The organism is Citrobacter sp. R-1.5.2, from assembly GCF_035064245.1.
Lineage (GTDB): Bacteria > Pseudomonadota > Gammaproteobacteria > Enterobacterales > Enterobacteriaceae > Citrobacter.
In genome coordinates, this window is sequence record NZ_JASEYC010000020.1 from 1 (window position 1) to 56625 (window position 56625).

Annotated in this window: 57 protein-coding genes and 2 pseudogenes (1 of these 59 only partly in view); 29 read left to right on the forward strand and 30 right to left on the reverse strand. The window is 52.3% G+C overall.

Features of this window, described 5'->3' with window-relative positions; translation table 11 throughout:
- Both QMN38_RS27070 and QMN38_RS23370 read left to right on the forward strand, forming a co-directional pair.
- Window positions 1-60, forward strand: a 60-nt coding sequence (locus QMN38_RS27070; RefSeq protein ID WP_071528444.1) for an IS1 family transposase, incomplete at its 5' end; no start/stop codon positions are given.
- Window positions 61-298: 238 nt separating this feature from the next.
- Window positions 299-580, forward strand: a complete 282-nt coding sequence (locus QMN38_RS23370) for a YjcB family protein (protein WP_048213921.1) — start codon at window positions 299-301, stop codon at window positions 578-580.
- A gap of 66 nt (window positions 581-646) precedes the next feature.
- Here QMN38_RS23370 and ssb1 read toward each other — a convergent pair whose 3' ends face one another.
- Window positions 647-1171 carry a single-stranded DNA-binding protein SSB1 gene (ssb1, locus tag QMN38_RS23375; RefSeq protein ID WP_003826621.1) on the reverse strand — a complete coding sequence of 175 codons (525 nt, stop codon included), beginning with the start codon at window positions 1169-1171 and terminating at the stop codon, window positions 647-649.
- 251 nt (window positions 1172-1422) lie between these two features.
- Here ssb1 and uvrA point away from each other — a divergent pair, with 251 nt between their 5' ends.
- Complete coding sequence (gene uvrA, locus QMN38_RS23380; RefSeq protein WP_271454534.1) at window positions 1423-4245, forward strand: excinuclease ABC subunit UvrA; 2823 nt, start codon at window positions 1423-1425, stop codon at window positions 4243-4245.
- Between the two features lie 285 nt (window positions 4246-4530).
- On the opposite strand, the gene QMN38_RS23385 is transcribed toward uvrA, so the two are convergent.
- Window positions 4531-4887, reverse strand: coding sequence for an MmcQ/YjbR family DNA-binding protein (locus QMN38_RS23385; protein WP_006688292.1), 357 nt, complete (start codon window positions 4885-4887; stop codon window positions 4531-4533).
- A gap of 127 nt (window positions 4888-5014) precedes the next feature.
- A complete protein-coding gene (gene aphA / locus QMN38_RS23390) occupies window positions 5015-5728 on the reverse strand; it encodes an acid phosphatase AphA (RefSeq protein ID WP_271449293.1) in 714 nt (237 codons plus the stop codon).
- 121 nt (window positions 5729-5849) lie between these two features.
- Here aphA and QMN38_RS27075 point away from each other — a divergent pair.
- Window positions 5850-5968, forward strand: a pseudogene (locus QMN38_RS27075) (hypothetical protein); the annotation flags it as partial.
- On the opposite strand, the gene tyrB reads toward QMN38_RS27075, so the two are convergent.
- From tyrB to dnaB, 3 genes are all read right to left on the reverse strand, one after another.
- Complete coding sequence (tyrB, locus tag QMN38_RS23395) at window positions 5969-7162, reverse strand: aromatic amino acid transaminase (protein WP_323606166.1); 1194 nt, start codon at window positions 7160-7162, stop codon at window positions 5969-5971. It lies immediately after the preceding pseudogene.
- Window positions 7163-7298: 136 nt separating this feature from the next.
- Window positions 7299-8378, reverse strand: coding sequence for an alanine racemase (alr, locus tag QMN38_RS23400; protein WP_271440972.1), 1080 nt, complete (start codon window positions 8376-8378; stop codon window positions 7299-7301).
- 145 nt (window positions 8379-8523) lie between these two features.
- Window positions 8524-9939, reverse strand: a complete 1416-nt coding sequence (gene dnaB, locus QMN38_RS23405; protein ID WP_137381179.1) for a replicative DNA helicase — start codon at window positions 9937-9939, stop codon at window positions 8524-8526.
- Window positions 9940-10000: 61 nt separating this feature from the next.
- Here dnaB and QMN38_RS23410 point away from each other — a divergent pair, with 61 nt between their 5' ends.
- Window positions 10001-10984, forward strand: a complete 984-nt coding sequence (locus tag QMN38_RS23410; RefSeq protein WP_323606168.1) for a quinone oxidoreductase — start codon at window positions 10001-10003, stop codon at window positions 10982-10984.
- A gap of 228 nt (window positions 10985-11212) precedes the next feature.
- Here the strand turns inward: QMN38_RS23410 and pspG are convergent, their stop codons facing one another.
- The 3 genes from pspG to QMN38_RS23425 form a co-directional block, all read right to left on the reverse strand.
- On the reverse strand, window positions 11213-11455 hold the full coding sequence (gene pspG, locus QMN38_RS23415; protein ID WP_048213926.1) for an envelope stress response protein PspG: 243 nt from the start codon (window positions 11453-11455) through the stop codon (window positions 11213-11215).
- A gap of 133 nt (window positions 11456-11588) precedes the next feature.
- Window positions 11589-12587 (reverse strand): tRNA dihydrouridine(20/20a) synthase DusA, encoded by a 999-nt coding sequence (gene dusA, locus QMN38_RS23420; protein ID WP_271454531.1) that lies wholly within the window; start codon window positions 12585-12587, stop codon window positions 11589-11591.
- A gap of 106 nt (window positions 12588-12693) precedes the next feature.
- Window positions 12694-13182 (reverse strand): cupin domain-containing protein, encoded by a 489-nt coding sequence (locus QMN38_RS23425; protein ID WP_202037173.1) that lies wholly within the window; start codon window positions 13180-13182, stop codon window positions 12694-12696.
- 115 nt (window positions 13183-13297) lie between these two features.
- Here QMN38_RS23425 and zur point away from each other — a divergent pair, with 115 nt between their 5' ends.
- Window positions 13298-13816 carry a zinc uptake transcriptional repressor Zur gene (zur, locus tag QMN38_RS23430; RefSeq protein WP_137381183.1) on the forward strand — a complete coding sequence of 173 codons (519 nt, stop codon included), beginning with the start codon at window positions 13298-13300 and terminating at the stop codon, window positions 13814-13816.
- A 44-nt stretch (window positions 13817-13860) separates the two neighbouring features.
- Here the strand turns inward: zur and QMN38_RS23435 are convergent, their stop codons facing one another.
- The 4 genes from QMN38_RS23435 to QMN38_RS23450 form a co-directional block, all read right to left on the reverse strand.
- Window positions 13861-14070, reverse strand: coding sequence for a CsbD family protein (locus tag QMN38_RS23435; protein WP_005132658.1), 210 nt, complete (start codon window positions 14068-14070; stop codon window positions 13861-13863).
- Window positions 14071-14206: 136 nt separating this feature from the next.
- Window positions 14207-15526 carry an MATE family efflux transporter DinF gene (gene dinF / locus QMN38_RS23440; RefSeq protein ID WP_271440974.1) on the reverse strand — a complete coding sequence of 440 codons (1320 nt, stop codon included), beginning with the start codon at window positions 15524-15526 and terminating at the stop codon, window positions 14207-14209.
- A gap of 121 nt (window positions 15527-15647) precedes the next feature.
- Window positions 15648-16256 (reverse strand): transcriptional repressor LexA, encoded by a 609-nt coding sequence (lexA, locus tag QMN38_RS23445; RefSeq protein ID WP_103777801.1) that lies wholly within the window; start codon window positions 16254-16256, stop codon window positions 15648-15650.
- A gap of 109 nt (window positions 16257-16365) precedes the next feature.
- Window positions 16366-16734 (reverse strand): diacylglycerol kinase, encoded by a 369-nt coding sequence (locus QMN38_RS23450; RefSeq protein WP_003031701.1) that lies wholly within the window; start codon window positions 16732-16734, stop codon window positions 16366-16368.
- Between the two features lie 171 nt (window positions 16735-16905).
- On the opposite strand from QMN38_RS23450, the gene plsB reads away from it, so the two are divergent.
- Complete coding sequence (gene plsB / locus QMN38_RS23455; protein ID WP_323606171.1) at window positions 16906-19326, forward strand: glycerol-3-phosphate 1-O-acyltransferase PlsB; 2421 nt, start codon at window positions 16906-16908, stop codon at window positions 19324-19326.
- Window positions 19327-19384: 58 nt separating this feature from the next.
- On the opposite strand, the gene ubiA is transcribed toward plsB, so the two are convergent.
- From ubiA to malK, 5 genes are all read right to left on the reverse strand, one after another.
- Window positions 19385-20257: a 4-hydroxybenzoate octaprenyltransferase gene (gene ubiA, locus QMN38_RS23460; RefSeq protein ID WP_137381186.1), complete on the reverse strand. Its 873-nt coding sequence runs from the start codon at window positions 20255-20257 to the stop codon at window positions 19385-19387.
- Window positions 20258-20270: 13 nt separating this feature from the next.
- Window positions 20271-20768, reverse strand: a complete 498-nt coding sequence (gene ubiC, locus QMN38_RS23465) for a chorismate lyase (protein WP_005132668.1) — start codon at window positions 20766-20768, stop codon at window positions 20271-20273.
- A 180-nt stretch (window positions 20769-20948) separates the two neighbouring features.
- Complete coding sequence (malM, locus tag QMN38_RS23470; RefSeq protein WP_137381187.1) at window positions 20949-21896, reverse strand: maltose operon protein MalM; 948 nt, start codon at window positions 21894-21896, stop codon at window positions 20949-20951.
- A 113-nt stretch (window positions 21897-22009) separates the two neighbouring features.
- Entirely contained in the window at window positions 22010-23365 is a 1356-nt protein-coding gene (locus tag QMN38_RS23475) for a maltoporin (RefSeq protein WP_271449296.1), read from the reverse strand.
- A 91-nt stretch (window positions 23366-23456) separates the two neighbouring features.
- The gene (gene malK, locus QMN38_RS23480) at window positions 23457-24566 is read right to left on the reverse strand and encodes a maltose/maltodextrin ABC transporter ATP-binding protein MalK (protein WP_005132674.1); all 1110 of its coding nucleotides are present in this window, start codon (window positions 24564-24566) and stop codon (window positions 23457-23459) included.
- A 361-nt stretch (window positions 24567-24927) separates the two neighbouring features.
- Between malK and malE the strand changes: the two genes are divergently transcribed.
- A complete protein-coding gene (malE, locus tag QMN38_RS23485) occupies window positions 24928-26118 on the forward strand; it encodes a maltose/maltodextrin ABC transporter substrate-binding protein MalE (RefSeq protein WP_003031680.1) in 1191 nt (396 codons plus the stop codon).
- A 15-nt stretch (window positions 26119-26133) separates the two neighbouring features.
- On the opposite strand, the pseudogene QMN38_RS27080 reads toward malE, so the two are convergent.
- Window positions 26134-26208: pseudogene (locus tag QMN38_RS27080) on the reverse strand (hypothetical protein); the annotation flags it as partial.
- A gap of 40 nt (window positions 26209-26248) precedes the next feature.
- Between QMN38_RS27080 and malF the strand changes: the two are divergent.
- The 3 genes from malF to xylE all read left to right on the forward strand — a co-directional run bounded on the left by malF (window position 26249) and on the right by xylE (window position 30509).
- On the forward strand, window positions 26249-27793 hold the full coding sequence (gene malF / locus QMN38_RS23490; RefSeq protein ID WP_323606173.1) for a maltose ABC transporter permease MalF: 1545 nt from the start codon (window positions 26249-26251) through the stop codon (window positions 27791-27793).
- 14 nt (window positions 27794-27807) lie between these two features.
- On the forward strand, window positions 27808-28698 hold the full coding sequence (gene malG / locus QMN38_RS23495; RefSeq protein ID WP_043018069.1) for a maltose ABC transporter permease MalG: 891 nt from the start codon (window positions 27808-27810) through the stop codon (window positions 28696-28698).
- A gap of 335 nt (window positions 28699-29033) precedes the next feature.
- Window positions 29034-30509 carry a D-xylose transporter XylE gene (gene xylE / locus QMN38_RS23500; protein WP_137381191.1) on the forward strand — a complete coding sequence of 492 codons (1476 nt, stop codon included), beginning with the start codon at window positions 29034-29036 and terminating at the stop codon, window positions 30507-30509.
- A 40-nt stretch (window positions 30510-30549) separates the two neighbouring features.
- Here the strand turns inward: xylE and psiE are convergent, their stop codons facing one another.
- The 6 genes from psiE to pgi form a co-directional block, all read right to left on the reverse strand.
- Window positions 30550-30960: a phosphate-starvation-inducible protein PsiE gene (gene psiE, locus QMN38_RS23505; protein ID WP_003031674.1), complete on the reverse strand. Its 411-nt coding sequence runs from the start codon at window positions 30958-30960 to the stop codon at window positions 30550-30552.
- Window positions 30961-31135: 175 nt separating this feature from the next.
- Window positions 31136-33232: a YjbH domain-containing protein gene (locus tag QMN38_RS23510; RefSeq protein WP_323606177.1), complete on the reverse strand. Its 2097-nt coding sequence runs from the start codon at window positions 33230-33232 to the stop codon at window positions 31136-31138.
- Window positions 33232-33969 (reverse strand): capsule biosynthesis GfcC family protein, encoded by a 738-nt coding sequence (locus QMN38_RS23515; RefSeq protein ID WP_271449298.1) that lies wholly within the window; start codon window positions 33967-33969, stop codon window positions 33232-33234. The genes QMN38_RS23510 and QMN38_RS23515 overlap by 1 nt, the downstream gene beginning before the upstream one ends.
- On the reverse strand, window positions 33966-34604 hold the full coding sequence (locus tag QMN38_RS23520) for a YjbF family lipoprotein (RefSeq protein WP_323606180.1): 639 nt from the start codon (window positions 34602-34604) through the stop codon (window positions 33966-33968). Before QMN38_RS23520 ends, QMN38_RS23515 begins: the two co-directional genes overlap by 4 nt.
- 118 nt (window positions 34605-34722) lie before the next feature.
- The gene (yjbE, locus tag QMN38_RS23525; protein ID WP_003826562.1) at window positions 34723-34965 is read right to left on the reverse strand and encodes an exopolysaccharide production protein YjbE; all 243 of its coding nucleotides are present in this window, start codon (window positions 34963-34965) and stop codon (window positions 34723-34725) included.
- Between the two features lie 419 nt (window positions 34966-35384).
- Entirely contained in the window at window positions 35385-37034 is a 1650-nt protein-coding gene (gene pgi / locus QMN38_RS23530) for a glucose-6-phosphate isomerase (RefSeq protein WP_271440981.1), read from the reverse strand.
- 436 nt (window positions 37035-37470) lie between these two features.
- On the opposite strand from pgi, the gene lysC reads away from it, so the two are divergent.
- Both lysC and QMN38_RS23540 read left to right on the forward strand, forming a co-directional pair.
- Window positions 37471-38820 carry a lysine-sensitive aspartokinase 3 gene (gene lysC, locus QMN38_RS23535; protein ID WP_271440982.1) on the forward strand — a complete coding sequence of 450 codons (1350 nt, stop codon included), beginning with the start codon at window positions 37471-37473 and terminating at the stop codon, window positions 38818-38820.
- A gap of 136 nt (window positions 38821-38956) precedes the next feature.
- Window positions 38957-39229, forward strand: coding sequence for a YjbD family protein (locus QMN38_RS23540; protein ID WP_137381200.1), 273 nt, complete (start codon window positions 38957-38959; stop codon window positions 39227-39229).
- On the opposite strand, the gene rluF is transcribed toward QMN38_RS23540, so the two are convergent.
- Entirely contained in the window at window positions 39226-40101 is an 876-nt protein-coding gene (gene rluF, locus QMN38_RS23545) for a 23S rRNA pseudouridine(2604) synthase RluF (protein WP_323606184.1), read from the reverse strand. The genes QMN38_RS23540 and rluF overlap by 4 nt on opposite strands.
- A gap of 469 nt (window positions 40102-40570) precedes the next feature.
- Between rluF and QMN38_RS23550 the strand changes: the two genes are divergently transcribed.
- The 8 genes from QMN38_RS23550 to QMN38_RS23585 all read left to right on the forward strand — a co-directional run bounded on the left by QMN38_RS23550 (window position 40571) and on the right by QMN38_RS23585 (window position 47117).
- A complete protein-coding gene (locus tag QMN38_RS23550; protein ID WP_271441902.1) occupies window positions 40571-41524 on the forward strand; it encodes a sugar-binding transcriptional regulator in 954 nt (317 codons plus the stop codon).
- 70 nt (window positions 41525-41594) lie between these two features.
- Window positions 41595-42401: an SDR family oxidoreductase gene (locus QMN38_RS23555; RefSeq protein ID WP_202037190.1), complete on the forward strand. Its 807-nt coding sequence runs from the start codon at window positions 41595-41597 to the stop codon at window positions 42399-42401.
- 9 nt (window positions 42402-42410) lie between these two features.
- Complete coding sequence (locus QMN38_RS23560) at window positions 42411-42818, forward strand: mannose/fructose/sorbose PTS transporter subunit IIA (protein ID WP_271441901.1); 408 nt, start codon at window positions 42411-42413, stop codon at window positions 42816-42818.
- Entirely contained in the window at window positions 42818-43312 is a 495-nt protein-coding gene (locus QMN38_RS23565; RefSeq protein WP_271455536.1) for a PTS sugar transporter subunit IIB, read from the forward strand. The genes QMN38_RS23560 and QMN38_RS23565 overlap by 1 nt, the downstream gene beginning before the upstream one ends.
- Before the next feature lie 65 nt (window positions 43313-43377).
- Window positions 43378-44175: a PTS mannose/fructose/sorbose transporter subunit IIC gene (locus QMN38_RS23570; protein WP_271441899.1), complete on the forward strand. Its 798-nt coding sequence runs from the start codon at window positions 43378-43380 to the stop codon at window positions 44173-44175.
- Between the two features lie 11 nt (window positions 44176-44186).
- Window positions 44187-45011, forward strand: a complete 825-nt coding sequence (locus tag QMN38_RS23575; protein WP_003031641.1) for a PTS system mannose/fructose/sorbose family transporter subunit IID — start codon at window positions 44187-44189, stop codon at window positions 45009-45011.
- Between the two features lie 68 nt (window positions 45012-45079).
- Window positions 45080-46303, forward strand: a complete 1224-nt coding sequence (sorE, locus tag QMN38_RS23580) for an L-sorbose 1-phosphate reductase (protein WP_271441898.1) — start codon at window positions 45080-45082, stop codon at window positions 46301-46303.
- Window position 46304: 1 nt separating this feature from the next.
- Complete coding sequence (locus tag QMN38_RS23585) at window positions 46305-47117, forward strand: shikimate 5-dehydrogenase (RefSeq protein ID WP_323606189.1); 813 nt, start codon at window positions 46305-46307, stop codon at window positions 47115-47117.
- A gap of 49 nt (window positions 47118-47166) precedes the next feature.
- Here the strand turns inward: QMN38_RS23585 and QMN38_RS23590 are convergent, their stop codons facing one another.
- Entirely contained in the window at window positions 47167-47523 is a 357-nt protein-coding gene (locus QMN38_RS23590) for a hypothetical protein (RefSeq protein WP_137381209.1), read from the reverse strand.
- A 131-nt stretch (window positions 47524-47654) separates the two neighbouring features.
- Between QMN38_RS23590 and QMN38_RS23595 the strand changes: the two genes are divergently transcribed.
- Together QMN38_RS23595 and QMN38_RS23600 are read left to right on the forward strand one after the other, a co-directional pair.
- Complete coding sequence (locus QMN38_RS23595) at window positions 47655-47828, forward strand: hypothetical protein (RefSeq protein WP_012905930.1); 174 nt, start codon at window positions 47655-47657, stop codon at window positions 47826-47828.
- 70 nt (window positions 47829-47898) lie between these two features.
- Window positions 47899-48060 carry a phage protein gene (locus tag QMN38_RS23600; RefSeq protein WP_003841416.1) on the forward strand — a complete coding sequence of 54 codons (162 nt, stop codon included), beginning with the start codon at window positions 47899-47901 and terminating at the stop codon, window positions 48058-48060.
- 140 nt (window positions 48061-48200) lie between these two features.
- Here QMN38_RS23600 and QMN38_RS23605 read toward each other — a convergent pair whose 3' ends face one another.
- Window positions 48201-49535: an aminotransferase-like domain-containing protein gene (locus tag QMN38_RS23605; protein ID WP_323606192.1), complete on the reverse strand. Its 1335-nt coding sequence runs from the start codon at window positions 49533-49535 to the stop codon at window positions 48201-48203.
- Window positions 49536-49645: 110 nt separating this feature from the next.
- Here QMN38_RS23605 and QMN38_RS23610 point away from each other — a divergent pair, with 110 nt between their 5' ends.
- The 3 genes from QMN38_RS23610 (at window position 49646) to QMN38_RS23620 (ending at window position 52424) form a co-directional block, all read left to right on the forward strand.
- On the forward strand, window positions 49646-50536 hold the full coding sequence (locus tag QMN38_RS23610) for a DMT family transporter (RefSeq protein WP_323606207.1): 891 nt from the start codon (window positions 49646-49648) through the stop codon (window positions 50534-50536).
- Between the two features lie 64 nt (window positions 50537-50600).
- Complete coding sequence (locus QMN38_RS23615) at window positions 50601-51494, forward strand: dihydrodipicolinate synthase family protein (RefSeq protein ID WP_323606194.1); 894 nt, start codon at window positions 50601-50603, stop codon at window positions 51492-51494.
- Between the two features lie 33 nt (window positions 51495-51527).
- A complete protein-coding gene (locus QMN38_RS23620; RefSeq protein WP_323606196.1) occupies window positions 51528-52424 on the forward strand; it encodes an AraC family transcriptional regulator in 897 nt (298 codons plus the stop codon).
- 38 nt (window positions 52425-52462) lie between these two features.
- Here the strand turns inward: QMN38_RS23620 and QMN38_RS23625 are convergent, their stop codons facing one another.
- Window positions 52463-53422 (reverse strand): alcohol dehydrogenase catalytic domain-containing protein, encoded by a 960-nt coding sequence (locus QMN38_RS23625; protein ID WP_137381214.1) that lies wholly within the window; start codon window positions 53420-53422, stop codon window positions 52463-52465.
- A 322-nt stretch (window positions 53423-53744) separates the two neighbouring features.
- On the opposite strand from QMN38_RS23625, the gene QMN38_RS23630 reads away from it, so the two are divergent.
- The 3 genes from QMN38_RS23630 to pepE all read left to right on the forward strand — a co-directional run bounded on the left by QMN38_RS23630 (window position 53745) and on the right by pepE (window position 55919).
- Window positions 53745-54233 (forward strand): GlcG/HbpS family heme-binding protein, encoded by a 489-nt coding sequence (locus QMN38_RS23630; RefSeq protein WP_323606199.1) that lies wholly within the window; start codon window positions 53745-53747, stop codon window positions 54231-54233.
- Window positions 54234-54841: 608 nt separating this feature from the next.
- Complete coding sequence (locus QMN38_RS23635; protein WP_111466256.1) at window positions 54842-55120, forward strand: addiction module antidote protein; 279 nt, start codon at window positions 54842-54844, stop codon at window positions 55118-55120.
- A gap of 109 nt (window positions 55121-55229) precedes the next feature.
- Window positions 55230-55919, forward strand: coding sequence for a dipeptidase PepE (pepE, locus tag QMN38_RS23640; protein WP_323606201.1), 690 nt, complete (start codon window positions 55230-55232; stop codon window positions 55917-55919).
- 139 nt (window positions 55920-56058) lie between these two features.
- Here pepE and QMN38_RS23645 read toward each other — a convergent pair whose 3' ends face one another.
- Window positions 56059-56625, reverse strand: the final stretch of a protein-coding gene (locus QMN38_RS23645; protein WP_271441892.1) for a Na/Pi cotransporter family protein. Its footprint extends 1062 nt past the window's final position; 567 of the gene's 1629 nt are visible here — the last part of the coding sequence; its start codon lies off the right edge, out of view — the gene reads right to left on this strand; its stop codon occupies window positions 56059-56061.

Sequence of the window (56625 nt, forward strand, 5' to 3'; positions counted from 1 at the left end):
TCGGTGGAGCTGCATGACAAGGTCATCGGGCATTATCTGAACATAAAACACTATCAGTAAGTTAGAGTCATTACCCGTTTATGAACCCAAATAGCCACACAACAACAATGGGTAATGACAGGCAAAAATAACGTCAGATACTGGTGAACAAACGAGCAGTTGTGATATAGTTCACAGAATTAATGTAACAGAAACATTGTTTCATTCATGTTATTGCCCGTCGATAGCCAGAGTACCACACCCTCTGTGAACAACCCCGCGCTGTCCTGGGCATCAAGACTTTCTGAGGACGTTTTTCATGGCAACAATAACAACTGGCGTGGTTCTTCTGCGGTGGCAACTGCTCAGCGCAGTACTGATGTTTTTAGCCAGTACGCTCAATATTCGTTTTCGTAAATCAGATTATGTTGGACTGGCCGTTATCAGTAGCGGTTTAGGGCTTGTTTTTGCCTGCTGGTTTGCAACCGGATTACTCGGTATCACCCTGGTAGATGTATCCACTATCTGGAATAACATCGAATCCGTGATGCTCGACGTGATGAGCCATACTCCGCCAGACTGGCCGATGGTGTTGAACTGATAACAGAAAGGAATGGGGTTACCCCGACACTGGGGCAACCCTGATTAACGAAATAAAGCAGAGGGATTAGAACGGAATATCGTCGTCGAAATCCATCGGCGGTTCGTTAGACGGTGCTGCCGGAGCGGATTGCTGCGGGCGAGACTGTGCGCCACCGCTGAACTGGTTGCCGCCCTGTGGCTGCTGAGGCTGCCCCCAACCACCCTGCTGCTGACCACCACCTGCCGGTGCGCCGCCGCCCTGACGACCACCCAGCATTTGCATGGTGCCGCCAACGTTAACAACGACTTCAGTGGTGTATTTTTCTACGCCGGATTGATCGGTCCATTTGCGAGTACGCAGTTGGCCTTCAATATAGACCTGAGAACCTTTACGCAGATATTCGCTGGCGACTTCCGCCAGTTTGCCGAACAGCACAACACGGTGCCACTCAGTCTGCTCTTTCATTTCGCCGGTCGCTTTATCACGCCAGGATTCGGAAGTAGCCAGCGTAATGTTGGCAACTGCGCCACCATTCGGCATATAGCGTACTTCCGGGTCCTGGCCCAGATTACCGACGAGAATCACCTTGTTTACGCCTCTGCTGGCCATGATCGTGTCTCCTGAAAAACGTTACTGAATAAGTGTAAGCGCGGGATTGTAGCATTTCCAATAGCGCTTTTACTACGTTGCGAAGTTGATTCCAGTAAACAACCTCAGCCAGACATTGTTGCACAGACGCCTGTGTTTTGCATTCCGATACTGTATATCCATTCAGGTTGGGTTGTGTCATAATTAACCGTTTGTGATCGCCGGTAGCACCATGCAGCCAGGCAAAAAAGCGTTTAATCCGGGAAAGATGAATGGATAAGATCGAAGTTCGGGGCGCCCGCACCCATAATCTCAAAAACATCAACCTCGTCATCCCGCGCGACAAGCTGATTGTCGTTACCGGGCTTTCGGGCTCAGGCAAATCTTCGCTCGCTTTCGACACCTTGTATGCCGAAGGGCAGCGTCGTTACGTTGAATCCCTTTCCGCGTACGCACGTCAGTTTCTGTCGCTGATGGAAAAACCGGACGTCGACCACATTGAGGGGCTCTCTCCCGCCATCTCAATCGAGCAGAAATCGACGTCGCATAACCCGCGATCCACGGTTGGGACAATTACCGAAATTCACGATTATCTGCGCCTGCTGTATGCCCGCGTTGGCGAGCCACGCTGCCCGGATCACGACGTGCCGCTGGCGGCGCAAACGGTCAGCCAGATGGTAGACAACGTCCTGTCGCAGCCAGAAGGCAAGCGCCTGATGCTGCTGGCACCGGTAATTAAAGAACGCAAAGGTGAGCACACCAAAACGCTGGAAAACCTGGCAGGCCAGGGCTATATCCGCGCACGTATTGATGGTGAAGTGTGCGACCTTTCCGATCCGCCTAAGCTTGAGCTGCAAAAGAAACACACTATCGAAGTGGTGATTGACCGCTTCAAGGTACGAGACGATCTCACTCAACGTCTGGCCGAATCGTTTGAGACTGCGCTGGAACTTTCCGGTGGTACGGCAGTGGTCGCTGATATGGATGACCCGAAAGCAGAAGAGCTGCTCTTCTCCGCCAACTTCGCCTGCCCTATTTGTGGTTATAGCATGCGCGAACTGGAGCCACGGTTGTTCTCGTTCAACAACCCGGCAGGCGCGTGTCCGACCTGTGATGGTCTTGGCGTACAACAGTACTTCGACCCGGACCGTGTGATCCAGAACCCGGAACTGTCGCTGGCAGGCGGGGCGATTCGTGGCTGGGATCGCCGTAATTTCTATTACTTCCAGATGCTTAAGTCTCTGGCTGAGCACTATCAATTCGATGTAGAAGCCCCGTGGGCCAGCCTGAATCCTACGGTCCACAAAGTGGTGCTATACGGTTCCGGCAAAGAGAATATCGAATTCAAATACATGAACGATCGTGGCGATACGTCCGTACGTCGCCACCCGTTTGAAGGTGTATTGCACAATATGGAACGTCGCTATAAAGAGACGGAATCCAGTGCAGTCCGCGAAGAGTTAGCCAAGTTTATCAGTAACAGACCTTGCGCCAGCTGTGACGGAACCCGTTTACGCCGGGAAGCCCGTCACGTGTTTGTCGAGAATACGCCATTGCCTGCGATTTCCGACATGAGCATCGGCCATGCAATGGATTTCTTCAACAGCCTGAAACTTGCAGGTCAACGGGCGAAGATTGCTGAGAAAATCCTCAAAGAGATCGGCGACCGCCTTAAGTTCCTGGTCAACGTAGGCCTGAACTATCTGACACTGTCCCGTTCAGCAGAAACACTCTCCGGTGGCGAAGCACAACGTATTCGTCTGGCAAGCCAGATTGGCGCAGGTCTGGTCGGTGTGATGTACGTGCTGGATGAACCGTCAATCGGTCTGCATCAGCGTGATAACGAACGCCTGCTCGGGACACTTATCCATCTGCGCAATTTGGGTAACACCGTGATTGTGGTTGAACACGATGAGGATGCCATTCGCGCCGCCGACCACGTTATCGACATTGGCCCAGGTGCAGGCGTTCACGGTGGTCAGGTTGTGGCCGAAGGGACGCTGGAAGACATCATGGCCGTACCGGAATCGTTAACCGGCCAGTACATGAGCGGTAAGCGTAAGATTGAAGTGCCAAAACAACGTGTTGCGGCTGATCCGGAAAAAGTGCTGAAGCTGACTGGCGCACGCGGCAACAACCTGAAAGATGTCACCCTGACGCTGCCGGTGGGTCTGTTCACCTGTATTACCGGCGTGTCCGGTTCCGGGAAGTCGACGCTGATTAACGACACATTATTCCCGATTGCCCAAACTCAGCTTAACGGCGCCACGCTGGCAGAGCCCGCGCCATACCGGGATATTCAGGGTCTGGAACATTTCGACAAAGTGATCGACATTGACCAAAGCCCGATTGGTCGTACACCGCGTTCCAACCCGGCAACCTACACCGGCGTGTTTACGCCAGTGCGCGAACTGTTTGCCGGCGTACCGGAATCCCGTGCGCGTGGTTACACGCCAGGTCGTTTCAGCTTTAACGTTCGTGGTGGGCGCTGCGAGGCCTGCCAGGGCGATGGCGTGATCAAAGTCGAAATGCACTTCCTGCCAGATATTTACGTGCCGTGCGACCAGTGTAAAGGTAAGCGTTATAACCGTGAAACGCTGGAGATTAAGTACAAGGGCAAGACCATCCACGAAGTGCTGGATATGACGATTGAAGAAGCTCGCGAGTTCTTCGATGCTGTTCCTGCGCTGGCGCGTAAGCTGCAAACGTTGATGGATGTTGGCTTGACGTACATTCGACTGGGCCAGTCCGCGACCACGCTTTCTGGCGGTGAAGCCCAGCGTGTGAAGCTGGCGCGTGAGCTGTCAAAACGCGGTACCGGGCAGACGCTGTATATTCTTGATGAGCCAACAACCGGGCTACATTTTGCCGATATTCAGCAACTGCTTGACGTGTTGCATCAGCTCCGGGATCAGGGCAACACCATTGTGGTGATTGAGCACAATCTGGACGTGATTAAAACAGCCGATTGGATTGTCGACCTCGGTCCGGAAGGGGGTAGCGGCGGCGGCGAAATTCTGGTCTCTGGTACGCCAGAAACAGTTGCTGAGTGTGAAGCCTCACACACGGCCCGCTTCCTCAAACCGCTGCTGTAATAGCGCTGAAATTATCAGGCCTGCAGTATAGCCGTAAATATTGTAGGCCGGATAAGGCGCTTGCACCACACCCGGCAATGGCTGTGCCTGATGGCGCTGTGCTTATCAGGCCTACGAAACGGACCGAAAATACATAAATAGCCGTAGGCCGGATCAGGCGCTTGCACCGCACCCGGCAACGGTTGCGCCTGATGGCGCTGTGCTTATCAGGCCTACGAAACGGACCGAAAATACATAAATATCTGTAGGCCGGATAAGGTCTTGCGCCGCATCCGGCGAAACGGATCAGGGCTGCGCCAGTATCCGGCGTTTATCTTCCGGTAGCGTGTTCACCGCCTGCTGATAAGAGGCATCGACCAGATAATAAATTTGCGAATCCGGCAACGAGCCGTCCAGATACACCGTACTCCAGTGCGCTTTGTTCAGATGCCGGCTTGGCCGGACATCACTATGCTGCTGGCGTAACAACTCCGCCAGTTCTGGGCTGGTTTTCAGAGAGACTGCCGGGCGTTCTTCCACCTCTTTTACCATGGCAAAGAGCACATCTTCGACTTTGATTTGTGTGGCTTTCCAGTCACTGTGCACGCTCTGCTCCGCGCCTGTTTTCGCCATGCAGTATTGCAGCAACTCCGAATTCGTCATTTTTATTCCCCTTACCAGCAAGTCGCCTAATGAGAACATCATTTATTCAGTGTGCAGCAAGTCCGCAAAAGGTAAAAGCCGGTAACGTAAATTTGTTTAAAAAATCATCACCCCGTATTCGGTGACCTCAGTACTCTGAATTTACGATCACCTCTTCGCCAAACCCTCCTGCCTGTGGCAGCGGCTTATAGGTAGAGTTAGAGGCGCGCAGAATACGAATCCCGCGGATACCGACATCGCGAGCGGCGGTGATGTCATTATCGGAGTCGCCGTAGAACATGCGGATATTTTTTTCCTGCAACCACTGCGTTTTGGTGTTCTGCCCAGGCTTGTCACCGGCAAAAATAACCGGGTTCATATTTGCAGACGGGATGTGGAAGTTATCAGCCAGCGTTTTAGAGACCGTTTCGGTCTTCGTCGGGCTGCGTCCGGTCACGAAAAAGATGCTGTCGCCGCGGCGAACATGCATATCAATCAGCTGGCGCGCCACTTCTTTCGGAATGCTGAATTCATCCCAACCGTTGTTCATTTTCTCCCAAAAGGCTGGATTTTTCAGGTAATCCTCGCTGTCCGGGGAGTACGTTTTTTTACCGCGCCAGAAGCCCGGGCTGGAAAAGAGAACCGTATCATCGATATCAAAGCCAACGGCCATCGGCGGGCGGCCCGTCAAACTATTTTCAATTTGTGCAACAGAGACCCAGTGAATGGGGGCCTGCTCAGCAAGTTTTGCAACGTTAGTACCTGGATTGAGCTGAGAAGGAGAAGAAACTAAAGCCTGGGCTGGCTGATTCAACGTGAACAATAAACAAACGGCACTCAGTGCCAAAGTAATCTTGCGCATATTTTTCCCTAAGTAGTCAGTTAGTTATGATTTTTTATTTAACAACTGGTCAAAAAACTATCTGACCTTACCCCCTGGGGGAAGGGAAAGGAAGGATTTTCTCTGGTTTTGTTACAGAAAAAGAGGACGATCACACAGGGAAACGTGCCTGATGGCGCTGCGCTTATCAGGCCTACAAATGAAAAATCCATATGCCTTTGTAGGCCGGATAAGGCATTTTCGCCGCCATCCGGCACCTAATTACATTACTGCGGCAAATGCCTTCGCAACCCGCTTCACGTTGCCGTGATTCAAGCCCGCAACGCACATGCGTCCACTGGCAATCAGGTAAACACCAAACTCATCACGCAGGCGGTCAACCTGAGCCGCACTCAGCCCGGTATAGCTGAACATACCACGCTGTTGCAGCAGGTAGTCGAAATTACGGCCCGGAATCTCAGCGTTCAGCACGTTGACCAATTCCTGACGCATCGCCAGAATACGGGTACGCATTACCTCAACTTCCGCCAGCCAGCTGGCTTTCAGCTCTTCATCACCCAGTACCGCGGCAACAACCTGTGCGCCAAAGTTTGGCGGGCTGGAGTAGTTACGACGAACCGTCGCTTTTAGCTGCCCCAGAACACGACTAGCGGCATCTGCGTCTTCACACACCACAGAAAGCCCGCCAACACGTTCGCCATACAACGAGAAAATCTTCGAGAATGAGTTGCTGACCAGAGTCGGTAAACCAGCACTCGCAATCGCGCGGATGGCGTAGGCATCATCTTCCATTCCGCCACCAAAGCCCTGGTAGGCAATGTCGAGGAACGGGATCAGGTCGCGCGCTTTCAGGATCTCAATAACCGCATCCCACTGTGCTGGTGTTAAATCCGCACCCGTCGGGTTATGGCAGCACGGATGGAGCAGCACAATGCTACGCGCTGGCAAGGAGCTCAATGTTGCCAGCAGGTCGTTGAAACGAACGCCATTAGTCACGTCGTCATACCATGGGTAAGTACTTACTTCGAATCCCGCACCTTCAAAAATCGCGATATGGTTTTCCCACGTCGGGTCGCTGACCCATACGCCAGAATCAGGGAAGTAACGCTTCAGGAAGTCCGCTCCCACTTTTAACGCACCAGACCCCCCCAGCGTCTGAATCGTTGCCACACGCTGTTGCTGGAGTACCGGATGCTGCGCCCCGAACAGTAGCGGCGCAATGGTATGGCGATACGTGTTCAGACCTTCCATCGGCAAATACAGCGAAGCGCCATGCGGCTTCGCATTGAGGCGGGCTTCCGCTTCTGCAACGGCTTTAAGTTGAGGAATAATCCCATCTTCGTTGTAATACAGACCAATGCTGAGGTTCACTTTGTCGCTACGTGAATCCTCTTTAAAGCGCTCCATGAGCGATAAAATCGGGTCGCCAGCGTAGGCGTCAACTTTTTGAAACACGTGTGGTTCTCCAGGTTTACAGGCAGTGGAATAAGAACACAATAAACCGGAAGCGGGAGAAGATCGAGAGGATGTTGCAGTTGGTGAGAATATTGCCGGATGGCGACGGTAGCGCCTGATCCGGCATATCAGGTAATTAATCGATATATTTCATCGCAACCCTTGATGTCAGGCGCGTGATAAGTTCGTAAGCACTTACTTTCGTCATCTCTGCGATGCGTTCCACAGGCAGGCCATCGCCCCACAGGATCACGGGATCGCCCGCTTTGTCCTGCGCCTCGGGGCCTAAATCAACGCAGATCATATCCATCGCAACACGACCGACAATCGGCACTTCACGGCCGTTAACCAGCACTGGCGTACCCGACGGCGCAGCTCGCGGATAACCATCGCCATACCCCATCGCCACCACTCCGAGACGTGTGTCGCGTTCGCTCTGCCATGTGCCACCATAACCCACTGGCTCACCAGCTTTATGCTCGCGCACGGCAATCAGGCTTGATGTCAGTGACATCACTGGCTGGCAACCAAAATCTTCTCCGATGGAGTGATTTTCCAGCGGCGATACACCGTACAGAATCAGACCCGGACGCGCCCAATCGAAGTGAGACTGCGGCCACAGCAAAATACCGCCAGATGCAGCAATTGATCGCTGCCCCGGTTTACCTGCGCAAAAGCTATTGAAGATATCGAGCTGCTTTTCGGTCGCGCCACACTCAGGTTCGTCGGCACGGGCAAAGTGGCTAACGATATTGACCGGCTGGCGCACGTTTTCACATTGCGTCAAGCGCTGATAAAACGCCTCAGCCTGCTCCGGGCGTACGCCCAGGCGGTGCATACCCGTATCGAGCTTCATCCAGACAGTGACAGGTTCAGTCAGTTCGGCCGCTTCCAGAGCATCAAGCTGCTCCTGGTTATGTACGGCAGTATGCAGACGCTGCGCGGATATCGTCGGCAAATCGGAAGCATCAAAAAATCCCTCCAGCAGCAGGATGGGTTGCGTGATCCCTCCCGCGCGTAGCCGCAGGGCTTCTTCAAGACGAGCGACACCAAAAGCGTCCGCATCCGGGAGCGTTCGCGCGGTCTCTAACAGACCATGGCCGTAAGCGTTCGCTTTCACGACCGCAACCAGTTTACTGGCAGGTGCCAGTTCACGCAGACGTTGCAGGTTGTGTCGCAGAGCGCGGCGGTTAATGACAACAGTTGCCGCTTGCATTTTAATTCCTTAATAAAAGAATCGCCTAAATCATTCGTGTTGCAGAAAGGCGACAAGCCTGAGAATCCCCGGGAGCTTAGTAAACTAAGTGACCGGGGTGAACAGGCGTAGCCAACGCATCTGCAGCATGAAGGATGACGGAGATTTATTCGTCGTCGTATTGTGGGCCCGCATAATTATCGAATCGCGACCACTGTCCGTTAAACGTCAGACGTACCGTACCGATTGGGCCGTTACGTTGCTTACCAATAATGATTTCTGCGATCCCTTTCAGGTCGCTGTTTTCGTGATAAACCTCATCACGATAGATAAACATGATTAAGTCGGCATCCTGCTCAATAGAGCCTGATTCACGCAAATCTGAGTTGACCGGGCGCTTGTCAGCACGTTGTTCCAGAGAACGGTTAAGCTGTGACAGCGCCACCACCGGCACATGCAGTTCTTTCGCTAACGCTTTCAGCGAGCGGGAAATTTCGGCAATTTCCAGCGTACGGTTATCGGAAAGCGACGGTACACGCATCAGCTGCAGGTAGTCGATCATGATAAGTCCGATACCGCCGTGTTCACGGGCGATACGGCGTGCGCGCGATCGCACTTCCGTTGGCGTCAGACCGGAGGAATCATCAATATAGATGTTTCGTTTCTCCAGCAAAATACCCATTGTTCCGGAAATCCGCGCCCAGTCTTCATCATCCAGTTGACCGGTACGGATTTTGGTCTGGTCCACGCGCGAAAGCGAGGCCAGAGAACGCATCATGATCTGTTCTGAGGGCATCTCGAGACTGAAGATAAGAACCGGCTTATCCTGCAACATCGCCGCATTTTCGACGAGGTTCATCGCAAATGTCGTTTTACCCATCGACGGACGTGCCGCGACAATAATCAAGTCCGACGGCTGTAGACCCGCGGTCTTTTTGTTGAGGTCGTCATAGCCGGTATTCACCCCGGTGACGCCGTCGTGCGGCTGCTGGAACAACTGTTCAATACGCGCGACGGTGGCATCGAGCACATCGGTAATATTTTTCGGGCCTTCGTCTTTATTGGCGCGGCTTTCGGCAATTTTAAAGACACGGGATTCCGCGAGATCCAGCAGGTCTTCACTGGAGCGTCCTTGCGGATCGAAACCCGCTTCCGCAATCTCATGGGCCACCGAAATCATGTCACGAACAACGGCGCGTTCGCGGACGATATCAGCATAGGCGCTAATATTCGCCGCACTTGGCGTGTTTTTAGATAACTCAGCCAGGTATGCAAAACCGCCGACGCTGTCCAGTTGCCCCTGAACTTCCAGCGACTCTGCCAGCGTAATCAGGTCGATAGGTTTACCCATCTCCTGCAGGCGATGCATTTCGGTGAAAATATGCCGATGCGGGCGGGTGTAAAAATCCTCCGCCACCACGCGCTCGGCGACATCGTCCCAGCGTTCGTTATCCAGCATTAAACCGCCCAACACCGACTGTTCCGCTTCAATCGAGTGCGGCGGTACTTTCAGCCCGGCGACCTGCAGATCGCGCTCACGAGCATCAGTCTGTTGTTTGTTGAAGGGTTTATTTCCTGCCATAGTGAATGGAGTTACCGAGATAATGATTGGGTCGAAAGATTACCACATTTCTGGAGGAAGCATGGCAACACGTATTGAATTTCACAAGCACGGCGGCCCTGATGTACTGAAGGCTGTGGAGTTTACGCCCGTTGACCCGGCGGAACATGAAATCCAGGTCGAGAACAAAGCGATTGGCATCAACTACATCGACACCTACATCCGCAGTGGACTTTATCCGCCTCCCTCGTTACCCAGTGGTCTGGGCACAGAAGCCGCAGGCGTGGTCAGCAAAGTCGGCAGCAAAGTGACGCACATTAAAGCCGGCGATCGTGTGGTGTATGCCCAGTCAACACTTGGCGCGTACAGCTCAGTGCACAACGTGCCAGCCGATAAAGCCGCCATTCTGCCTAATGCCATCTCTTTTGAGCAGGCAGCGGCCTCATTTCTGAAAGGGTTAACGGTTTTTTATCTGTTACGTAAAACCTATGAAATCCAGCCCGACGAGCCCTTCTTGTTCCATGCAGCAGCGGGCGGCGTTGGGCTGATTGCCTGCCAGTGGGCAAAAGCGCTGGGAGCGAAGCTGATTGGTACTGTCGGCAATGCGCAGAAGGCGCAAATAGCGCAGCAGGCCGGTGCATGGCAAGTGATTAACTACCGTGAAGAAAGTATCGTCGAACGGGTTAAGGAAATCACCGGTGGTAAAAAAGTACGGGTGGTATACGACTCGGTGGGGAAAGATACCTGGGAAGCCTCACTGGATTGCCTGCAACGCCGGGGATTGATGGTCAGCTTTGGCAACGCCTCCGGGCCGGTAACCGGCGTTAACTTAGGTATTCTGAATCAGAAAGGCTCGCTGTATGTCACGCGCCCTTCTCTGCAGGGTTACATCACCAACCGCCACGAATTAACGGAAGCCAGCAATGAGCTTTTCTCGTTGATTGCCAGTGGGGTGATTAAAGTGGATGTTGCGCCTGGTCAGACATTCGCGCTGCACGACGCACGGCGTGCCCATGAAGTGCTGGAAAGCCGCGCCACGCAGGGTTCGAGTTTGCTGATCCCGTGAGACTTCCCTCTTAAATAATTCAAGCAGCCAACACACCTGCGGTTTGAATTATGACGGGGAAAGAAAGAATTAGGGCTTCCCGCAGGAAGCCCTTTCTTTTTTTAGTTCGGCTGTATGTAGGGTACAGCTCGATGAATTCGTTAACCACGCAATAGTGACAGATTTGATAATCAATTCCTATTTGGTTCTAAAGGCAATGTTGCAGGTTGTGACGCACCGCTCAATACCTCAGTAAAAGCGGCGGTTATTGCGCTGATACTGTGGGACTTTTGGCGCTTTTATCGCCTTAATCACCCACACCACGGCGACGGCCAGTAGCAGCCAGGGAAGCAGTTTAATCATCAACGCAAACATCCCACCGAGGAACATCACTGCCGTCGCCACCATCAGCGCGGCGAGGATGCCCAACAGTGATATGCCAGTGACCATCAACATGATAAAAAAGCCAATCACAAAAAGTAGTTCCAGCATGACGCTCTCCCGAAATGAAATTCTCTCCATTGCTTTACAAGAAACATGCCAAAATTAATGCATTGATTTATAACGAAAACGCCCCGCGATAAAACGCAGGGCGTGGTGAAATTGACTAACTTTTGGTGAGAACTTAACGCTTATCTGCGACCAGTTTCAGCGCATGTTCCAGAACGTTAATATCGGCCCCGGCTTTATGCGCATTTTCACTCAGATAACGACGCCACTGACGTGCGCCTGGAATGCCCTGGAACAACCCGAGCATATGGCGGGTCACATGCCCCAGATACGTCCCCTGACTCAGCTCCCGCTCAATATAGGGATACATGGCGCGCACCACGGCGACAGGGTCAGCATCCGGAGTAGTCGCAGCAAAAATTTCACGGTCGACCGATGCCAGAATACCCGGGTTTTGATAGGCTTCCCGACCCACCATTACGCCGTCCATATATTGCAGATGCGTCTTTGCTTCTTCCAGTGATTTAATTCCACCGTTTATCGACATCGTCAGGTGCGGGAAATCACGCTTCAACTGATAAACACGGTCATAATCCAGCGGCGGGATCTCACGGTTTTCTTTCGGGCTTAACCCGGACAGCCAGGCCTTGCGGGCGTGGATGATAAACATCTCACACTCACCGTTACCGGAAACCGTATTGATGAAGTCACACAGGAATTCGTAGCTGTCCTGGTCATCAATGCCAATACGCGTTTTCACCGTCACCGGAATCGACACCACATCGCGCATCGCCTTCACACAATCAGCGACCAGTTGCGCATTCCCCATCAGACAGGCGCCAAACATCCCGTTTTGTACGCGATCGGAAGGGCAACCGACGTTGAGGTTAATCTCGTCATAGCCTCGTGCTTCAGCCAGCTTTGCGCACTGGGCCAGCGCGGCCGGATCGCTCCCACCTAGCTGAAGTGCAACCGGATGTTCTTCTTCGCTATACGCCAGGTAATCGCCTTTGCCATGAATAATTGCCCCGGTGGTCACCATCTCCGTATAGAGCAACGTCTGGCGAGACAGCAGGCGCAAAAAGTAGCGGCAGTGTCTGTCCGTCCAGTCGAGCATCGGCGCGATAGAAAAACGATGAGCGGGAAAAGCGGTAGACTGAGATTCAGGCAGCATGGCGAATATTCAAGCATCCGGTTAAAAAAGGGGCGCTACTATAGCATAGACCGTTGCGATAGTGAGCCACATCGTCGTGGATAGCGCCCTTCGTTCGCGTAGATCGTCATTTCCGCCCAGGTTTTCCGTCGTGTGGACCAAAAAACTGTGGAGGATGGTCAACCCAGCGATCCTCACGTGTGACCGCGTAGACCGGATTGAGCGGATAGTAGATACGGTTATGCTTCTTGTTCGCCTCACCGACGACCAGCAGCCGCACCTCGTCACTGGTGTTGTTGATAAAAGTGTGGCACACGCCGGTTCCTGCCGGAAAACCGACGCTATCGCCGGGTTCCAGCTTCCATAAGTAACCATTTATCCAGGCTTCCGGGTAGCCTTCCAGCACGTAGATAAACTCTTCTTCATCGCTTTCAGCGTGTGGATAAGAAGTACGACGCCCCGGCGGCAGGCGTTCGTGATGAATACCTAGTCGCCCTAACCCCAACCTGCGGGCCAGCGGCGCGCCAATAGAAAAAAGCTCATCGCTGCCTGGATAGGTGGCGTCATCAGGCCCCTCAACTTCACGCCAGTGGCGAATACAATCGGGTCTTTTCATGTTAATTTTCCAGTGTTGCGATGCGTCAGGTATAGCACACAGCGGTGGATCTCGGCGTTTTAAGCAGAACATGATAAAGTAAGGGATTAACCTTCCACACAAATCGAGGCGCCAAATGGACAAAACCACCACGCAGGAGTTATTGGCTCAAGCTGAAAAACTCTGTGTGCAACGTAACGTGCGACTAACGCCACAACGCCTCGAAGTGCTGCGCCTGATGAGCCTGCAGGAAGGTGCGATCAGCGCCTATGATCTGCTTGATCTGCTGCGGGAAACCGAGCCGCAGGCCAAACCTCCTACCGTGTATCGTGCGCTTGATTTTCTGCTTGAACAAGGTTTTGTGCACAAAGTGGAATCCACCAACAGCTATGTGCTCTGTCATCTGTTCGATCAGCCAACCCATAGCTCGGCAATGTTTATTTGTGACCGCTGTGGCGTGGTAAAAGAAGAGTGTGCGGAAGGCGTGGAAGATATTATGCATACGCTGGCAGCTAAAATGGGATTTGCTCTGCGCCATAACGTGATTGAAGCCCACGGCCTGTGTCCGGCATGTGTGGAAGTGGAATCATGCCGCCATCCTGGCGATTGCCAGCATGACCATACCATTCAGGTGAAGAAGAAAGTCGGGCGGTAAATAAAAGAGCGTACATCCTTGTACTCTCAGGAGGGAGGGGTTAATTACCAGCGGTAATCGTTGCGTTTTTCCCAATCTTTAACTTCTTTCTCCGCCTGATCTTTCGCGTACCCGTATCGTTCCTGGACTTTACCTACCAGCTGGTCGCGTTTACCTTCAATGACCGTCATATCATCATCGGTCAGTTTGCCCCATTGCTCTTTCACTTTACCTTTGAACTGTTTCCAGTTACCGCTGACTTCGTCTTTATTCATCATCAAGTCCTCATCGTTAGGTTGTGAATAGCGAGAGTGCTGCGCCCGGATACATGCTGTTTTTGCTGGGCGTGATAATAAGTGTAGTCAGGGATTCTGGGTTTTATTTACTATTCAGAATTTTTAACCATAAGCATCAGGCAAACCAGGTGCCATTACGCCAGTGACGTCGCCAGATGAAGGCCAGTGAAAGCCCGCGCAGCGCGAGAAAAACGGTTAACGCCAGCCACAAGCCGTGGTTTCCAAGCCACGGTAAAGCCAGTAGCGTTAACGCGAAACCCGCGGCCGCAACGGCCATGCTGTTACGCATTTCCGCGGCTCGTGTTGCGCCAATGAACATCCCGTCCAGCAGATAACACCAGACGCCCACCAGCGGTAAAATCACCTGCCAGATGAGATAGCGATCGGCCAGAAGTTGGATCTGCGGCAATGAGGTCAATAGCGTAATGATCTGCTCGCCGAACAGGGCATAGACCAGGGAAAACAGGATCGCCACGATACCCGACTGCCGGCAAGCCGCCCGCCAGACATCCAGCAACTGGCTACCATCGCGTGCCCCATAGGCCTGGCCAGAGTGCGCTTCTACAGCATAGGCAAATCCGTCCAGCGCGTAGGCGGTGAACGTCAGCAGGGTCATCAGAACGGCATTAACCGCAATGATATCGCCCCCCAGACGCGCGCCCAGCACCGTGATAGCGCCAAAACAGAGTTGCAGCAGCAACGAGCGCAGCATGATGTCGCGGTTAAGCGCCAGTAAACGGCGGAAGTTGCCGCGCCACGCAAGCTTCAACATCGCCAGCGAAATTCCGCGTATATGCAGGACTTTACGTACCATCATCAGGCCGATCAGCAAAGTGGCATATTCGGCAATCACCGTCGCCAGCGCCGCGCCCTGCACGTTCATATGCAGGCCCATCACCAGCCACAAATCGAGCGCGATGTTAAGCACATTGCCAACAATCAGCAGGATAACCGGCGCGCGTGCATACTGGACGCCAAGCAGCCAGCCAAGCAGCACCAGATTTGCCAGCGAGGCGGGCGCGCTGAGCCAGCGGATTTCCAGGAACCTTCGGGCCTGCTCCAGCACCGCTTCACTACCTCCCACGATATGTAACGCCAGGCTGATAATCGGTGTACGAAACAGTGCGATAAGCAATCCGGCACCCAACGCCAGCATCAGCGGCTGAACCAGCGCGCGTGCCAGTGCCTGCGGATTTTTCGCGCCGAACGCCTGGGCTGTCAGACCGGTGGTACTCATGCGTAAAAACAGCAGTAGCATAAAGAGAAAACTGGTCGCTGTTGCACCAACGGCAACGCCACCAAGGTAGACCGGGCTATCCAGATGACCAATCACCGCCGTATCCACCAGTCCCAGCAGTGGAACAGTGATATTGGAGAAAATCATCGGTAAGGCAAGGTGCCAAAGTGCTTTATCAGAGGAGGTAAAGAAAGGCATGGAAAGGAGCCTGAAAAGGAATTAACGCGTTTTTGTAGGCCCGACAAGCGAAACGTCATCGGGCAACTTGCCGGAGAGCGACATAAACGCCTTTTCCGGCCTACAGGAAATCAGCAGATCATTACAGCCATTCACCGTTACGAATCACGCCGACAGCCAACCCTTCAATAGTGAAGCTTTGCTCACGCAGGTCAACGATGATCGGTTTGAACTCGCTGTTTTCTGGCAAAAGTTCAACCTTGTTGCCCTGCTTTTTCAGGCGCTTAACCGTGACTTCATCATCAATACGGGCAACAACAACCTGGCCGTTACGTACGTCCTGCGTTTTATGCACAGCCAGTAAATCGCCATCCATAATCCCGATATCTTTCATCGACATACCGCTGACGCGCAGCAGAAAATCGGCGTTCGGTTTGAACAGTGATGGGTCAACCTGGTAATGGCCTTCAATGTGCTGCTGTGCCAGAAGTGGCTCACCGGCCGCGACACGACCAACAAGCGGTAAGCCTTCCTCTTCTTCCTGCAGCAGACGAATACCACGCGATGCGCCAGAAACGATTTCCAGCACACCTTTACGCGCCAGCGCTTTCAGGTGTTCTTCAGCCGCGTTTGGGGAACGGAACCCCAAACGCTGCGCGATCTCCGCACGCGTCGGTGGCATACCTGTCTGGCTGATGTGATCTCTAATGAGATCAAACACCTCTTGCTGCCTGGCCGTTAACGCTTTCATTCCGCCCCCTGGGTGTATATACAGTTATGCTGTGAGTATATACAGCTAAAGGCGAATTTGGAACCGCAAACTGCACAAAAAACAGGAGATTTATGAAGTTGTGGAATCTTTATCGCAAATGCGACCACAACAGGATGCCCCAGGTAATCAGAGCGACGAAAATAGAAAGCAATACCGCAGCCGATCCCATATCTTTCGCCCGGCCAGAAAGCTCGTGATACTCAGAACCAACTCGGTCGACAACCGCCTCAATGGCGCTGTTCAGAATTTCAACGATCATCACCAGCATCACCGAACCAATCAGCAGTACGCGGGTAATCGCGTCAACGTCCAGCCAGCAGGCAATGGCTACCCCCAACAGTACGGCAACGCTTTCCTGACGGAATGCCGCCTCATTGATCCATGCGGCGCGGAAACCTTTCCAGGAATAGCCTGCTGCTTTGATAATCCGGGTGAATCCAGTGGTATTATTGGCCATCAAAAGAACCTTTTTACATTATTAGCGTGAGTATCATTGTATCGTTACCCTGTTTGTTTCAGGGCATAAGCAAAGCTGCGCGAAGTATGACGGGATACCACAGAAATTCACTAAACTTTCTGATATCCTTGCAGCGCATTTGCATTATTAACCAGAGGCTTTACATCGTTTATGTCCGGCTGGCCACGAATTTACTACAAATTACTGAATTTACCATTAAGCATCCTGGTAAAAAGCAAGTCTATCCCGGCGGAACCCGCCCCGGAATTGGGACTCGATACCTCTCGTCCCATTATGTACGTATTACCGTACAACTCAAAAGCTGACTTGCTGACACTGCGTGCCCAATGTCTGGTGCACGACCTCCCCGATCCCCTGGAACCGCTGGAGATAGACGGGACTTTGCTGCCGCGCTACGTGTTTATACACGGCGGCCCGCGTGTATTCACCTATTACACGCCAAAAGAAGAGTCCATCAAGCTGTTCCATAACTATCTCGATCTGCATCGCAGCAACCCCGATTTGGATGTGCAGATGGTGCCGGTATCGGTGATGTTTGGCCGAGCCCCAGGGCGCGAGAAAGGCGAGGTCAACCCGCCACTGCGCATGCTGAATGGCGTGCAGAAATTCTTTGCCGTCTCCTGGCTGGGGCGCGACAGTTTTGTCCGCTTCTCACCTTCCGTCTCCCTGCGCCGCATGGCAGACGAACACGGCACAGATAAAACCATCGCACAGAAACTGGCACGCGTGGCGCGTATGCACTTTGCCCGCCAGCGCTTAGCCGCGGTTGGCCCTCGCCTCCCTGCCCGCCAGGATCTGTTTAATAAACTGCTGGCCTCAAAAGCCATCGCACGCGCGGTGGAAGATGAAGCACGCAGCAAAAAAATCTCCCATGAAAAGGCGCAGCAAAACGCTATCGCATTGATGGAAGAGATTGCCGCGAATTTCTCCTATGAGATGATCCGCCTGACGGACCGTATCCTGGGCTTTACCTGGAACCGACTGTACCAGGGAATTAACGTTCACAATGCCGAGCGCGTACGCCAACTGGCGCACGACGGGCATGAAATCGTCTATGTACCGTGCCACCGCAGCCATATGGATTACATGCTGCTGTCGTATGTTCTGTACCATCAGGGGCTGGTTCCACCGCATATCGCTGCAGGGATCAACCTGAACTTCTGGCCGGCAGGTCCGATTTTCCGCCGTCTGGGCGCATTCTTTATTCGTCGTACGTTTAAAGGCAATAAGCTCTATTCCACCGTATTCCGCGAATATCTGGGCGAGTTGTTCAGCCGTGGTTACTCGGTTGAATACTTTGTCGAAGGTGGTCGCTCACGTACCGGCCGTCTGCTTGACCCGAAAACCGGCACCCTGTCGATGACCATCCAGGCGATGCTGCGTGGCGGTACGCGTCCGATTACCCTCGTTCCGATTTACATCGGCTATGAGCATGTGATGGAAGTGGGAACTTACGCCAAAGAGCTGCGTGGCGCGACCAAAGAGAAAGAGAGCCTGCCGCAAATGCTACGCGGTTTGAGCAAGCTACGTAATCTGGGTCAGGGCTACGTTAACTTTGGCGAACCTATGCCATTGATGACCTACCTGAATCAGCATGTGCCGGAGTGGCGCGAATCTATCGATCCTATCGAGTCTATTCGCCCGGCCTGGCTGACGCCGACGGTAAATAACATTGCCGCCGATCTGATGGTACGCATTAACAACGCGGGCGCGGCCAACGCGATGAACCTGTGTTGCACCGCGTTACTGGCTTCCCGTCAGCGTTCTTTGACGCGCGAGCAGCTAACCGAACAGCTCGATTGCTACCTGAGCCTGCTACGCAATGTGCCGTATGCTTCGGATACGACAGTACCGACACAAAGCGCCAGTGAACTGATCGACCACGCCTTGCAGATGAACAAGTTTGAGGTTGAGAAAGACACCATCGGTGACATCATCATTCTGCCGCGCGAGCAGGCGGTACTGATGACCTACTACCGCAACAACATTGCGCACATGCTGGTTCTGCCTTCGTTGATGGCCGCGATTGTGACTCAGCACCGTCGGATTTCACGCGCCGCATTGCAGCAGCATATTGAAGCGCTGTACCCGATGCTGAAAGCAGAGCTGTTCCTGCGTTGGGAGCGTGATGAGCTTGCCGGCGTGATTGACGAGCTGGCCAGCGAAATGCAGCGTCAGGGTCTGATAACCCTGCAGAACGATGAGCTGCATATCAACCCGGTTCACTCTCGCACGCTTCAGCTGTTGGCTGCGGGCGCACGTGAAACGCTACAGCGCTATGCCATTACCTTCTGGCTGCTGAGTGCGAACCCGTCCATCAACCGCAGTACACTGGAAAAAGAGAGCCGCACCGTGGCACAACGTCTTTCCGTACTGCACGGTATCAACGCACCGGAGTTCTTCGATAAAGCCGTGTTCAGCTCTCTGGTGCTGACGCTGCGTGACGAGGGCTACATCAGCGATACCGGTGATGCCGAACCGGAAGAAACGATGAAGATCTATCAGATGCTGGCCGAATTGGTCACATCCGATGTGCGTCTGACTATCGAGAGCGCAACGCAGGGCGAGTAAGCATAAAAAAACCGGTCAAATGAAATGACCGGTTTTTATTTTGCGGGCTAAGCCAAACTCAAAGGTGCCAGTAGCTCATCGCCAGTCCTAAGAACAGTACCAGCCCCACATAGTTATTGTTCATAAACGCTTTAAAGCAGGCATCCCGTTCACGATCGACAATCAGTTTCTGCTGATACACAAACAGCGCGCCCGCCACCAGCAGTGACCAGTAATAGCCCAGTCCTAACCCATTCAACCAGCCCACCGTCGCCATCAGCGCCAAAACACCGACCTGCAGAATGCCAATAATCAGCTTATCGTTCTGACCGAACAGAATGGCGGTCGATTTAATGCCAATCTTCAGATCGTCATCACGATCAACCATCGCGTACTGGGTGTCATACGCCACCGCCCAGAGAATGTTGGCGAGGAACATCAACCAACAGCTCAGCGGAACAGATTCACTGACGGCGGCGAACGCCATGGGAATAGACCAGCCAAACGCCGCCCCCAGCACCACCTGCGGCAGGTGCGTATAGCGTTTCATGAAGGGATAAACCCACGCCAGTGCTAACGCCGCAACGGACAACAAAATCGTCATCGTGTTAAGAGTCAGAACCAGCAGGAAGGCGAGCAACACCAGCACAACAAACAGCGTTCGGGCCTCTTTCTCCGTGACTGCACCGCTCGGCAGCGGTCGGTTTGCGGTGCGTTTGACGTGTCCGTCAAATTTCCTGTCGGCATAATCATTCACCACGCATCCGGCAGCGCGCATCAGCCACACACCGGCGACAAACACCGCCAGTATCCACAATTGCGGTACGCCAGGGGTCGCTACCCACAGCGCCCACAGCGTCGGCCAGAGCAGCAGTAAGGCGCCAATTGGCTTATCCGTACGCATCAAGCGGTGAAACGCCAGCAGCTTATTCTGCGTCAGACTCCACTCCATCTTTATCTTCCTCTCAGTACAACGGCGATGCAGGCAAAAAAAGCTCGGTAAGCATCAGCGGCTTACCGCTCAGCCGCAGGCGGGAACGACGTCCCCACAGCGCTGCATCGCGGCCAATCTCAATAAAATCGCGGGTCAATGTCGATGATGTAAACAGATAGCGCCCGAGCGGGGTTTTCCCCAGATTTTGCAAAGCCAGTTCGGGGCCGCACAAGGTGGATTCCGGCACGACAGTCCGACCGGCAAGCCACGGCTCACCATCCGCGCATAACAGGATTTCCCGCAACCAATAGCGGGATTCTGCCGGCAACAGCGTCAACTCTTCAGTGACCTCATTTTGCCCAACGAATCCTTCTCGTATCAATGTTACGGTGACCTGTTTTCCCTGCTGCTCAAAACGTTTGGTCATGGAATCTTCCAGTAACAACCAGTCGAGCAATTGGGGGTCAAGCGACGGGATCGCATCAAAATAACGCAGAGCACGCAGTTGCGTTAACGCGGGGTGTGGCATGCCTTACTCTCCGATTCATAACCTGAGGGCATTGTATCGCAGAAAAGGCTTTGCGGGGTGAGCAAACACGATTAAGTGATCGGTAGGGCAACATAAGTGTAACAAGTAGCATCGAAGGATAAAAAAAGGTGCGCCAGGAGACGCACCAGTTGTTGCAAAATCAACAATGTGGGGAGATGGTTACCCCTTGCCTTTTACACTGCTGATAAAGGTGGAACGGGCAGATTTGGATCCCAGACGTTCAGCTTCATCAAGCAGCTTCAGCGCTTTATCAACATCACCTTTCGCCACGGCATCCTTAATCGCCTGGTTAAAATAGTTCTCAGTGTCATTCAGCACCGGCTCGCTTTTCTTCACGGGTTGTGGTGCCGGCGCGGCTACCGCGGCAGCCGGTGCCGCATAAGCCACCGCAGGCGCTGCGGTATTACCCACTGTCACCGGCCCCGGGCCAGAGGAACCAAATAACGGCCCAACCAGCACGCTGGAGGTGCTGTTGGTTTTCACCTGCAGTTTCACCAGACCATCGGTAGTATGGCGGGCAATCGGGTCCGGAATATCCGGAACAGCGTTGCCCACACCCTTGGCATACGCTTTCGCCGGGTCAAGCAGCGTGGTGGTCTGTTGGAGATCTTTATCAGTAGTAAAGACCAGAACATAAAGCTTCTGCTGTCCCAGCGCTGGCGTCAGACGCATCACGCCTTCCAGGCGATCCGCACTCATCACACCCGGAGCCTGGTAGGTAAAGTAACTGCTGGGGAAGAACGCAGATGGCGTCATGTTCTGATCAAGAATTAAGACGTTTGGCGCAAATACACTGGTTTGTTTGTTAACTTCACTGCTCAGCGTCAGGGTCAGTTCACCAATGTTGGCCGGTACGCTATAGGCGGCTACCGGGCCGCTAATACCGGCAATGTCCAGACGCTGTCCCGCTGTCGCCAACGGGGTTGACTGGGTTTTCGATTGGTCGACTGGCGTCCAGGTCAGCTGTTGCAATGCAGCCGTCGGAATCGACGGTGCAGCGGCGGTGTCCTGCGGAACGATATTCACATCGGCCAGGCTGATTCCAGGAACGCTGGCAAATAACCCTGCCGATAAACAAAGGGCAACGAGACTTTTCTTCATTTTCATTGTTATCACCTCAGATAGCATGGGTTCAGCGGTGGCCAGGCAATAGCGCGCTAAACCGTAAGTAAGAGGGGCTTACGCCCCTCTTTAGGTCATTACGTCAGGTTAATGCTGGATTACCACCAGATTTCCATCTGGGCACCGAAGGACCACTCGTCGCTATCGCCACGGCTGGTTGTGCTGATACCGGAGTTGGTTGCAGCAGCATATTTAGAGACCGAATCTCCGTTTTTCACGTAGCCCCATTCTTCATCCCATTTGGCATAGGTTGCAAAGACGCGGATTGCCGGACGAGACCAGATGCTATCGCCTGCCTGCCACTGTTGCGCCAGGGTGATTTTGTATTGGCTGTTGCGATCGCCAGTCTGTTGAGATTTGACGTTGTCGTAGCCGACTTCCATCAGGGTGCTCATGATTGGCGTCCATTTGTACATCGGACGAATACCCACGGTGTACCATTCAGTACCCAGGTCGTTATCCATGTCGATATTCTGATACATACCGACGTACATCAGGTCCCACTTGTCGCCCAGAGAGATAGCACCGTGGTCAAGTACGCGCACCAGGCTACCGTTGTTATTGATGTTGTTGTTTACATGATGGATAACGGGATCATTTGGTGTTGCCTGGGTATCGAAGGTTGAACCGTAAGTACCCTGCGAGCCACCTTTACCCTGCGTGGTCATCGCATCAGTTGCATACTGAACCACGAACTTGTTATAGCCCTTCAGCATGCTCTGAGTATGTTCTGCAGTGAACATCCAGCCATCTTTAGATGCGCTATCCGCGTAGCTATAACCGTCAGTTTTATTCGCACGACCGTAGTCAACACCCAGTTCCAGCATGCCGTCCGGGTTAATGGCCATCTGCGCTAAACGCATGTCGAATACGTCGTTCGCGGTATCTTTGGATGTGTCGTAGATATTCTGGCTACTGAAGGTGTAAGAACCGCCCGCTTCCTGAGAACGGGTTGCGGCCAGAGACAGTTTACCGAAGCCCAGATCGATGTTTTCAATACCGGCACCAGGACCTGAAATATCCCAGTAGTAGAAGTCGATCATATGGACGTCATGACGCTGATAGAAACGTTTACCGGCCCAGATGGTGGAACCCGGCAGCCATTCAATCAGGTTTTTACCCTGCACGTTGGCTTCGCGGAAAGCAGGATCGGTCGCTTCCCAGTCATTCTGCTGTGCAACGGAGTAGGCAACGTTGGTGTCGAAGTAGAAGCTCTTATCGCCCTCTTTCCACACTTCCTGACCTAATTTGATTTCCGCATAGGTTTCACATTCGTTACCAAGACGGTATTTACTTTGGGCACCAGTTGCCTGGAAACACTGTTGTTCACCGCCGCTACCTGTCCAGCCAATGCCGGAACGAGCATAACCATGGAAATCCACAGCCATTGCCTGAACAGACATAATGCCTGCTGCTACAGCAACCGCCAGAGGGAGTTTGCGCAGAGTAATCATCGTTCTATCTCCTGAGATCATTGCTTTTCTTTAAACGCTGCCACCTTCTGCAACTACGAATGGTTTTGCGTTTCGTTTTTTTATGGGGACCTTAAACGCCCGGCTCCTGATGCAACCGACGACATGCAGTGCCATCCTCACGGAACAGATGGCAACGCTCTGGCGGCAGGCCGATAGCGAATGTGGCACCCTCTTCTACCAACACCACGTCGTTCTGGCGGTAAACCAGGTTCTGACGGATGGCGGGGATCTGGATATGGATTTGTGTTTCGTGACCAAGCTGCTCGACTACCTGTACTTCACCTTCGAGGGTGACATCAGCAATATCACTGGGCAGCAGATGTTCCGGGCGGATACCTAAAGACATATTGGCGCCGACCTGCACCGCACGGCTTTCCACTGGTAGCCATATTTGCTGGCGGTTAGGCAGCTCAACCTGAACCTGATCGATCGCCGTTGCCGTCACTTTCACTGGCAGGAAGTTCATCTTTGGCGAACCAATAAACCCGGCAACAAAGCGGTCAGCCGGGTAGTGGTACAGCTCGAGGGGTTTACCAACCTGCGCGACGCGGCCGGCATCCAGCACCACAATTTTGTCGGCCAGGGTCATCGCTTCGACCTGATCGTGGGTGACGTAAATCATCGTGCGACCAAGACGCTTATGCAGGCGGGAGATTTCAATGCGCATCTGGACGCGCAGTGCGGCATCGAGGTTTGACAGCGGTTCGTCCAACAGAAAGACACGTGGCTCTGCAACCAACGTACGGCCAATTGCCACACGCTGACGTTGCCCACCGGAGAGCGCTTTGGGTTTGCGCTCCAGCAGATGGGCCAGTTGCAGCACCTCCGCAACCTGATTAACACGCTGGTTCATCACCTCTTTTTTCGCACCAGCGAGTTTGAGGCCGAATGACATGTTTTCAGCGACGGACAAATGGGGATACAGCGCATAGGACTGGAAGACCATCCCCACACCACGTTCAGCGGGTGGAATGTCGTTCATCCGGGTCTCCCCGATAAACAAATCACCACTGGTAATGGTTTCAAGTCCGGCGATCATACGCAGCAAGGTTGACTTACCACAGCCTGACGGTCCGACAAACACCACGAATTCCCCTTCGTGAATGTCGAGATTGATATCTTTCGATACCACCACGTCACCCCAGGCTTTCGTTACATTTCGCAGCTGTACGCTCGCCATGCCCTTCTCCCTTCGTTACAACCTGTCATCGACAGCAACATTCATTGATGGATTGACTATGCGTTATCCCTTAACTGCGTGAATCCTCCACCCCCCAGCTTTTTTATGGGGGAGGAGGCGGGAGGATGAGAGAGCAGCGTCTGAGACCCTGGCTACCTGCCTCAGAGGAATTTCGTGATGCAGCCTGCAAAAATCAGTGGGTTTTTATGTGCGCCAGTACGCATTACTCACATTTATGTAACACAGATCACATAAAGAACGGGTGGGGCGTAGGGGTAAGGAGGATGGAAAGAGGTTGTCGTATAAAGAAACTAGTAACCGTTAAGCCACCTCTGCAAAATCACCAAACAGGATGGGAACTATGAAAATCAAAACTGGCGCACGCATCCTCGCATTGTCCGCATTGACGACGATGATGTTCTCCGCCTCGGCTCTCGCCAAGATTGAAGAAGGTAAGCTGGTTATCTGGATTAACGGCGATAAAGGCTACAACGGCCTCGCTGAAGTGGGCAAAAAATTCGAGAAAGACACGGGTATCAAAGTCACCATTGAGCACCCTGACAAGCTGGAAGAAAAATTCCCGCAGGTTGCCGCGACCGGTGATGGCCCGGACATCATCTTCTGGGCGCATGACCGTTTTGGTGGTTACGCACAGTCTGGCCTGCTGGCTGAAATCACGCCGGACAAAGCGTTCCAGGACAAACTCTATCCGTTCACCTGGGATGCCGTACGCTATAACGGCAAGCTGATTGCCTACCCAATCGCGGTTGAAGCGCTGTCGCTGATTTATAACAAAGACCTCGTGCCGAACCCGCCAAAAACATGGGAAGAGATCCCTGCGCTGGATAAAGAGCTGAAGGCGAAAGGTAAATCTGCACTGATGTTCAACCTGCAAGAACCGTACTTCACCTGGCCGCTGATTGCTGCCGATGGTGGTTACGCATTCAAGTTTGAAAACGGTAAGTACGATGTGAAAGACGTCGGCGTGGATAACGCTGGCGCGAAAGCCGGTCTGACCTTCCTGGTTGATCTCATCAAGAACAAACACATGAACGCGGATACCGACTACTCCATCGCTGAAGCGGCCTTTAACAAAGGCGATACCGCGATGACCATTAACGGCCCGTGGGCATGGTCGAACATCGACAAGAGCAAAATCAACTACGGCGTAACGCTGCTGCCAACCTTCAAAGGCAAAGCGTCTAAACCGTTTGTTGGGGTACTGAGCGCCGGTATTAACGCCGCCAGCCCGAACAAAGAACTGGCAAAAGAGTTCCTCGAAAACTACCTGCTGACCGATCAGGGTCTGGATGAAGTGAACAAGGACAAACCGCTGGGTGCCGTTGCGCTGAAATCCTTCCAGGATCAATTAGCAAAAGATCCACGCATCGCTGCCACCATGGATAACGCCCAGAAAGGCGAAATCATGCCGAACATCCCGCAGATGTCAGCGTTCTGGTACGCCGTTCGTACCGCAGTGATCAACGCAGCCAGTGGTCGTCAGACTGTTGATGCTGCACTGAAAGACGCACAGGGTCGTATCACCAAGTAGTGCTGTAGCACACGTGCCGGATGGCGGCATAAATGCCTTATCCGGCCTACAACTCACCGTAGGCCGGATAAGCGCAGCGCCATCAGGCACTTTTGCCGACAGATGTTCAATGTTGTAGAGGAAGATCCCCATGGATGTCATTAAAAAGAAACACTGGTGGCAAAGCGACACGCTGAAATGGTCAGTGATGGGTCTGCTTGGGCTGCTGGTCGGTTACCTTGTTGTTTTGATGTACGCTCAGGGGGAGTACCTGTTTGCCATCATGACGCTGATTTTAAGCTCTGCTGGCCTGTATATTTTCGCTAACCGTAAAACCTATGCCTGGCGTTATGTTTATCCTGGTGTCGCCGGTATGGGGCTTTTTGTTCTGTTTCCGTTGGTTTGCACCATCGCCATTGCCTTTACCAACTACAGCAGCACTAACCAGCTGACCTTTGAACGTGCTCAACAAGTCCTGATGGAGCGATCATATCAGGCAGGCAAAACCTATAACTTCGGCCTGTATCCGGCGGGTGATGAGTGGCAACTGGCCCTTACCGACGGTGAAACAGGAAAAAATTACGTTTCCGATGCCTTTAAATTTGGCGGCGAGCAGAAACTGCAACTGAAGGACGCAGATGCACTGCCAACTGGCGAACGCGCGACGTTGCGCATCATCACCCAGAATCGTCAGGCGCTGACGCAGTTAACGGCCATTCTGCCGGATGACAGCAAAGTTATCATGAGTTCACTGCGTCAGTTCTCCGGCACGCAGCCGCTCTACTCCCTGGCTGATGACGGTACGCTCACCAATAACCAGAGCGGCGTAAAATACCGCGCCAACAACGATGTTGGTTACTATCAGGCAATTAACGCTGACGGGAGTTGGGGTACAGAAAAACTCAGTCCAGGCTATACCGTCGCTATTGGGTGGGACAACTTCACCCGCGTCTTTACTGATGAAGGCATCCAGAAGCCATTCTTCGCCATCTTCGTCTGGACAGTGGTGTTCTCAGTCCTGACGGTAATCCTCACCGTTGCGGTAGGGATGGTTCTGGCCTGTCTGGTGCAGTGGGAATCCCTGAAAGGCAAAGCGATTTACCGCGTCCTGCTGATCCTGCCCTATGCCGTGCCGTCGTTTATCTCGATTCTGATTTTCAAAGGATTGTTCAACCAAAGCTTTGGTGAAATCAACATGATGCTGAGCACACTGTTTGGCATCAAACCGGCCTGGTTCAGCGACCCAACCACCGCGCGCTCAATGATTATTATCGTCAACACCTGGCTGGGTTATCCGTACATGATGATCCTGTGCATGGGGCTACTGAAGGCGATTCCTGATGACCTGTATGAAGCATCAGCAATGGATGGCGCAGGCCCGTTCCAGAACTTCTTTAAGATTACGCTTCCGCTGCTGATTAAGCCGCTAACGCCGCTGATGATTGCCAGCTTTGCCTTTAACTTTAACAACTTCGTGCTGATTCAACTGTTGACCAACGGTGGCCCGGACCGACTTGGCACCACCACGCCAGCCGGTTATACCGACCTGCTCGTGAGCTACACCTACCGTATCGCCTTTGAAGGCGGTGGCGGGCAGGACTTCGGTCTGGCGGCGGCGATTGCCACGCTGATCTTCCTGCTGGTAGGCGCACTGGCGATCGTGAACCTGAAAGCCACACGTATGAAGTTTGATTAAGGGAGATAACGACAATGGCTATGGTCCAACCGAAATCACAAAAGTTACGTTTATTCGCAACGCACTTAGGGTTGCTGATTTTTATCGCGGCGATCATGTTCCCGCTGCTGATGGTTATTGCCATCTCGCTGCGCGAAGGTAACTTCGCCACTGGCAGTCTGATCCCGGAAAACATCTCCTGGGAGCACTGGAAACTGGCGCTGGGCTTTAGCGTAGAGCACGCGGATGGTCGTGTGACGCCACCACCTTTCCCGGTGCTGTTGTGGCTGTGGAACTCAGTGAAAGTGGCCACCATTACTGCGATCGGTATTGTGACGCTCTCCACCACTTGTGCTTATGCCTTTGCCCGCATGCGTTTCCCGGGCAAAGCAACGCTGCTGAAAGGGATGCTGATTTTCCAGATGTTCCCGGCGGTGCTGTCCCTGGTGGCGTTATACGCGTTGTTTGACCGTCTGGGCCAATATATTCCGTTTATCGGTCTCAACACCCATGGCGGCGTGATCTTCGCTTATCTTGGCGGTATCGCGCTGCATGTATGGACGATTAAAGGCTATTTCGAAACCATTGATGGATCGCTGGAAGAAGCGGCCGCGCTGGATGGCGCAACGCCGTGGCAGGCTTTCCGCCTGGTGCTGTTGCCGCTCTCGGTACCGATTCTGGCGGTCGTGTTTATTCTGTCATTCATTGCCGCCATTACTGAAGTCCCGGTCGCATCACTGCTGCTGCGTGATGTGAACAGCTACACCCTTGCGGTAGGTATGCAGCAGTACCTCAATCCACAGAACTATTTGTGGGGCGACTTTGCCGCCGCAGCTGTACTTTCCGCCATTCCGATCACGCTGGTATTCCTGTTGGCACAGCGCTGGCTGGTCAACGGCCTGACCGCGGGTGGTGTGAAAGGTTAAGTTTCATCAAAGTAGTTGTGTTACCCCGCCCGGCAACGGGCAATGCCACTGCAACCCTCAACTTATGTTATCCCAACCTGTGACTGTTATTCGGCGCTCTACGGAGCGCCCTTTTTTTATGTTATTTTGCATTGCCGTTATGATTATTTCCTTTCGTGCTCTCCATCACTGCAATTCAATTCCCCACCTGACTGGCAACATATTAAACAGAGCTAAGATCACAGAAAAGACAAAACGTAATTGCAATGTAAAAAATGATAATTGTCTTCCCTGCCTGTTAAATCCACCATCTCCAATACTGATAAAAAGAGCTGTATCGTCTAAGGCAGGTCTGAATGAATACCCAATATAATTCCAGCTATATATTTTCGATTACGCTAGTTGCTACATTAGGAGGTCTATTATTTGGTTATGACACTGCAGTCATATCCGGTACGGTAGAGTCCTTAAATACCGTTTTTGTTGCCCCACAACACTTAAGTGAATCCGCCGCTAACTCGCTGTTAGGTTTCTGTGTTGCCAGTGCACTGATTGGCTGCATCATCGGCGGCGCGCTTGGCGGGTATTGCAGTAACCGCTTTGGTCGCCGGGATTCGCTGAAAATCGCTGCGCTGTTATTTTTTATTTCCGGCATCGGTTCCGCATGGCCAGAATTAGGTTTTACCACCATTAACCCCGATAATGCTGTACCTGTTTATTTAGCAGGGTATGTCCCCGAATTCGTTATTTATCGCATCATCGGTGGTATTGGCGTAGGTTTAGCTTCCATGCTTTCACCTATGTATATTGCTGAGCTGGCTCCGGCACATATTCGTGGAAAACTGGTTTCCTTTAACCAATTCGCGATTATTTTTGGCCAGTTGCTGGTGTACTGCGTTAACTATTTTATTGCCCGTTCTGGTGATGCCAACTGGCTGAATACCGATGGCTGGCGATATATGTTTGCCTCCGAAAGTATCCCCGCCCTGCTGTTTTTACTGCTGCTGTATACCGTACCAGAAAGCCCACGTTGGCTGATGGCGCGCGGCAGACATGAGCAGGCAGAAGGTATTCTGCGCAAAATTATGGGTAGCACACTCGCCACTCAGGCAATGCAGGAGATTAATCAGTCACTTGAGCATGGACGCAAAACCGGTGGTCGTCTGTTGATGTTTGGTGCAGGCGTGATTGTCATCGGCGTGATGTTATCCATCTTCCAGCAGTTTGTCGGCATCAATGTCGTGCTGTACTACGCGCCGGAAGTCTTCAAAACGCTTGGGGCCAGCACCGATGTGGCACTATTGCAGACCATTATTGTCGGTGTAATCAACCTCAGCTTCACCGTGCTGGCTATCATGACGGTGGACAAGTTTGGTCGTAAACCGCTGCAGATCATTGGCGCACTCGGCATGGCAATTGGGATGTTCAGCCTCGGCACTGCATTTTATACACAGGCTTCCGGCCTGGTGGCGCTGCTGTCGATGCTGTTTTATGTCGCAGCATTCGCTATGTCCTGGGGACCGGTGTGTTGGGTGTTGCTGGCAGAAATCTTCCCGAACGCGATTCGCGGTAAAGCACTCGCCATTGCGGTCGCAGCCCAGTGGCTGGCGAACTACTTCGTCTCCTGGACCTTCCCGATGATGGACAAAAACTCCTGGCTGGTTTCCCATTTCCACAACGGTTTCTCCTACTGGATTTACGGTTGTATGGGCATTCTGGCGGCGCTGTTCATGTGGAAGTTCGTACCGGAAACCAAAGGTAAAACACTGGAAGAACTTGAAGAGCTGTGGGAACCCGCAGCAGAGAAAGCCAAACCCGTCTCTGCACAATAAGACTGACCTGCAACACGCCGCCCCAACGGCGTGTTGTTTTTTACTCTCGCTTCAACCGCTTCGAGTTGCACAGCCACAGGGTGATCACCAGCAGCAGGATCGCCGCAGAATAGATCAGCACATCCATGGGTGCTTTATGATCGACAATGATCAACCGCACAATCGCAGTGATCCCGATATAGACAAAGTAGCGCAGCGGAAAGTGAAACCCTGACTGAAAATACTTCACAATCAGCGCGATAAATTCAAAGTACAGAAAGTAAACCACCAGTCCTTCCACCAGCTCATATTTGCTGGTTTGTTCCGGCGCGAACAACACATCTGCCAGATGCAGCGTTTCTTTCCCGAGGAATACGACCAGGATCAGGCCCAGACTCAGCAGCCCCAGATTCAGCACGGTCTGCAAGATGGTGGAGATAAACTCCACGCGCGGACGAGATAGCGACGTCATAACAGCACCTCTTACTCAGTGGCGAGGTTCCTGTATAACGCAAAAATGTGACAGAGATCTACATTTTTTGTTTAGATTTTGTTCGCACAACGGTTCTTGCCGGATGGCGGCTTTGCCTTATTCGGCCTGCCGTAGGCCCGGTAAGCGTAGCGCCACCGGGCGATCAACATTCACATCAACGGAAGTTCTCACTCCTGTCACTGGTCATATCGTACAAACCAAACTTACGCCCAAGCTGCTGACCACCATCACGCGTTAACGGTGTCCAGCCTATCGCTGCACGGCTGCGGGTTGGACCAGAGGAGAAAAGATCCAGCGGCACGGAAACGTACACCCCTTTGGTGAAATCCCCTTCTCCGTACTCGTCCGGCGATGCATTCGTGATAGTCGCATAGCCGCCAACTATCACGCCGCTATCGAAGCGTTTCGCAATTTCCAGCGTGCCGCCTTTATCACCCGCCAGATACTGCCCCACGCTGGCTTTCACCAGAACATCCTGAGCAAACGAAGGATTCCAGTACGCCGTCAAATGCCCGGTCTTCACGCTGTAGTCGGTGAACTTCATCATGTCCTGTGCGCTACGCCAGTCACGCTGTTTCACGTAGTTGGCGTCAATGCCAAACGCCCAGTTGCTGTCCAGCGGACGATACAATACTTCCGCGCCCGCCCCGCCGTACATGGTTTCCAGATAACCGCCGTAAACCTGTCCATAGAATCCATTACCGAGAGACTGGAAGTAATTGGCCTGCAGGTTATTCACGTAGACGTCGTTCTGTACATACTCACGCACATGGGTACGCACCCGCGGTAAATGCGAATCCTGCGGTGGGTTAGTGTAGTTAAACTTGTCGTAGTTATTGGCGAGGTTGGCAAACAGGCTACCGGTGGTCAGCAGGTGATCCGTGACCCACAGATCCGCCGTTCCCATCACGCCCAGTTGATACATATAGAAGTTTTCCGGGCCACCCACCGACTGGTTAAGTACCGGATCGATGTGAAAATCGAAACGTGATTTGTCGATATACCAGCCCTGCTCGGTAGTATTCGGCACCACGGGCTCAACGCGTTTTTGCGCCAGTTGGGTTTCATGACCCAGCGGCTCGCCTTCCAGATGGCGCTTGAGGCTGGAAATCTCCGTTTCGGTCGTCACCTGCGGTAAGTTCAGGCGATTTTCCGTAATGCGGATCGTGCGGATCCCGTCAGGGAGATCGTTCATCACGATCCGGTTGGCGCGTTCGATCCCTTCACGCGAATCACGGTATTTCACCTGTTCACCGGTGACGTATAGCGTATCGCCCTGCACCTGAATTTTAGGGTCTGCCAGCCCAGCGTTATATTTCAGCAACGTTAGCTGATTCGCCACCACAGAATGTTGCAGGATGGCATCCTGGGGCTGGGGCTGATATTTCGGGCGGGCATTGTCATTATACGCGGGCCGCAGATCGTTAAAGTTGGTACGCAGCGTGAAGCCAAACATAACAGTGTTGCCACGTTCGTAGCTGAGGTTAACGTCGGCCCAATCGGTGACGCGATAAATAGCGCCGACGTTAAACTTGCTCTTCTGATCCAGCTTACCCGCAAAATCCTGCTGATAATTATTGCCTTCATACTCCAGCTTCAAACGCAGCGGCTGCCAGGGGGTTTGATATTCCACACCGCCAAACAACGATGCCGGACCATGGAACATCTGACTACCATCGATAGAACCCGCCTGTTTGTAGCTATTGTCGCGATAACAGAATTTATCGCTGTAGGAACACAGCGGGTTGCTGACGTTGCCGCTGGTCCCCAGGTAGCCCCAGCCAAGACCCAGTGAGAAATCAAACGGTCCCCAGGCTTTACTCGCCACAATGTACTCCGCATCAAACAGACCGGTTCCACCAATATCCCGTGCACCAACCGCGACCTGCGGCATCCAGTAACTCTCTTCCCACAACCGCAGTTTGAGGTCAAACGCCTTATCCTTGTATGTCTGATCGCCAGAAAACGACTCTACACTGCTGTACTTTTTGGTGCGAACATCGGTATAGCGCAGCGTGGTTTCCAGCCAGGGGAAAAGCTGCACCGACCCTGAGTAGTAACGGTATTGATCGTTATCGCGGTAGTTGAGGCTCATTTCACCTTCACGGGCCATCCGCGCAGTCGGGGTTTGCAGCAGCCCCACGCCGCCAAAATCGGACTGTGATGGTCCAACGGGTGCAGGCCAGGTTTCACCGTGGCAGGCAACGCTCACGCCCAGCGCCAACAGGCTGAGCAGATAAGTTTTTCTCATTATTCAGGGATCCGCTGAGTCAGGGTGCGAAGAACATCGGCATTGATTTCATCCGGAACGTTGCTCCAGACGGCTTCGGAAAGTCCGACAAAAATGATGCTGCCGGGCATCGGCTCAACGTGGCGTTTGTTCCAGTAAGCCACTGGCGCTTTCTGCATATGTCCGTCGGGATAGACCACCCACGCATAGCTGCGATCTGCACCGCTGAGCCGATGTTGTTCAGCGAGATAACTGGCCACATCACGGCCGGGCATAAACGGTTGTTTACCCGGACGACTTAGTAAGCCAAATAGCGTTATCTCCGTTGGCTGTGGACCAACCCACAGCGAGTAATTGCCCTGCAACGGCGGGTTGCCTCGTTCGCTGACGCGCACAACATCCGGGTCGAGGTTAATCTTCTGTCTGCCGGTTATCTTCACTGCCTGAATCTGCTGGCGTAGCGCGTTAATCGCTGCAGCATCCTCACCACTTTCCTCTGCACTCAGCACTGCCAGGCGCGCCAGTAATGCCTGCTGCTGGCGTTGTGCCGAGATAGTGGCTTGCGCTTCACCGAGAACCGCTGCCGGCCACCAGCTGTTGCTTAATCGTGGCTGCCCCACCAGGTCGATCAGATGTTCAGCACCGGTCAACATCTGCGGTTCTGAGTGGCCTGCGATCATCACTTTTACGTCACCTGCGGCAAAAACAGATGACATACTCAGACTGACGAGCAACGCGGTAATTGTCCGTTTCATCATGGTTTTGCCGCCTTAATCAGCGTGGTTTTCACCAGGAAGAAATGTGCACCCAGATACTGCTCTGACTGACGGATTTGCCCTTCATTGTCGATCCAGTAGCGGTTATGCCAGTGCGCCTGATCGGTCGTCACCTCTTCGTCCAGCACCCGAACCGCGGTCTCTTCGCTGCCCACGCTGATGCTATCAGGGCCATCCCATTTGAAAATCGAGTGGGCAGTGGCGTAACGGACCTGTTGATGCTCAGTCCAGCCCATCGTTCGGGTCCACGTTGCGCCATCAACTATCTGATTGGGCTTGAACAGTGGATCTGTCGCCAGATTATTCACCTCGATCAGGTTGTCGCCACCGAGTTGCGTTTTCACCAGTCGCCCATGCTGCGTCACGAGAATGGCCTGATCCTGAGTCACCCATTTCTGCTGCCCGTTTTCGGTAAAAGCGAGCACGACAAACAGCTGTGGACCACCATTGAGCTGCATATACTGGCTGGCGTAGGGCATGTTTTGGATTTCATCGTCCGTCATCTGTACGCCGGGTGACCCAAACACACTCTCCCACAGCGAATGACCCAGCCCTTCGGTGGTGGCTGAACACGCTTGTAATAACAGGCAAACCAATATGAGCGCTGGTCGCTTCACGACGCTTCTCCGCATTATTGCCGGGTGATGCTATGTTTACCCGGCCTACAAATCCCACAGGCTTATGGCAATCCAAAATAACCACACCGAAGTGTGGTTATGGTTAAACGTACCGGTACTACTGGGTACTGGTGGTTGTAGTAGTGGTTGTTCCGGTATTAGAACCATCGCCACCACCGGTTGCCGCCAGGGCGACCCCCACCGCAGAACTTACGGTGCTCACGCTGGTTGCGGAGGAACTTCCTGCCGAAACCGACGCTGCTGCCGACCCTGCGGCCTCCCCCACCTGAACGGGGGCGGCATAAACAGAGGTCGCCGCAAGCGCAGATATAGCCCACAGGCCATACAGAACTTTTTTCATCACAAATTCCCTTCATTGCATGAATGGAGATTTACCCAAAAGAATTTCAGGCGAGATCGAGTATACACAACCAAAGTATGCAAATTAGACCGGCCGGATATTTAGGATAATTAGATGGCAAGAAATGAAATTATTTACTGTTTATAATAAACTTAAATTAATCAATCAGTTAAAATATATAAATAAAAAATACAATACCCGAAAAATCTGAAAACATCAGAAACAGGATAACGTTGAATGAATTGTTTTAGGATTAAGCTCAATTAAGAAATGAAGAAAAGGTGTAGATATCCTGGAGTAATCTTATAAAAAAAGCCGATATTAATATCGGCTTTTTTATTTCATTAATGCCGGATGGCGGCGAAACGCCTTATCCGGCCTACAAGTGTACGCCTGTAGGCCTGATTAGCGCAGCGCCATCAGGCACGCCAGGACTTATAACGGTTAATCAAACCGTTGGTCGAGCAATCATGGCTGGTGATTTCTTTGTCATCATTCAGTTCCGGCAGAATGCGGTTTGCCAGCTGTTTGCCCAGCTCCACGCCCCATTGGTCGAAAGTGAAGATGTTCAGGATGGCACCCTGAGTAAAGATTTTATGTTCATACAACGCAATCAACGCACCCAGGCTAAACGGCGTGATTTCACGCAGCAGAATAGAGTTCGTCGGACGGTTGCCTTCAAACACTTTGAACGGCACAACGTGTTCGAGCTGGGCCGGATCTTTACCCTGATCGCGATATTCCTGCTCAACCACTTCACGAGATTTACCAAATGCCAGCGCTTCGGTCTGAGCGAAGAAGTTAGACAACAGTTTCGGATGGTGATCAGACAGCGGGTTATGGGTAATCGCCGGCGCGATAAAGTCACAAGGAACCATTTTGGTACCCTGGTGAATCAGCTGGTAGAACGCATGCTGGCCGTTAGTACCCGGCTCACCCCAGATGATTGGGCCAGTCTGGTAGTCCACGGCGTTACCGTTACGGTCAACGTATTTACCGTTGGATTCCATGTTGCCCTGCTGGAAGTAGGCCGCGAAGCGGTGCATATACTGGTCGTACGGCAGGATTGCTTCGGTTTCTGCACCGAAGAAGTTGTTGTACCAGATACCGATCAGCGCCAGCAGTACCGGCAGGTTTTTCTCCGCCGGGGTGGTGGAGAAGTGTTTGTCCATCGCATGTGCACCGGACAGCAACTCAACGAAGTTGTCGAAGCCCACGGACAGAATGATGGACAGGCCAATGGCAGACCACAGAGAGTAACGACCGCCAACCCAGTCCCAGAACTCAAACATGTTGGCAGTATCAATACCAAACTCGCCAACCGCTTTACCGTTGGTGGACAGCGCAGCAAAGTGTTTCGCAACGTGTTTATTGTCACCAGCGGTCGCCAGGAACCAGTCGCGCGCGCTGTGGGCGTTGGTCATGGTTTCCTGGGTGGTGAAGGTTTTAGACGCGACCAGGAACAGCGTGGTTTCCGGGTTCACTTTTTTCAGCACTTCGGCAATGTGCGTACCATCGACGTTAGACACAAAGTGCATATTCAGGTGATTTTTATATGGACGCAGCGCTTCGGTCACCATGAACGGGCCGAGGTCGGAGCCGCCGATACCGATGTTCACCACATCCGTGATCGCTTTGCCGGTGTAGCCTTTCCAGCTTCCGGAGATAATCGCTTCAGAGAAGGATTTCATTTTCTCCAGCACCGCATTCACTTCCGGCATCACATCTTTACCATCAACGATGATCGGCGTATTGCTACGGTTGCGCAGCGCCACGTGCAGCACGGCGCGGTCTTCGGTGCGGTTGATTTTCTCACCGGAGAACATGGACTTGATGGCACCCGCCAGATCGGTCTCTTTCGCCAAATCCTGCAGTTTAGCCAGCGTCTCTTCCGTGATACGGTTTTTGGAGAAATCCACCAGCATCAAATCGTCAAACGTCGCGGAAAACTTAGTGAAACGATCGCTATCTTTCGCGAACAGGTCCGCGATAGTAACGTCTTTCATCTCTTCAAAGTGTTTTTGTAGTGCCTGCCAGGCTGAGGTCTGCGTTGGATTGATGTTTTTCATTAGCAATACTCTTCTGATTTTGAGAATTGTGACTGAGATCGATTGTAACGCCAGTCACAGAAAAGTGTGATTGTTTTAATGCCATTGCCAGGGCATCCGCCAAACGTGGCTAAAAAGTATAGCGGTTATCAGCGTTGTTATTAGTACCGTTACTCAACGCAGTTGCAGCATGAAAAATCCGCATAATCCCAGCGTTGACAGCACAGGCCATGCCTTTTATTTATATACATAAAGTCATTCGATATGCGTCAAGGCGGCAAACCTGAGAATCCACAGGAGCTTACTGAAGTAAGTGACTGTGGTGAGCAGGTGCAGCCAACGAAGAGGCAGATTGAAGGACGAAATGTAATACGGTATTTGCATTTGCGCCTGCACCGGTTTTTGTTCTGCCTTATGTGCCATGGTCGCTCTATTCATTCCCTGACACGAGGTAGTTATGACTGATGTAGTTGTCTCCAAGTTTGGTGGTACCAGCGTGGCGGATTTTGACGCCATGAATCGCAGCGCGGATGTCGTACTTTCCGATACTAACGTCCGCTTAGTGGTGCTTTCCGCTTCAGCAGGTATTACCAATCTGCTGGTTGCACTGGCAGAAGGGCTGGAGCCGACTGAGCGCTTCGAGAAACTCGACGCCATTCGTCAAATTCAGTTCAATATTCTGGAACGCCTGCGTTATCCGAACGTGATCCGCGAAGAAATTGAGCGTCTGCTGGAAAACATCACTACGCTGGCCGAGGCGGCCTCACTGGCTACCTCCACGGCGCTGACGGATGAACTGGTCAGCCACGGTGAACTGATGTCTACCCTGCTGTTTGTTGAGATCCTGCGCGAGCGTAACGTTCAGGCCCAATGGTTTGATGTCCGCAAAGTGATGCGCACCAACGATCGCTTTGGTCGTGCTGAGCCAGATGTAGCGGCGCTGGCCGAACTGGCAGCCATCCAGCTTGCCCCGCGGTTGAGCGAAGGTCTGGTCATTACTCAGGGCTTTATCGGTAGCGAAAGCAAAGGCCGTACCACCACACTGGGACGCGGCGGCAGCGATTATACAGCCGCCCTGCTGGCCGAAGCGCTGCACGCTACGCGCGTCGATATCTGGACCGATGTTCCTGGCATTTACACCACCGATCCGCGCGTTGTTCCCGCAGCGCAGCGTATCGATGAGATCGCCTTCGAAGAGGCCGCGGAAATGGCAACCTTCGGTGCGAAAGTCCTGCACCCGGCAACCCTGTTACCTGCCGTACGTAGCGATATCCCGGTGTTTGTTGGCTCCAGCAAAGATCCAAAAGCAGGCGGCACGCTGGTGTGTAATAAAACCGCGAATCCGCCGCTGTTTCGGGCGCTGGCCCTGCGCCGCAAACAAACACTGTTGACGCTGCATAGCCTGAATATGCTGCACTCTCGCGGCTTTTTAGCGGAAGTGTTCGGCATCCTGGCACGCCACAATATCTCGGTAGATTTGATCACCACATCCGAAGTCAGTGTGGCGCTGACGCTGGACACCACCGGCTCCACCTCCACCGGCGATACACTGTTAACACAGTCTCTGCTGATGGAACTGTCTGCCCTGTGTCGGGTTGAAGTTGAAGAAGGTCTGGCGCTGGTGGCGTTGATTGGTAATGACCTGTCAAAAGCCTGTGGCGTCGGCAAAGAGGTGTTCGGTGTACTGGAGCCATTCAACATTCGCATGATTTGCTACGGCGCATCCAGCCATAACCTGTGCTTCCTGGTGCCGGGCACCGAAGCCGAGTTGGTCGTCCAGAAACTGCACCATAATTTGTTTGAGTGATATATGCTCGCATGCCGGATGCGGCGAAACGCCCTATCCGGCCTGTAAATTCTCCGTAAGCCTGATAAGCAGCAGCGCTATCTCTCAGCCAGAGATTCCCGTAAACTAAAATCTCTGGCTAACTGAGGGCACCCTAATGGCACTCCCCCGCATTACCCAAAAAGAGATGACCGAGCGCGAACAGCGTGAACTGAAAACGCTTCTCGACCGCGCGCGTATTGCACATGGTCGACTACTCACCAACGCTGAGACCAACAGCATTAAGAAAGAGTACATCGATAAACTGATGGTTTTGCGCGAAGCAGAGGCAAAAAAAGCCCGCCAGTTGAAGAAAAAGCAGGCTTATAAACCGGATGCGGAAGCATCGTTTTCCTGGTCAGCGAATACGCCAACACGCGGCAGACGTTAACGCCCTTTCTTCTTACGCCCCGGCGAGGTAAAGCGCTTACCGTTTGCTGCCGGGCGTGATTTCTCTTTTTCAGCCGATTTTTCGATTTTCACTACCGGGCGCTTAATGCCTGTGGTTTTTGGCTTCGCTTTCGCCTTCGGTTTGGCTTCTGAGGACGAGTTCTCAATCAACTTGAACAGATCGATCAGTTCGTCATCCGTCAGGTCGCGCCATTCACCCAGCGGCAGGCCTGACAGACCAACGTTCATGATACGCGTACGCTCAAGCTTAGTCACTTCATAACCAAAGTGCTCGCACATACGACGGATCTGACGGTTCAGCCCCTGAATCAGCGTGATGCGAAACACAAACGGCGCTTCTTTCTTCACCTTACATTTTTTGGTAACGGTGCCGAGAATTGGCACACCGGCTCCCATCCCACGGATAAAGTCATCAGTGACTGGCTTATCTACCGTCACCAGATACTCTTTTTCGTGATCGTTACCGGCACGCAGGATTTTATTCACCAGGTCGCCGTGGTTGGTCAGAAAGATAAGTCCCTGAGAGTCTTTGTCCAGACGACCAATTGGGAACACACGCTTGCTGTGGTTAACAAAATCAACAATGTTGTCGCGTTCGCTGTCTTCAGTGGTACTGACAATCCCCACGGGTTTGTTCAGCGCAATAAAAACCAGATCTTCCGCTTCGCGCGGCTCAATCAACCGACCATTTACTTTTACGACGTCGCCAGGCATCACCTGATCGCCAATGGTGGCGCGTTTGCCATTCAGGAAGACATTCCCTTGTTCGATAAAGCGATCTGCTTCGCGACGCGAGCAGATTCCGCTTTCACTGATGTATTTGTTTAATCGGATAGATGAGTCGGGCAGCATAATTTCTCCTGTATACACGTCATCCTTCAGGCTGTCTCTGCGTTGGCTGCCCTCACTCACCCAGGTCACATAGCTCTCTATGCTCCCAGGGATTCGCTCCCTTGCCGCCTTGATACAACTTGAATGACTTTGTGTATTAAAAGCGAAATATACCCTACCTTGCGGGCGATAAAAAATAATCGTGTTCGAATGCCAGAACGCTATTTGTGATCCGCCACACTTTTCGACACAAAAGTGTCAGCACCCCATGCCTGCAATTTTGTTGCGCGAAAATACACAGAATCAAGGTATTACATCAATAAGCACATATGTGCCGACAACGCGCTATCGGTACATCAAATGTGCAACACAAACTGCCAGTTCATGGCGCTGAAAGAAGAGAAAATTACTTTGAGCTGGGCCATGGATGGGGTTATATCAGATCAAGAAGACAATTTAGTGATTTGCACAAATGTGCAGGAGCCCAAAGATGGCAACGGAAAACAGCGATGATATCCGCCTGATCGTAAAAATAGCGCAGCTCTATTACGAACAGGACATGACGCAAGCGCAAATCGCCCGCGAGCTGGGAATTTATCGCACCACGATCAGCCGCCTGCTAAAACGTGGCCGCGAATCAGGCATCGTTACCATTGCCATTAATTACGACTTCAACGAGAACCTGTGGCTGGAACAACAGCTAAAACAGAAATTTGGCCTGAAAGAAGCGGTGGTGGTCTCCTGCGACAGCGAACAGGAAGACGAACAGCTCGCGATGATGGGGGTGCACGGCGCACAGCTGCTGGAGCGCTTACTGGAACCCGGCGATATTATCGGCTTCTCATGGGGGCGCGCCGTTCGGGGGCTGGTCGAAGGATTATCTCCGGCCAGCCAGTCGCGCCAGCTGATCTGCGTACCGATTATCGGCGGCCCCTCCGGCAAGCTTGAAAGCCGTTACCACGTCAATACGCTGACCTACAGCGCCGCGGCAAAGCTCAAGGGCGAATCGCACCTGGCCGATTTCCCGGCACTGCTGGAAAACCCGCTGATCCGTAACGGGATTATGCAGTCCCAGCACTTCCGGTCGATTTCCGCCTACTGGGATAACCTGGACGTCGCGCTGGTCGGCATTGGCTCCCCGGCGATCCGTGACGGTGCCAACTGGCACGCCTTTTACGGCAGCGAAGAGAGTGATGACCTGCACGCCCGCCATGTCGCCGGAGACATCTGCTCGCGCTTTTATGATATCGACGGCGTGACGGTAGAGACCAGTATGAGTGAAAAAACACTCTCGATCGAAACCAATAAATTAAAGCAGGCACGTTACTCCATCGGCATTGCCATGGGGGAAGAAAAACTGAGTGGAATACTTGGTGCATTACGTGGAAATTATATTAACGGTTTAGTCACTAACAGTCATACCGCTGAATTGCTGTTGAAGTAAATATATTCGAATTGATCCTGACATAATTTACTTTATGCAGGGTCCCCTTATCTGAAATTGGGAGTTGATTATGCAAACGTGGTTAAATCTACAGGATAAAGTCATTATTGTTACCGGTGGCGCATCAGGAATTGGCCTGGCTATTGTTGAAGAGTTATTAGCGCAAGGTGCTAATGTACAAATGGCAGATATTCATGGTGGCGACGGTAAATATACCGACCACAGCAAATATCATTTCTGGCCAACAGATATTTCCAGCGCCAAAGAAGTCAGTCACACCGTTGCTGAAATTATCCGTCGTTTTGGCCGTATTGATGGGCTGGTGAATAACGCGGGGGTTAATTTCCCGCGCCTGCTGGTCGATGAAAAAGCCCCGGCCGGGCAATATGAACTCAATGAAGCCGCTTTTGAAAAAATGGTCAACATCAACCAAAAAGGCGTTTTTTTAATGTCACAAGCGGTAGCGCGCCAGATGGTAACACAGCATGACGGCGTGATTGTGAATGTCTCTTCAGAAAGCGGACTGGAAGGTTCTGAAGGTCAGAGCTGCTATGCCGCCACCAAAGCCGCACTAAATAGCTTTACCCGCTCGTGGTCGAAAGAACTGGGCAAACACGGGATTCGTGTGGTCGGTATTGCGCCTGGCATTCTGGAAAAAACCGGGCTACGCACCCCCGAGTATGAAGAAGCGCTGGCCTGGACCCGCAATATCACCGTTGAGCAGCTACGCGAGGGATATACCAAGAACGCGATCCCGATTGGACGTTCGGGGCGTTTGGGCGAAGTCGCTGATTTTGTTTGTTATCTGTTGTCTGAACGTGCCAGCTACATCACCGGGGTAACCACTAACATTGCGGGCGGAAAAACGCGCGGCTAAGGAGGTTTTATGGTCAATGCAATCTTCTGCGCCCACGGCAAACTGGCCTGCGCCATGCTGGAATCGGTGCAAATGGTCTACGGCGATGCCAACGTTGAAGCGGTAACATTTGTCCCCGGCGAGAACGCCAGCGACATCGTGGCAAAGCTGAAAAAGTTAGTAAGCGTTCACACCAATGATGAATGGCTGATTGCCGTCGATTTGCAGTGTGGCAGTCCATGGAATGCCGCCGCAACGCTGGCGATGCACAACCCGGCGATACGCGTTATTAGCGGGTTGTCGCTGCCGCTGGCACTGGAGCTGGTTGACAACCAGAGCAGTATGAATGTGGATGAACTGTGCGAACACCTGACGACCATTGCTCAACAAACCTGCGTTGTCTGGCAGCATCTGGCAACGACCGAAGAGGATTTTTGATGAACATTACCCTTGCCCGTATTGATGACCGCCTGATCCACGGCCAGGTCACTACCGTCTGGTCGAAAGTGGCCAACGCCCAGCGGATTATTATCTGCAATGATGAGGTATATAACGATGAAGTTCGCCGAACATTATTACGCCAGGCCGCCCCGCCGGGGATGAAGGTCAACGTCGTGAATATCGAAAAGGCGGTGGCGGTTTATCATAATCCGCAATATCAGAATGAAACCGTTTTTTATCTCTTTACCCGTCCGCAGGATGCGCTGGCCATGGTTAAGCAAGGGGTAAAAATCGCCACCTTAAATATTGGTGGCATGGCCTGGCGACCGGGTAAAAAACAATTAACCAAAGCCGTTTCTTTAGATGATGACGATATTAATGCTTTTCATCAATTGGATCAGTTGGGAGTGAAACTGGATTTGCGCGTCGTTGCCTCCGACCCAGCAATTAATATTCTTGAGAAAATAAAAGAGCAGTCCGTTAGCGAATAATAAATAGCGCCTGTAGAAATATGCCGTAACAGGCAGGGATCGTTATACCCTTAAGGTGACAAATTATGGAAATTAGTACCCTACAAATTATCGCCATATTTATATTTTCCTGTATTGCCGGAATGGGCAGCGTGCTGGATGAATTCCAGACCCACCGCCCGCTCATCGCCTGTACCGTTATCGGCCTGATCCTTGGTGATTTAAAAACCGGGATTATGCTCGGCGGCACGCTGGAGTTGATTGCTCTGGGTTGGATGAACGTCGGTGCCGCGCAGTCCCCCGATTCGGCGCTTGCCAGTATTATCTCCGCCATTCTGGTTATCGTCGGGCAACAAAGTATCGCCACCGGTATCGCCATCGCCCTGCCGGTCGCGGCGGCAGGCCAGGTGCTGACGGTATTCGCTCGCACCATCACTGTGGTATTTCAGCATGCGGCGGATAAAGCCGCGGAAGACGCACGCTTTCGCACCATCGATATGCTCCACGTTTCCGCGCTCGGCGTACAGGCGCTGCGTGTCGCCATTCCTGCATTAATCGTCTCGCTGTTTGTCAGCGCCGATATGGTCAGCAACATGCTGAACGCCATTCCGGACTTCGTCACGCACGGGTTGCAGATTGCCGGTGGTTTTATCGTGGTGGTCGGTTACGCCATGGTGCTGCGCATGATGGGCGTGAAGTACCTGATGCCCTTCTTCTTCCTCGGGTTTATCGCCGGGGGTTATCTCGATTTGAGTCTGCTGGCTTTCGGTGGCGTGGGCGTGATTATCGCGCTGGTCTACATCCAGTTGAACCCGCAGTGGCGTAAAGCCGAACCGCAGGCGCAAGCCGCCTCTTCTCAAGCTCTCGATCAGCTTGATGACTAATGGAGCCGACCATGGAACAGAAAAAACTGACCAAATCCGACCTGTTTAGCATGTTTGTTCGCTCCAACCTGCAACAGGCGTCATTCAACTTTGAACGTATTCATGGGCTGGGCTTTTGCTACGACATGATCCCAGCCATTAAGCGCCTGTATCCGCTGAAGGAAGATCAGGTCGCAGCGCTCAAACGCCACCTGGTGTTCTTCAACACCACACCTGCCGTGTGTGGCCCGGTAATTGGCGTGACCGCCGCGATGGAAGAAGCGCGTGCCAATGGCGCGGAAATTGACGATGGCGCGATCAACGGCATCAAAGTTGGGCTGATGGGCCCACTCGCCGGCGTCGGCGATCCGTTGGTATGGGGAACATTGCGCCCGATTACTGCCGCGCTCGGCGCGTCTTTGGCGCTGTCCGGTAACATTCTCGGGCCGCTATTGTTCTTCTTTATTTTCAACGCAGTGCGTCTGGCGATGAAGTGGTACGGCTTACAGCTTGGCTTTCGTAAAGGGGTCAACATCGTCAGCGACATGGGCGGTAACCTGCTGCAAAAACTGACCGAAGGGGCATCAATTCTGGGTCTGTTTGTGATGGGGGTGCTGGTCACCAAGTGGACCAGCATCAACGTGCCGCTGGTGGTATCGCAAACGCCAGGCGCAGACGGTACCACCGTCACCATGACCGTGCAGAACATACTCGATCAGCTCTGCCCTGGCCTGCTGGCGCTGGGTCTGACGCTGCTGATGGTGCGGCTACTCAACAAGAAAATTAATCCGGTATGGCTGATATTCGCCCTGTTTGCACTGGGGATTATCGGTAACGCGCTGGGCTTCCTGTCCTGATTTTTCCGCCCCGGCGATGTCGGGGCAACGTCAACAAATTGTCCTCGAAAGAGGAAGAGGTGGTAACAATGCAAACAACAACAGCTTTACGCCTTTATGGTAAACGCGATCTGCGCCTGGAAACCTTCGACCTTCCCGAAATGCAGGATGATGAAATTCTGGCCTCGGTCGTGACCGACAGCCTGTGCCTTTCTTCCTGGAAAGAGGCTAACCAGGGTGAGAATCACAAAAAGGTACCAGACGATGTGGCCACCAACCCGATTATCATCGGCCACGAGTTCTGCGGCGATATTCTCGCCGTGGGGAAAAAATGGCAGCATAAGTTTCAGCCCGGCCAACGCTATGTTATTCAGGCTAACCTGCAACTGCCGGATCGCCCGGACTGCCCCGGCTACTCCTTCCCGTGGGTGGGCGGCGAAGCCACGCACGTCATCATACCCAATGAAGTGATGGAGCAGGATTGCCTGCTGGCCTACGAAGGTGAAACCTATTTTGAAGGCTCGCTGGTTGAGCCGCTTTCCTGCGTGATTGGCGCATTCAATGCCAACTATCATCTGCAGGAAGGCACTTACAACCATAAGATGGGCATTCGTCCGCAAGGGCGCACGCTGATCCTCGGCGGTACCGGGCCAATGGGATTGCTGGCAATCGATTATGCGTTGCACGGCCCGGTCAATCCGGCGCTGCTGGTAGTGACTGACACCAATAACGACAAGTTGAGCTACGCCCGCAAACACTATCCTTCTGAGCCACAAACGCTGATCCACTATCTCCACGCCCAGGATGCGGCTTACGACACGCTGATGGCGCTGAGCGGCGGTCACGGGTTTGACGACATCTTTGTGTTTGTGCCCAATGAACAGTTGGTCACACTGGCCTCTTCCCTGCTGGCCGCCGATGGCTGCATGAATTTCTTTGCCGGCCCGCAGGATAAGCAGTTCAGCGCGCCAATTAACTTCTACGATGTGCATTATGCTTTCACCCATTACGTTGGCACGTCTGGCGGCAATACCGACGATATGCGCGCGGCGGTAAAACTGATCGAAGAGAAGAAGGTTCAGGCCGCAAAAGTGGTGACGCACATTCTGGGGCTGAATGCGGCTGGTGAAACAACGCTGGAGCTGCCAAAAGTCGGTGGTGGGAAAAAGCTGGTCTACACTGGCAAAGCGTTACCGCTAACCGCACTCACGCAGATTGACGATCCGGCCCTGCGCGATATCCTGGAACGTCATCAGGGGATTTGGTCACAGGAAGCCGAACAGTACGTATTGTCTCACGCCGAGGAGATTTAACATGATTAACCGCGACACCCAACTGTGCATGTCGCTGGCCGGTCGCCCCGGCAACTTTGGCACACGTTTTCACAACTATTTGTATGAAAAGTTAGGATTAAATTTTATCTACAAAGCCTTTACTACGCAGGATATTGAGGCCGCAGTGAAAGGCGTTCGCGCACTCGGGATCCGCGGCTGTGCGGTATCGATGCCGTTTAAAGAGAGTTGCATGCCGTTTCTGGATGCCATCGACCCTTCCGCAAGCGTCATTGATTCCGTCAACACTATCGTCAATGACAACGGCACGCTGACAGGATTTAACACCGACTACATTGCGGTAAAAAGTCTGATTGCCAGCCACCAGCTTGATAACCGCGCACGCGTTATGATCCGCGGCAGTGGTGGAATGGGTAAAGCAGTCATTGCCGCATTTCGCGATGCCGGTTTTCACGATGTCATCATCGTCGCCCGTAACCGTGAGAGCGGCCCGGCGCTGGCAAAACAGTACGGTTTTCAGTGGCAACCGCAGCCGGAAGGGATTGCCTGCGATATTCTGGTCAACGTGACGCCCGTCGGCATGGCAGGCGGTAAAGAGAGCGATGAACTGGCCTACAGCGAAGCAATGGTCGCTGCCGCCAGCGTGGTGTTTGACGTCGTCGCCCTGCCGCCGGAAACACCGGTGATTAAGCTGGCGCAAAAGCTGGGTAAAAAAACCATCAGCGGTGCAGAGGTGATTGCCTTACAGGCCGTAGAGCAGTTCGCCATGTACACCGGCGTACGTCCGGATGACGCGCTAATCGCCGAAGCGGCCGAATTTGCGCGGGCGGGGTAAAGAAGCAGGAACAGAGCGCCAGGGATGGGCGCTCTGTTTATTTTAGGTACTATGCAACAGCAAACAGTTGCTGGTCAGCTTTCGCTTCCAATTGCGCCAGCGCGGGAATCAACTGGCTGATGTTTACCAGACTGTGTCCTAACTGGCATATGCTCTCATACGCAAAATGTTCCTGACCTTCACCCGCCATGGTCAGCAGGCTTTCGCCCATAAAATTCAGCGTCTGGTACAACCCCGCCAGCGCCTCTTCACAGCCAAACGATAGCGCCAGATTTTCTTCGGTAGTGAGATGGCTACAATCAAGATGGCGGAACGCCTCGGCGAGTGGAAAATAAAGCAGATCGGCCTGTGAAATGAGAGAAGAAGACGCAAAACAAGCGTTAGTGGTACTATTAGCATCAGCCATAGCATTACCTCGTATAATGTTGTGGTTAGAAGCTCGGTATGTGTTGGCGCACTGCCGGGCTTCGTTGTTTCTGTAAGACAATTGACTTACACTTGTCTTACGATTACCAATGTAAATCAGGTGTCAGACACATGTCAACGGTTGAATTCAAAAAGAAAGGCAACAAACAAATCGCATTACGTGTCGAGCCGGAACTGGAAGCAGGGATTCAGAAAGCGCTTTCAATGGATGGTGACGCTTCAGTATCCGCATGGATTAAGCGCATTATCAGGAAAGAACTGAAGCAGAAAGGGATTGAAGTTTAGAAGTTGGTATTTATGACATGTAAGAGTAGTGTGTCATCACACATCTCATGTAATTAAGGTGTCAATACACATGAACGAAAGAAGAGGCAATCCCCCGTTTCAATTCCGTCTGGATCCGGAACTGCGCAAAGCGATGGAAGAAGCACAACGACAGGATGGCGATGAATCGTTGGCAGCCTGGATTAAACGTGTGATTAGAAAAGAGCTGAAACAGAAAGGAATTGAAGTGTAACAGGCAGTAGTTTATATCGCTTTTCTGAAGGTCTGCTCAGAGCGAAAAACGGACGTTCACATAATTGTTTATATAGTGAATTTTCCCGTTTTTAGCTGGGCAAAATTAGCTTTTTTCATTACTGAACCCCACCTCTGCAATTAACGATATTGTTCATTTTCAACGGCGTTGCGTACTTTCAATAATGCTTTGTGCAAGTTCTCAATCGAGACAGAGCCAAGCGCTACCCGAATAGCCTGGGGAATGGTCTGTGAGGTGCAGAACGGTTCGGCAGTTGAAACAGAAATATGGCTATCCATCAGAACCTTAACGACACGATCGGCCCGTGATTCATCGGAAAGTGGCAGCCAGGCAAAATAGGAACCTGGATGTGTAATACAGGGAATATCGCCCAGAGCATCTCTGAGCACCGTTTGTCTCTGACGGGCATCCTGTCGCTTAAGTTCTTCAAAGCGTTCAACAGTGCCATCCTGTATCCAGTTGCACACCAGCGTGGTCATTACTGACGGAGTATTCCAAGTTGTTGCCCGAACGGCCCTTTCGAGAGCGGGACGGTATGCTTCAGGGCACACAACGGCACCAACCCGAAGACCGGTTGCGACATTTTTGGAATATCCAGTGACGTAGACCGTGCGTTCCGGCGCGTAAAACGCGACCGGAGGTAGGGGCCGGCGTATGAGGTAGGAATAGGCTGTATCTTCAATAATCAGCAGGTCGTGCGCCCGCGCAATAGCCGAAAGCTCTTTCCTTTGGCTATGTGTAAGCACCCAACCCAACGGGTTGTGCATGGTAGGCATGGTGTAAACGGCTCTGACATGTCTTTTCTTGCATAACTGTTTGAGTGCAGCATAATCCGGGCCGTCAGCCAGTGACGGGATTGCGATAAGCTCAAGGTGAAATAGTTCGGCCAGTGCTTTGAAACCTGGATAGGTAAGGGCATCCACTGCCACTACGTCTCCCGGCCTTAACAATCCCATAGCTGTAATCGTTAACCCGTGCTGTGCACCATTCACAATTACCACATTGTCTGCCGCCGGTTTAAACCCTCTCCCAGAAAGATGACCTGCAATGATCTCCCTTTCAGCAGGCCTGCCTGCATGGGGCTGATATCGTAGGTGCGATTCAATGTCCCCAACAGTAGATACCTGCCGAAGGGCGTCACGAAGGAGTTCGCCCTGCCCAGGCAGGGAGGGATAATTGAAATTGAGATCCAGTACATCCGTGGCAACAGCATGCTGATCTATGCCATGACCGTAAGGTAACGAGATTTCCCTGACAAACGTCCCACGCCCGGTTTCTCCACTAACAAGACCCATTGCTTCCAGTTCGCTGTAGACCCGTGTCGCCGTAGCCAGCGAGATATGTTCCTGAGCAGAAAGATCGCGGTGAGTCGGCAAACGCGTACCAGCCAAAATTTTACCGCTGCGTATCATCTCAGCAAATTTGTCCACGATAGCTTTGTAGCGTGCTTTCATCAAATGTATCCATGACAATAATTTGATTGTATCAGGTTTGTGAGATTACCATTCGTGCAACAAATGCTCAAGCCTGCGGGCAAAATGTAGATGTAGAGAGTGAGGTTACTTTGGTTAATTCAGTCGTAAATAAAACAGATCCCAGTTCAATATCCGGTTGGGTCAATGGTTTGTTAGGAGTCGTAATTTTTAGTGGCTCGTTACCTGCCACGCGCGTCGCCGTCCTTGATATGGACCCTTTTTTCCTGACATTTCTCCGTGCGACCATTGCCGGAATACTGGCTATATTGTTGATCTTCGGTTTTAGAGAAAAGCGCCCGCAAGCCTCACAAATTGTTCCATTGATCATTGTGTCTCTAGGCGTTGTTATTGGTTTTCCTTTACTGACTGCTATGGCTTTACAGCACGTTACCTCTGCTCACTCAATAGTGTTCCTGGGTCTTCTTCCACTGACAACCGCTATTTTTGGAGTCCTACGCGGTGGTGAACGCCCTAAACTGGCCTTCTGGATTTTCTCAGTGATCGGCAGCTTGCTCGTTGTAGGGTTCGCTTTCTCGCAAAGCGCCTCCGTTTCACTTATCGGCGATCTATTAATGTTGGCGGCGGTGATTGCCTGTGGCTTGGGATATGCAGAAGGCGCAAAACTGACTCGCATTCTGGGGGGCTGGCAGGTTATCAGTTGGGCACTGATCATTTCACTGCCTTTCATGCTGATAGCAACCATTCTTACAATGCCTACGACCTTCTCTGGGATCGGTATTTCCGCCTGGGTCTCGCTGGGATATGTATCGCTTTTCAGCATGCTGATCGGCTTTATCTTTTGGTACAAAGGACTGGCAATTGGTGGTATCGCTGCCGTCGGCCAGCTACAGCTTCTGCAACCTTTCTTCGGGCTTGGTCTGTCAGCCACTCTCCTTCATGAAACAGTCAGTCCTATGATGGTACTCATCACACTGGGAGTCATTATGTGTGTCATAGGCTCTCGTAAGTTCGCCCGGTAGGAAAATATCCCCGGATGCTGTACTGGTCCCAGGGAGCCATTATTTCTTTTAAAAGGAATCAAGCATGTTTAAAGGTCTGAGTGCATTCCCTCTTACGCCCCTTGTAGATGGTGAAATAGAAGAAACATCGTTTGTATCGTTGATTGAGAACCTGGTAGACGCAGGGGTAAATTCCATCGGTGCGCTAGGTTCCACAGGGAACTATGCTTATCTGACCCGTGAACAACGCTTCAGGGCGACCCGGCTGGCAGTGAGTGCAGCGGCAGATATTCCGGTGATGACCAGTATTGGTAATGTCAGCACCGAAGAAGTATTAAGGCTCGCGGAGGATGCACAAAAAGCCGGTGTAAGTGGCGTACTGCTGGCCCCTGTCTCTTATCAAAAACTCACAGCGGACGAAGTTTTCCGCCTTTATGACAGAGTCACAGCAGAGCTGTCTGTACCGCTTTGCATTTATGATAATGCGGCCACCACAGGGTTCGAGTTCACGGATGAATTGTTGGTTGCACTTTCCTATCTCAAGAACATTGGCTCGATTAAAATCGGCGATCTTCCAGCTGACTGGAATGCAGCCCTGGGGCGTGTAGGAAGCCTGAAAAGCAGGGTTTCTGAAGGCGTTACCATTGGGATCAGCGGTGACGCACAGTCTGCCTTCGGTATGATTGCCGGCTGTGATGTCTGGTATTCAGTACTTGGCGGGCTGTTCCCTCACTATTCCCTGAGTCTGGCGCAGGCTGCGCTAAGTAAGGATGAAAGTGAGACACATCAGCTCAATACGGCACTTGAACCTCTGTGGGTGTTTTACCGCCGTCACGGCAGCCTGAGGGTTATCGCCACGGTCGCTGAGCTCCTCGGTACCGTTCCAGTTCCTTGCTTACCCTTCCCGCTTCAGACACTGATTGGGAAAGAACGATCGGCCCTGGAAAAAACATTGGTGCGCTTAGACTTCCTGGCATGAACCGTCATTATCATGAATTCACGGGTAACTGATATGAATAACTTACTCGCACGCATCGAAGCATCTGTCGAAGCACTAGTCTCAAAAAACGGGGAGGCGGAAACTATTCTGCCCTATATGCACATTCACCGGTTCAATACGATGCATATCCCTGTTCCTGATCCCGGAGAGCCGTTTCTGTATATGGTTATCAGAGGCCGTCTTCTGCTTTTTAATGCCAGTGGCATCAGTGAATGCAGACAGGGGCAATATTTTATTTCCCCTGTCGATGTTCCCTCCTCTGGCGTTTTTCCTGAGGCAAAGGAATCAAAGCCTTTTTTAGCCTTATCAGTGAATTTCTCCCTGGCAGATATCATTGGCGTCATTCTGGATACTGAAGGAGATACACCTTTTGAGAGTTCAGCAGGCAAGAAAAATCACGATGATATTGAAAATACTGAGCATTTACTCTCCATTCTGGAGCGTATGTTGTCGTTGAGCAGCCACCCGTCAAGGGTTGGCTTTATGGGGAATCACCTTAAACGGGAATTGATGTTTGCCATTCTTACTGGCCGTTTTGGTGATGCTTTGCTTAAAGGCGTGATGAATATTCAAAATGCCGGGGATATCTATCAGGTTAACAGCTGGATAAAACAGAATTTCAGAGATGTTTTCAGTGTACAGGAACTCGCAGATAAAACCCGGATGAGTGTTTCACGCTTTCATCAAAAGTTTAAAACAGCAGTCGGTATGGGGCCGCTACAGTGCCAGAAGCAATTACGTCTGAGCGAAGCAAGGCGACTTATGCTGGTACAAGACCTGTCCGTCACAGAAGCCGGCATGGAAGTGGGTTACGAAAGCCTTTCGCAGTTTATACGGGACTATCGCCGCCAGTTTGGGCTCACCCCTCTCAAAGATATTCAGCAACTGCGTAGCGCAACAAAAAAATAGCCCGCTTAAGAGCGGGCTGCGGTAAGAAATGCTAACTATCAGGCATTCATGCTGAGAACTGCACGGAAGTGCGTTTTGGCTGCCATCATTTTATCAAATGCTTCTTTTGCGCGTTCGAGAGGGAAAACTTCTGTCATTGGGCGAACATCCGTCAGCACGCTGAATTTGATTGCGGCTTCCATTTCGTTAATGTCGGTGAATGTCCCTTTTACCGCATTTGGCCCCATCAGGAAGTCCATTGCAGACCAGTCAAGTTTTTCATCAGAAACGGCAGCAATAATCAGTTCACCGTCTTTACCCAGGCCTTTGATTAAGGGATTGATGGCACTGGCAACGGGAGCTGTTGCGATAATCACTTTAGCCCCCCCCATTGCCTGCAGCGCATTAGCAATATCGGTGGTCTGAGTATCGATGTACTCATGAGCGCCTAACTCACGACACAGCGTTTCTTTATCAGTCCCGCGTGAAATTGCGACGGTACGGAAGCCCGATTTTTTAGCGTATTGAATGGCCAGATGCCCCAGGCCACCAACGCCAGAAATGGCAACCAAATCGCCGGGACGAGCCTTACTGTTTCGAAGCGCACTGAAAACAGTTTCGCCAGCACAAAGTAGCGGTGCCGCATCTGTGGAGGAGAGATCGTCAGGGATAAGAATAAGGCCGTCTTCATAGGCCACCATATATTCTGCATATCCCCCATCGATGGTCAGAGCCGTCGTATGCCCGTGACCGCCATGCCAACCAGCCCCTACTCGCTGACCTGTTTTCCACTTTGAGGCTCCAGGGCCTGATTTTTCCACAATGCCCACCACTTCATGACCGGGAATACGAGGGAAGGCGGAGGACATGCCTTCGCTGACTTTAGCGTCTCCGTGGCACACGCCGCAGGCTTCAACCCGGATCAGAACCTGTCCTTCCTGTGGTTCCGGGATGTCGATCTCAACAAGTGTCATCGGCTCGCCTTTTGCCAGAACCTGAATCGCTTTCATTTTTGCCATGTCAGGGCATCTCCTGTATTGCGTGTTTTAAAAGTACGGTCAGATGAACAATTCATCAGATGACCGAAGTGACGCTTATTTTAGAAAGGTGTTTTCAGAGAGGCTTGCCCGAAACAGTGAGAAAAAGACACGATCCTGCTTCCTTCATTTATCGCCGCATGTCACTGACGCAGTCATTCCACTGGCGAAAGGAACGTATTAAAAAACGCGATGATTGAGCAAGTAATCAGACATCAGCCGGCCTGATAATAACGACCTGAACCGGTTGGGCGGTCAGTGAGTCTGTAGAACCACTGCCTGATATATTTGATGAGGAATCAGAATGTTAAATATTAGAAATACAGCAATAGTATTGTCTTTGTCTATTGCAAGTGCAGTGACTTATGCTCAGGACACATCAGTACTGAACCCGCAACTCATCAGTGCCATGAGCACCGCAGCGCACGATGAAGCACGTAAGCTGGGCGTTGATATCAGCTTTTCCGTAGTAGATGAAAAAGGGTGGCCGGTATTTTTCCAACGCTACGATAACGCCATGCTGTTAACGACCGTGCTGGTGCCCAAAAAGGCTTACACCTCGGCTATTACCCGCATGCCTTCGGGTGAACTGGAAAAACTGACCGCGCCGGGTGCTCCGCTTTACGGCATAAACACGGCAGATCCAAAACTGATCCTGATCGCAGGTGGCTATCCTCTGACTTATAAAGGTAAGGTGGTCGGTGCGCTAGGGGTTGGCGGTGGTAGTTGGGAACAGGATGAGCAGATGGGGCAGGCAGCCCTAAAAGCATTTAAAACTGTAGTAGAAAAATGATCGACTAATTGTTAGCCTTTTCTCCCGGTAGCTTCTCGGCCGGGAATGCTTATCAAAGACGTTATAGCTGGCTAGTTTACAAACACTTATGTTTTCAAAAGCTATGACGATAATTTTCACTTTGGCCTCGTTTTCTCAAGCGTCGTTTCCTTTGTATTGTCCCCTTTTCGTTGTGTGCATTTTTTTGGTACTTGTGTATATCACTGTTTTAACAGTGGAGCACGTATCCCAAAGGTCCGCTCCTGGCACAAAGCCGCCCTTCTCCCCTATCATCGATTTTCGTATCAACCGCAGCATCCTGAAAAACTACGTATTATTGCGAGACACTTTCCTGTTTCCTCCAGCAAGCATTTCCCCTTACTCCCCATTTTTTTACTCTCTGGTCTCAACTTGTCAATTCATAATGTAGTTTATAAAATACATGGAACGTCATCATGGAAATTCTTCAGACAATGGTTTTCCTGCGTTGGGAGCAAAACCTACGGGACAGGAGAGCTAAAACGCTCATTGCCACACGCCTTTTTCGTTTGGCCAATGGTTTAGCTGGTGATGTTAAACCTGTTGGAGAATGCTCGCTCGTTCACTGGATTCACAGGAGATCTTCTGCCATGAATAAACTTACTCACTACGATCCCGCGACTGCGCTGGTTGATGATGAAGAAATTGCCGTGTTTATGGCCGATGCCCTCGAAACAGGCGATGCAACATACATAGCAAAAGCACTGGGCGTGGTGGCTCGCGCGAAGGGAATGGCGAACATAGCAGCAGAAACGGGATTATCCCGCGAGCAGCTTTATCGCTCTTTTAGTGAGAAAGGTAACCCGACGCTGAAAACCACACTTGCAGTGATGAAGGTGCTCGGTATTGAATTGACACTTAAAAAATAGCCCTGGCTTCTGTCTCCCCTTCCAACATCGTGAGCCATATCAGTAAGGTGTTACACTGACAGTGGTAGCATTACCGCGGTTTGTAATTTTCTGATTACATGGAGAAATAATGGAACTGCTTTTATTGAGTAACTCGACGCTGCCGGGCAAAGGTTGGATGGAACATGCGCTGCCGCTAATTGCTGAGCAGCTGAATGGTCGCCGCACTGCGGTGTTTATTCCGTTTGCCGGTGTGACGCAAACCTGGGATGAGTACACGGCGAAAACCGCTGCCATCTTTGCGCCAATGGGCGTTAACGTCACCGGTATTCATACCGTTGCCGATCCGGTTGCGGCGATAGAAAACGCAGAAATCGTGATTGTTGGCGGTGGCAACACCTTCCAACTGTTGAAAGAGAGCCGCGAGCGTGGATTGCTGGCACCGATTGTGGATGTCGTCAAACGTGGAGCGCTGTACATCGGCTGGAGCGCAGGTTCCAACCTCGCCTGCCAGACCATCCGCACCACCAACGACATGCCGATTGTTGATCCTAAAGGTTTTGATGCGCTGGGTCTGTTCCCGCTGCAGATTAACCCGCACTTCACCAATGCACTGCCGGAAGGCCACAAAGGCGAAACGCGTGAACAGCGTATTCGCGAGCTGCTGGTTGTCGCACCAGAACTGACGGTGATTGGCCTGCCGGAAGGGAACTGGATTAAGGTAAGTAACGGTCAGTCCGTGCTCGGCGGCCCGAACACCACGTATATCTTTAAAGCGGGTGAAGAGGCGGTTGCCGTTGAAGCAGGCCACTGCTTTTAGTTGATGGGTTGTCTGATGCCGGATGGCGGCTTCGCCTTATCCGGCCTACAAGATCGACGACAACATTGCCGGATGGTGGCATAAATGCCTTATCCGGCCTACCGGACTGCGCCACCGGGCAACATTTCACCTGTCCTCGTTAGTACTCACGCTCGTCATCTTCATCCGGCTGTTCCAGCACGCTGTAAGCCACGGAGCAAAACAGTGAGTTCAGACGCTGCATATCGCCCAACAGCGCCAGGTGCAGGGAACTGGTCTCAATGCTCTGCACGTTCTGCTGATGCAGGCGGTCGACGTGAGCATGCGAATAACGACGATTCAGAATACGAAAGCGATGCTTGCTACGCCGCAGGCGGCGGGCGCTGGTCACATCACCGGAGAAGAACACCGACATAGCCAGTTGCAGGTTACTGAGCAGCAGATCGTAGAGCGCATCCAGTTCTTTTAACCCTTCGACGGAAAATGCCCGCCGCGCCGCCAGCGACTTATCGGCAATCTCGCTGCCCATACGTTCAACGATATCGGAAGCCTGCTCGAGGTTGAGCGACATTTCGATAATTTCTGCCCAGCGACGCGACTCTTCTTCCGCCAGCTCATCTTTAGGCATACGCGCCAGATAGAGCTTGATGGCCGTATACAATACGTTGATGTCATCGGCCATCCTGCGCAGTTCTTTTTCTTCGCGCGGTTCGCCATGCATCACCTT

Excerpts from the sequence above, each read along its gene's own strand:
- QMN38_RS23510 (WP_323606177.1), bottom strand. The coding sequence starts at position 33,232 with ATGAGAAAAACTTATCTGCTCAGCCTGTTGGCGCTGGGCGTGAGCGTT.
- pspG (WP_048213926.1), bottom strand. The coding sequence starts at position 11,455 with ATGCTGGAACTACTTTTTGTGATTGGCTTTTTTATCATGTTGATGGTC.
- QMN38_RS23515 (WP_271449298.1), bottom strand. The coding sequence starts at position 33,969 with ATGATGAAACGGACAATTACCGCGTTGCTCGTCAGTCTGAGTATGTCA.
- zur (WP_137381183.1), top strand. The coding sequence starts at position 13,298 with ATGGACAAAACCACCACGCAGGAGTTATTGGCTCAAGCTGAAAAACTC.
- QMN38_RS23595 (WP_012905930.1), top strand. The coding sequence starts at position 47,655 with ATGTCAACGGTTGAATTCAAAAAGAAAGGCAACAAACAAATCGCATTA.
- psiE (WP_003031674.1), bottom strand. The coding sequence starts at position 30,960 with ATGACGTCGCTATCTCGTCCGCGCGTGGAGTTTATCTCCACCATCTTG.
- QMN38_RS23565 (WP_271455536.1), top strand. The coding sequence starts at position 42,818 with ATGAACATTACCCTTGCCCGTATTGATGACCGCCTGATCCACGGCCAG.
- ssb1 (WP_003826621.1), bottom strand. The coding sequence starts at position 1,171 with ATGGCCAGCAGAGGCGTAAACAAGGTGATTCTCGTCGGTAATCTGGGC.
- QMN38_RS23370 (WP_048213921.1), top strand. The coding sequence starts at position 299 with ATGGCAACAATAACAACTGGCGTGGTTCTTCTGCGGTGGCAACTGCTC.
- ubiA (WP_137381186.1), bottom strand. The coding sequence starts at position 20,257 with ATGGAGTGGAGTCTGACGCAGAATAAGCTGCTGGCGTTTCACCGCTTG.
- QMN38_RS23550 (WP_271441902.1), top strand. The coding sequence starts at position 40,571 with ATGGCAACGGAAAACAGCGATGATATCCGCCTGATCGTAAAAATAGCG.
- pepE (WP_323606201.1), top strand. The coding sequence starts at position 55,230 with ATGGAACTGCTTTTATTGAGTAACTCGACGCTGCCGGGCAAAGGTTGG.
- QMN38_RS23450 (WP_003031701.1), bottom strand. The coding sequence starts at position 16,734 with ATGGCCAATAATACCACTGGATTCACCCGGATTATCAAAGCAGCAGGC.
- QMN38_RS23625 (WP_137381214.1), bottom strand. The coding sequence starts at position 53,422 with ATGGCAAAAATGAAAGCGATTCAGGTTCTGGCAAAAGGCGAGCCGATG.
- QMN38_RS23615 (WP_323606194.1), top strand. The coding sequence starts at position 50,601 with ATGTTTAAAGGTCTGAGTGCATTCCCTCTTACGCCCCTTGTAGATGGT.
- QMN38_RS23575 (WP_003031641.1), top strand. The coding sequence starts at position 44,187 with ATGGAACAGAAAAAACTGACCAAATCCGACCTGTTTAGCATGTTTGTT.
- malK (WP_005132674.1), bottom strand. The coding sequence starts at position 24,566 with ATGGCGAGCGTACAGCTGCGAAATGTAACGAAAGCCTGGGGTGACGTG.
- QMN38_RS23475 (WP_271449296.1), bottom strand. The coding sequence starts at position 23,365 with ATGATTACTCTGCGCAAACTCCCTCTGGCGGTTGCTGTAGCAGCAGGC.
- QMN38_RS23600 (WP_003841416.1), top strand. The coding sequence starts at position 47,899 with ATGAACGAAAGAAGAGGCAATCCCCCGTTTCAATTCCGTCTGGATCCG.
- lexA (WP_103777801.1), bottom strand. The coding sequence starts at position 16,256 with ATGAAAGCGTTAACGGCCAGGCAGCAAGAGGTGTTTGATCTCATTAGA.
- aphA (WP_271449293.1), bottom strand. The coding sequence starts at position 5,728 with ATGCGCAAGATTACTTTGGCACTGAGTGCCGTTTGTTTATTGTTCACG.
- QMN38_RS23630 (WP_323606199.1), top strand. The coding sequence starts at position 53,745 with ATGTTAAATATTAGAAATACAGCAATAGTATTGTCTTTGTCTATTGCA.
- uvrA (WP_271454534.1), top strand. The coding sequence starts at position 1,423 with ATGGATAAGATCGAAGTTCGGGGCGCCCGCACCCATAATCTCAAAAAC.
- ubiC (WP_005132668.1), bottom strand. The coding sequence starts at position 20,768 with ATGCCACACCCCGCGTTAACGCAACTGCGTGCTCTGCGTTATTTTGAT.
- malM (WP_137381187.1), bottom strand. The coding sequence starts at position 21,896 with ATGAAAATGAAGAAAAGTCTCGTTGCCCTTTGTTTATCGGCAGGGTTA.
- rluF (WP_323606184.1), bottom strand. The coding sequence starts at position 40,101 with ATGCTGCCCGACTCATCTATCCGATTAAACAAATACATCAGTGAAAGC.
- QMN38_RS23540 (WP_137381200.1), top strand. The coding sequence starts at position 38,957 with ATGGCACTCCCCCGCATTACCCAAAAAGAGATGACCGAGCGCGAACAG.
- yjbE (WP_003826562.1), bottom strand. The coding sequence starts at position 34,965 with ATGAAAAAAGTTCTGTATGGCCTGTGGGCTATATCTGCGCTTGCGGCG.
- sorE (WP_271441898.1), top strand. The coding sequence starts at position 45,080 with ATGCAAACAACAACAGCTTTACGCCTTTATGGTAAACGCGATCTGCGC.
- QMN38_RS23620 (WP_323606196.1), top strand. The coding sequence starts at position 51,528 with ATGAATAACTTACTCGCACGCATCGAAGCATCTGTCGAAGCACTAGTC.
- QMN38_RS23560 (WP_271441901.1), top strand. The coding sequence starts at position 42,411 with ATGGTCAATGCAATCTTCTGCGCCCACGGCAAACTGGCCTGCGCCATG.
- QMN38_RS23555 (WP_202037190.1), top strand. The coding sequence starts at position 41,595 with ATGCAAACGTGGTTAAATCTACAGGATAAAGTCATTATTGTTACCGGT.
- QMN38_RS23635 (WP_111466256.1), top strand. The coding sequence starts at position 54,842 with ATGAATAAACTTACTCACTACGATCCCGCGACTGCGCTGGTTGATGAT.
- lysC (WP_271440982.1), top strand. The coding sequence starts at position 37,471 with ATGACTGATGTAGTTGTCTCCAAGTTTGGTGGTACCAGCGTGGCGGAT.
- plsB (WP_323606171.1), top strand. The coding sequence starts at position 16,906 with ATGTCCGGCTGGCCACGAATTTACTACAAATTACTGAATTTACCATTA.
- alr (WP_271440972.1), bottom strand. The coding sequence starts at position 8,378 with ATGCAAGCGGCAACTGTTGTCATTAACCGCCGCGCTCTGCGACACAAC.
- pgi (WP_271440981.1), bottom strand. The coding sequence starts at position 37,034 with ATGAAAAACATCAATCCAACGCAGACCTCAGCCTGGCAGGCACTACAA.
- xylE (WP_137381191.1), top strand. The coding sequence starts at position 29,034 with ATGAATACCCAATATAATTCCAGCTATATATTTTCGATTACGCTAGTT.
- malG (WP_043018069.1), top strand. The coding sequence starts at position 27,808 with ATGGCTATGGTCCAACCGAAATCACAAAAGTTACGTTTATTCGCAACG.
- malF (WP_323606173.1), top strand. The coding sequence starts at position 26,249 with ATGGATGTCATTAAAAAGAAACACTGGTGGCAAAGCGACACGCTGAAA.
- dnaB (WP_137381179.1), bottom strand. The coding sequence starts at position 9,939 with ATGGCAGGAAATAAACCCTTCAACAAACAACAGACTGATGCTCGTGAG.
- QMN38_RS23590 (WP_137381209.1), bottom strand. The coding sequence starts at position 47,523 with ATGGCTGATGCTAATAGTACCACTAACGCTTGTTTTGCGTCTTCTTCT.
- QMN38_RS23585 (WP_323606189.1), top strand. The coding sequence starts at position 46,305 with ATGATTAACCGCGACACCCAACTGTGCATGTCGCTGGCCGGTCGCCCC.
- malE (WP_003031680.1), top strand. The coding sequence starts at position 24,928 with ATGAAAATCAAAACTGGCGCACGCATCCTCGCATTGTCCGCATTGACG.
- dusA (WP_271454531.1), bottom strand. The coding sequence starts at position 12,587 with ATGCTGCCTGAATCTCAGTCTACCGCTTTTCCCGCTCATCGTTTTTCT.
- QMN38_RS23410 (WP_323606168.1), top strand. The coding sequence starts at position 10,001 with ATGGCAACACGTATTGAATTTCACAAGCACGGCGGCCCTGATGTACTG.
- QMN38_RS23605 (WP_323606192.1), bottom strand. The coding sequence starts at position 49,535 with ATGAAAGCACGCTACAAAGCTATCGTGGACAAATTTGCTGAGATGATA.
- QMN38_RS23425 (WP_202037173.1), bottom strand. The coding sequence starts at position 13,182 with ATGAAAAGACCCGATTGTATTCGCCACTGGCGTGAAGTTGAGGGGCCT.
- QMN38_RS23570 (WP_271441899.1), top strand. The coding sequence starts at position 43,378 with ATGGAAATTAGTACCCTACAAATTATCGCCATATTTATATTTTCCTGT.
- dinF (WP_271440974.1), bottom strand. The coding sequence starts at position 15,526 with ATGCCTTTCTTTACCTCCTCTGATAAAGCACTTTGGCACCTTGCCTTA.
- QMN38_RS23385 (WP_006688292.1), bottom strand. The coding sequence starts at position 4,887 with ATGACGAATTCGGAGTTGCTGCAATACTGCATGGCGAAAACAGGCGCG.
- QMN38_RS23435 (WP_005132658.1), bottom strand. The coding sequence starts at position 14,070 with ATGAATAAAGACGAAGTCAGCGGTAACTGGAAACAGTTCAAAGGTAAA.